The sequence below is a fragment of the Burkholderia sp. LK4 genome, from assembly GCF_001043615.1.
GTDB classification, from domain to species: domain Bacteria; phylum Pseudomonadota; class Gammaproteobacteria; order Burkholderiales; family Burkholderiaceae; genus Burkholderia; species Burkholderia cepacia.
The window spans coordinates 57,356-114,365 of sequence record NZ_LDUL01000036.1 but is presented as its reverse complement, the minus strand read 5'-3'; the positions used below and the strand labels follow the sequence as shown (position 1 = coordinate 114,365).

53 protein-coding genes and 3 pseudogenes (2 of these 56 cut by a window edge) are annotated in these 57,010 nt (G+C 64.8%); 31 read left to right on the top strand and 25 right to left on the bottom strand.

From position 1 onward, the window contains the following. From VK92_RS19370 to VK92_RS19355, 4 genes are all read left to right on the top strand, one after another. Nucleotides 1–1,104: the 3' portion of a M20 family metallopeptidase gene (locus VK92_RS19370; RefSeq protein ID WP_021163689.1), read on the top strand. Its footprint begins 351 nt before the window's first position; only the last 1,104 of its 1,455 coding nucleotides appear in the window; its start codon lies off the left edge, out of view; it ends in the stop codon at nt 1,102–1,104. A 40-nt stretch (nt 1,105–1,144) separates the two neighbouring features. Further along, on the top strand, nt 1,145–2,254 hold the full coding sequence (locus VK92_RS19365; protein ID WP_048023306.1) for a malate/lactate/ureidoglycolate dehydrogenase: 1,110 nt from the start codon (nt 1,145–1,147) through the stop codon (nt 2,252–2,254). Beyond that, nucleotides 2,251–2,850: a TfoX/Sxy family protein gene (locus tag VK92_RS19360; RefSeq protein WP_048023305.1), complete on the top strand. Its 600-nt coding sequence runs from the start codon at nt 2,251–2,253 to the stop codon at nt 2,848–2,850. Before VK92_RS19365 ends, VK92_RS19360 begins: the two co-directional genes overlap by 4 nt. A 318-nt stretch (nt 2,851–3,168) precedes the next feature. Further along, nucleotides 3,169–3,747 carry an NnrU family protein gene (locus VK92_RS19355; protein WP_021163685.1) on the top strand — a complete coding sequence of 193 codons (579 nt, stop codon included), beginning with the start codon at nt 3,169–3,171 and terminating at the stop codon, nt 3,745–3,747. A gap of 102 nt (nt 3,748–3,849) precedes the next feature. Here the strand turns inward: VK92_RS19355 and VK92_RS19350 are convergent, their stop codons facing one another. Continuing rightward, nucleotides 3,850–5,229 (bottom strand): amino acid permease, encoded by a 1,380-nt coding sequence (locus VK92_RS19350; RefSeq protein WP_048023304.1) that lies wholly within the window; start codon nt 5,227–5,229, stop codon nt 3,850–3,852. 285 nt (nt 5,230–5,514) lie between these two features. After that, nucleotides 5,515–6,252 carry a sulfite exporter TauE/SafE family protein gene (locus VK92_RS19345; protein WP_048023303.1) on the bottom strand — a complete coding sequence of 246 codons (738 nt, stop codon included), beginning with the start codon at nt 6,250–6,252 and terminating at the stop codon, nt 5,515–5,517. 333 nt (nt 6,253–6,585) lie between these two features. Here VK92_RS19345 and VK92_RS19340 point away from each other — a divergent pair, with 333 nt between their 5' ends. Continuing rightward, on the top strand, nt 6,586–7,023 hold the full coding sequence (locus VK92_RS19340) for a hypothetical protein (RefSeq protein ID WP_048023301.1): 438 nt from the start codon (nt 6,586–6,588) through the stop codon (nt 7,021–7,023). Between the two features lie 63 nt (nt 7,024–7,086). Here the strand turns inward: VK92_RS19340 and VK92_RS19335 are convergent, their stop codons facing one another. The 5 genes and pseudogenes from VK92_RS19335 to VK92_RS19320 form a co-directional block, all read right to left on the bottom strand. Then, on the bottom strand, nt 7,087–7,809 hold the full coding sequence (locus VK92_RS19335; RefSeq protein WP_231616466.1) for a TetR/AcrR family transcriptional regulator: 723 nt from the start codon (nt 7,807–7,809) through the stop codon (nt 7,087–7,089). Continuing rightward, complete coding sequence (gene codA / locus VK92_RS19330; protein ID WP_048023298.1) at nt 7,806–9,059, bottom strand: cytosine deaminase; 1,254 nt, start codon at nt 9,057–9,059, stop codon at nt 7,806–7,808. Before codA ends, VK92_RS19335 begins: the two co-directional genes overlap by 4 nt. Nucleotides 9,060–9,105: 46 nt before the next feature. Further along, entirely contained in the window at nt 9,106–10,401 is a 1,296-nt protein-coding gene (codB, locus tag VK92_RS19325; RefSeq protein ID WP_048023297.1) for a cytosine permease, read from the bottom strand. Nucleotides 10,402–10,884: 483 nt separating this feature from the next. Then, nucleotides 10,885–11,010, bottom strand: a pseudogene (locus VK92_RS43035) (IS30 family transposase); the annotation flags it as partial. A gap of 301 nt (nt 11,011–11,311) precedes the next feature. Then, nucleotides 11,312–12,721, bottom strand: a complete 1,410-nt coding sequence (locus VK92_RS19320) for a flavin monoamine oxidase family protein (RefSeq protein WP_331457517.1) — start codon at nt 12,719–12,721, stop codon at nt 11,312–11,314. A gap of 638 nt (nt 12,722–13,359) precedes the next feature. On the opposite strand from VK92_RS19320, the gene VK92_RS19315 reads away from it, so the two are divergent. From VK92_RS19315 to VK92_RS41915, 4 genes are all read left to right on the top strand, one after another. Beyond that, nucleotides 13,360–14,808, top strand: a complete 1,449-nt coding sequence (locus VK92_RS19315; protein ID WP_048023294.1) for an aldehyde dehydrogenase family protein — start codon at nt 13,360–13,362, stop codon at nt 14,806–14,808. Nucleotides 14,809–15,000: 192 nt separating this feature from the next. Then, complete coding sequence (locus VK92_RS41920; protein ID WP_131723262.1) at nt 15,001–15,501, top strand: hypothetical protein; 501 nt, start codon at nt 15,001–15,003, stop codon at nt 15,499–15,501. 318 nt (nt 15,502–15,819) lie between these two features. Beyond that, nucleotides 15,820–17,100, top strand: coding sequence for an NAD(P)/FAD-dependent oxidoreductase (locus VK92_RS19310; protein WP_226145451.1), 1,281 nt, complete (start codon nt 15,820–15,822; stop codon nt 17,098–17,100). A 38-nt stretch (nt 17,101–17,138) separates the two neighbouring features. After that, nucleotides 17,139–17,471 carry a hypothetical protein gene (locus tag VK92_RS41915; RefSeq protein WP_131723263.1) on the top strand — a complete coding sequence of 111 codons (333 nt, stop codon included), beginning with the start codon at nt 17,139–17,141 and terminating at the stop codon, nt 17,469–17,471. A 390-nt stretch (nt 17,472–17,861) separates the two neighbouring features. Here VK92_RS41915 and VK92_RS19305 read toward each other — a convergent pair whose 3' ends face one another. Next, the gene (locus VK92_RS19305; RefSeq protein ID WP_048023289.1) at nt 17,862–18,527 is read right to left on the bottom strand and encodes a TetR/AcrR family transcriptional regulator; all 666 of its coding nucleotides are present in this window, start codon (nt 18,525–18,527) and stop codon (nt 17,862–17,864) included. An 896-nt stretch (nt 18,528–19,423) separates the two neighbouring features. Here VK92_RS19305 and VK92_RS19300 point away from each other — a divergent pair. From VK92_RS19300 to VK92_RS19280, 5 genes are all read left to right on the top strand, one after another. Further along, nucleotides 19,424–20,788 (top strand): DUF1329 domain-containing protein, encoded by a 1,365-nt coding sequence (locus tag VK92_RS19300; RefSeq protein WP_048023288.1) that lies wholly within the window; start codon nt 19,424–19,426, stop codon nt 20,786–20,788. 82 nt (nt 20,789–20,870) lie between these two features. Then, on the top strand, nt 20,871–22,712 hold the full coding sequence (locus VK92_RS19295) for a DUF1302 domain-containing protein (RefSeq protein ID WP_048023287.1): 1,842 nt from the start codon (nt 20,871–20,873) through the stop codon (nt 22,710–22,712). Nucleotides 22,713–22,757: 45 nt separating this feature from the next. Beyond that, nucleotides 22,758–25,118, top strand: a complete 2,361-nt coding sequence (locus tag VK92_RS19290; protein WP_048023286.1) for an efflux RND transporter permease subunit — start codon at nt 22,758–22,760, stop codon at nt 25,116–25,118. Nucleotides 25,119–25,257: 139 nt separating this feature from the next. After that, nucleotides 25,258–25,434, top strand: coding sequence for a hypothetical protein (locus VK92_RS43030; RefSeq protein ID WP_231616465.1), 177 nt, complete (start codon nt 25,258–25,260; stop codon nt 25,432–25,434). A 25-nt stretch (nt 25,435–25,459) separates the two neighbouring features. Next, a complete protein-coding gene (locus VK92_RS19280) occupies nt 25,460–26,428 on the top strand; it encodes a WD40/YVTN/BNR-like repeat-containing protein (protein WP_048023283.1) in 969 nt (322 codons plus the stop codon). Between the two features lie 170 nt (nt 26,429–26,598). On the opposite strand, the pseudogene VK92_RS43025 reads toward VK92_RS19280, so the two are convergent. Continuing rightward, a pseudogene (locus VK92_RS43025) lies at nt 26,599–26,850 on the bottom strand (DNA cytosine methyltransferase); the annotation flags it as partial. A gap of 34 nt (nt 26,851–26,884) precedes the next feature. Here VK92_RS43025 and VK92_RS43020 point away from each other — a divergent pair. The 4 genes and pseudogenes from VK92_RS43020 to VK92_RS19265 all read left to right on the top strand — a co-directional run. Next, a pseudogene (locus VK92_RS43020) lies at nt 26,885–27,076 on the top strand (T6SS effector phospholipase Tle3 domain-containing protein); the annotation flags it as partial. Nucleotides 27,077–27,655: 579 nt separating this feature from the next. Beyond that, the gene (locus VK92_RS19275) at nt 27,656–28,945 is read left to right on the top strand and encodes an NAD(P)/FAD-dependent oxidoreductase (protein WP_048023338.1); all 1,290 of its coding nucleotides are present in this window, start codon (nt 27,656–27,658) and stop codon (nt 28,943–28,945) included. A gap of 17 nt (nt 28,946–28,962) precedes the next feature. After that, nucleotides 28,963–29,520: a helix-turn-helix domain-containing protein gene (locus VK92_RS19270; protein WP_021163465.1), complete on the top strand. Its 558-nt coding sequence runs from the start codon at nt 28,963–28,965 to the stop codon at nt 29,518–29,520. Nucleotides 29,521–29,671: 151 nt separating this feature from the next. Further along, a complete protein-coding gene (locus VK92_RS19265) occupies nt 29,672–31,018 on the top strand; it encodes a glutamine synthetase family protein (protein WP_021163466.1) in 1,347 nt (448 codons plus the stop codon). Between the two features lie 29 nt (nt 31,019–31,047). On the opposite strand, the gene VK92_RS19260 is transcribed toward VK92_RS19265, so the two are convergent. Continuing rightward, nucleotides 31,048–32,220 (bottom strand): FAD-dependent oxidoreductase, encoded by a 1,173-nt coding sequence (locus VK92_RS19260; RefSeq protein WP_048023281.1) that lies wholly within the window; start codon nt 32,218–32,220, stop codon nt 31,048–31,050. Between the two features lie 149 nt (nt 32,221–32,369). Between VK92_RS19260 and VK92_RS19255 the strand changes: the two genes are divergently transcribed. After that, entirely contained in the window at nt 32,370–33,305 is a 936-nt protein-coding gene (locus VK92_RS19255; protein WP_048023337.1) for a LysR family transcriptional regulator, read from the top strand. Here VK92_RS19255 and VK92_RS19250 read toward each other — a convergent pair. From VK92_RS19250 to VK92_RS19225, 6 genes are all read right to left on the bottom strand, one after another. Continuing rightward, the gene (locus tag VK92_RS19250) at nt 33,285–33,830 is read right to left on the bottom strand and encodes a GNAT family N-acetyltransferase (RefSeq protein WP_060070472.1); all 546 of its coding nucleotides are present in this window, start codon (nt 33,828–33,830) and stop codon (nt 33,285–33,287) included. The two genes, VK92_RS19255 and VK92_RS19250, sit on opposite strands and share 21 nt — an antisense overlap. A gap of 50 nt (nt 33,831–33,880) precedes the next feature. Beyond that, nucleotides 33,881–34,459: a hypothetical protein gene (locus VK92_RS19245; RefSeq protein ID WP_021163470.1), complete on the bottom strand. Its 579-nt coding sequence runs from the start codon at nt 34,457–34,459 to the stop codon at nt 33,881–33,883. Nucleotides 34,460–34,521: 62 nt separating this feature from the next. Continuing rightward, nucleotides 34,522–34,911, bottom strand: coding sequence for a lysozyme inhibitor LprI family protein (locus VK92_RS19240; RefSeq protein ID WP_021163471.1), 390 nt, complete (start codon nt 34,909–34,911; stop codon nt 34,522–34,524). Nucleotides 34,912–34,965: 54 nt separating this feature from the next. Then, entirely contained in the window at nt 34,966–35,730 is a 765-nt protein-coding gene (locus VK92_RS19235; protein WP_048023276.1) for an N-acetylmuramoyl-L-alanine amidase family protein, read from the bottom strand. 124 nt (nt 35,731–35,854) lie between these two features. Beyond that, a complete protein-coding gene (locus VK92_RS19230; protein ID WP_048023275.1) occupies nt 35,855–37,474 on the bottom strand; it encodes an NAD(P)-binding protein in 1,620 nt (539 codons plus the stop codon). Continuing rightward, nucleotides 37,474–38,988, bottom strand: coding sequence for a polyamine aminopropyltransferase (locus VK92_RS19225; protein ID WP_048023273.1), 1,515 nt, complete (start codon nt 38,986–38,988; stop codon nt 37,474–37,476). Before VK92_RS19225 ends, VK92_RS19230 begins: the two co-directional genes overlap by 1 nt. 121 nt (nt 38,989–39,109) lie before the next feature. Here VK92_RS19225 and VK92_RS19220 point away from each other — a divergent pair, with 121 nt between their 5' ends. From VK92_RS19220 to VK92_RS19200, 6 genes are read left to right on the top strand one after another with little or no spacing between them, the layout of a single operon-like run. Beyond that, a complete protein-coding gene (locus VK92_RS19220) occupies nt 39,110–39,496 on the top strand; it encodes a DUF350 domain-containing protein (protein ID WP_021163477.1) in 387 nt (128 codons plus the stop codon). Between the two features lie 27 nt (nt 39,497–39,523). Next, the gene (locus tag VK92_RS19215) at nt 39,524–40,564 is read left to right on the top strand and encodes an SPFH domain-containing protein (RefSeq protein WP_048023271.1); all 1,041 of its coding nucleotides are present in this window, start codon (nt 39,524–39,526) and stop codon (nt 40,562–40,564) included. A gap of 9 nt (nt 40,565–40,573) precedes the next feature. Then, a complete protein-coding gene (locus VK92_RS19210) occupies nt 40,574–42,091 on the top strand; it encodes a DUF4178 domain-containing protein (RefSeq protein WP_048023269.1) in 1,518 nt (505 codons plus the stop codon). Further along, the gene (locus VK92_RS41910; protein ID WP_153489189.1) at nt 42,088–42,237 is read left to right on the top strand and encodes a hypothetical protein; all 150 of its coding nucleotides are present in this window, start codon (nt 42,088–42,090) and stop codon (nt 42,235–42,237) included. The genes VK92_RS19210 and VK92_RS41910 overlap by 4 nt, the downstream gene beginning before the upstream one ends. Continuing rightward, nucleotides 42,234–42,617 carry an adenosylmethionine decarboxylase gene (gene speD, locus VK92_RS19205; RefSeq protein WP_048023267.1) on the top strand — a complete coding sequence of 128 codons (384 nt, stop codon included), beginning with the start codon at nt 42,234–42,236 and terminating at the stop codon, nt 42,615–42,617. Before VK92_RS41910 ends, speD begins: the two co-directional genes overlap by 4 nt. Before the next feature lie 53 nt (nt 42,618–42,670). Continuing rightward, nucleotides 42,671–43,030, top strand: a complete 360-nt coding sequence (locus VK92_RS19200) for a hypothetical protein (RefSeq protein ID WP_231616464.1) — start codon at nt 42,671–42,673, stop codon at nt 43,028–43,030. Here VK92_RS19200 and VK92_RS39050 read toward each other — a convergent pair. From VK92_RS39050 to VK92_RS19185, 3 genes are all read right to left on the bottom strand, one after another. Next, nucleotides 43,027–43,815, bottom strand: a complete 789-nt coding sequence (locus VK92_RS39050; protein ID WP_053076275.1) for a lysozyme inhibitor LprI family protein — start codon at nt 43,813–43,815, stop codon at nt 43,027–43,029. The genes VK92_RS19200 and VK92_RS39050 overlap by 4 nt on opposite strands. Nucleotides 43,816–43,934: 119 nt before the next feature. Next, a complete protein-coding gene (locus VK92_RS19190; RefSeq protein ID WP_048023262.1) occupies nt 43,935–44,822 on the bottom strand; it encodes a DUF4261 domain-containing protein in 888 nt (295 codons plus the stop codon). A 215-nt stretch (nt 44,823–45,037) separates the two neighbouring features. After that, a complete protein-coding gene (locus VK92_RS19185) occupies nt 45,038–45,490 on the bottom strand; it encodes a type II toxin-antitoxin system RatA family toxin (protein WP_021162997.1) in 453 nt (150 codons plus the stop codon). Nucleotides 45,491–45,671: 181 nt separating this feature from the next. Here VK92_RS19185 and VK92_RS19180 point away from each other — a divergent pair, with 181 nt between their 5' ends. Then, nucleotides 45,672–46,712 carry a bifunctional nicotinamide-nucleotide adenylyltransferase/Nudix hydroxylase gene (locus VK92_RS19180; protein WP_021162996.1) on the top strand — a complete coding sequence of 347 codons (1,041 nt, stop codon included), beginning with the start codon at nt 45,672–45,674 and terminating at the stop codon, nt 46,710–46,712. A 74-nt stretch (nt 46,713–46,786) separates the two neighbouring features. Beyond that, nucleotides 46,787–48,220, top strand: a complete 1,434-nt coding sequence (locus tag VK92_RS19175; protein WP_048023260.1) for a nicotinate phosphoribosyltransferase — start codon at nt 46,787–46,789, stop codon at nt 48,218–48,220. Nucleotides 48,221–48,305: 85 nt separating this feature from the next. Here VK92_RS19175 and VK92_RS19170 read toward each other — a convergent pair whose 3' ends face one another. The 3 genes from VK92_RS19170 to VK92_RS19160 all read right to left on the bottom strand — a co-directional run bounded on the left by VK92_RS19170 (nt 48,306) and on the right by VK92_RS19160 (nt 51,138). Beyond that, on the bottom strand, nt 48,306–48,785 hold the full coding sequence (locus VK92_RS19170) for a hypothetical protein (protein ID WP_053077874.1): 480 nt from the start codon (nt 48,783–48,785) through the stop codon (nt 48,306–48,308). Further along, on the bottom strand, nt 48,779–49,480 hold the full coding sequence (locus tag VK92_RS19165) for a M35 family metallo-endopeptidase (RefSeq protein WP_048023256.1): 702 nt from the start codon (nt 49,478–49,480) through the stop codon (nt 48,779–48,781). Before VK92_RS19165 ends, VK92_RS19170 begins: the two co-directional genes overlap by 7 nt. 179 nt (nt 49,481–49,659) lie before the next feature. Continuing rightward, a complete protein-coding gene (locus VK92_RS19160) occupies nt 49,660–51,138 on the bottom strand; it encodes an aminotransferase-like domain-containing protein (protein WP_048023254.1) in 1,479 nt (492 codons plus the stop codon). Between the two features lie 126 nt (nt 51,139–51,264). Between VK92_RS19160 and VK92_RS19155 the strand changes: the two genes are divergently transcribed. Then, nucleotides 51,265–52,152, top strand: a complete 888-nt coding sequence (locus tag VK92_RS19155) for a DMT family transporter (protein ID WP_021162993.1) — start codon at nt 51,265–51,267, stop codon at nt 52,150–52,152. Between the two features lie 58 nt (nt 52,153–52,210). On the opposite strand, the gene VK92_RS19150 is transcribed toward VK92_RS19155, so the two are convergent. Next, nucleotides 52,211–52,579, bottom strand: a complete 369-nt coding sequence (locus VK92_RS19150) for a VOC family protein (protein WP_021162992.1) — start codon at nt 52,577–52,579, stop codon at nt 52,211–52,213. A 77-nt stretch (nt 52,580–52,656) separates the two neighbouring features. Here VK92_RS19150 and VK92_RS19145 point away from each other — a divergent pair, with 77 nt between their 5' ends. Then, complete coding sequence (locus VK92_RS19145) at nt 52,657–53,358, top strand: helix-turn-helix transcriptional regulator (protein ID WP_048023252.1); 702 nt, start codon at nt 52,657–52,659, stop codon at nt 53,356–53,358. 46 nt (nt 53,359–53,404) lie between these two features. Here the strand turns inward: VK92_RS19145 and lysA are convergent, their stop codons facing one another. Continuing rightward, nucleotides 53,405–54,643 carry a diaminopimelate decarboxylase gene (lysA, locus tag VK92_RS19140; protein ID WP_048023251.1) on the bottom strand — a complete coding sequence of 413 codons (1,239 nt, stop codon included), beginning with the start codon at nt 54,641–54,643 and terminating at the stop codon, nt 53,405–53,407. Nucleotides 54,644–54,752: 109 nt separating this feature from the next. Between lysA and VK92_RS19135 the strand changes: the two genes are divergently transcribed. Together VK92_RS19135 and VK92_RS19130 are read left to right on the top strand one after the other, a co-directional pair. Then, complete coding sequence (locus VK92_RS19135; protein WP_021162990.1) at nt 54,753–55,667, top strand: LysR family transcriptional regulator; 915 nt, start codon at nt 54,753–54,755, stop codon at nt 55,665–55,667. A 62-nt stretch (nt 55,668–55,729) separates the two neighbouring features. Beyond that, a complete protein-coding gene (locus tag VK92_RS19130; protein ID WP_048023249.1) occupies nt 55,730–56,329 on the top strand; it encodes a GNAT family N-acetyltransferase in 600 nt (199 codons plus the stop codon). Between the two features lie 109 nt (nt 56,330–56,438). Here the strand turns inward: VK92_RS19130 and VK92_RS19125 are convergent, their stop codons facing one another. Further along, a protein-coding gene (locus tag VK92_RS19125) for a DUF4142 domain-containing protein (protein WP_048023247.1) crosses the window boundary here: on the bottom strand, nt 56,439–57,010 show its 3' portion. 1 nt of this gene lie beyond the right edge of the window; the window shows 572 of its 573 coding nt (coding positions 2–573); its start codon straddles the right edge of the window (only 2 of its three bases are visible, at nt 57,009–57,010); its stop codon occupies nt 56,439–56,441.

Genomic DNA, 57,010 nt, shown 5'->3' with positions numbered 1-57,010 from the left:
CGCGCGGACCTCGGCCCGTGGACGCCGAAGTACGAGAACGGCAAGCTGTACGGCCGCGGCGGCGCGGACGACGGTTATGCGATCTACGCGAGCCTCGCCGCGCTCGGCGCGCTCGACGAGCAGGGCATCGAGCGGCCGCGTTGCGTCGGCCTGATCGAGACCTGCGAGGAGTCGGGCAGCTACGACCTGCTGCCGTACGTCGACGCGCTGCGCGACCGGCTCGGCCAGGTGTCGCTCGTCGTGTGCCTCGATTCGGGCGCCGGCAACTATGACCAGATGTGGCTCACCACGTCGCTGCGCGGGCTGGTGTCCGGCGACCTGCAGGTCGAGGTACTCGAGGAAGGCGTGCATTCGGGCGTGTTCGGCGGCATCGCGCCGTCGAGTTTCCGCGTGATGCGCCAGCTGTTCGAGCGCCTCGAAGATGCGAAGAACGGCAACCTGCTGCCGGGCGTGTTCCATTGCGAGATTCCCGACAGCCGCGTGCGCGAAGCCGACGCAGCCGCCGCGATCCTCGGCGACGCCGTGTGGAAGGGGCTGCCGTGGGCCTGCGGCGCGGACGGCAAGCCGGTGCTGCCGACCACGACCGATCCGCGCGAGGCGCTGCTGAATTCGACGTGGCGCCCGTCGCTGTCGGTGACCGGCGCGGCCGGCATGCCGGCGCTCGCGGATGCGGGCAACGTGCTGCGTCCGCGCACCGCGTTCAAGCTGTCGCTGCGCCTGCCGCCGCTCGTCGACGCCGCGCAGGCCGTGCAGCAACTGAAAGAACTGCTCGAACTCGACCCGCCGTATAACGCGAAGGTCACGTTCAAGCCGGACGCGGGTGCCGCGACGGGCTGGAGCGCTCCGGATCTCGCGCCGTGGCTCGCGTCGTCGCTCGACGCCGCGTCGCGCCGCCACTTCGGCGCCGATTGCGCGTACATGGGCCTCGGCGGCACGATCCCGCTGATGAACGTGCTGCAGGAAGGTTTCCCGTCCGCCCAGTTCATGGTGTGCGGCGTGCTCGGGCCGAAGTCGAACGCACACGGCCCGAACGAGTTCCTGCACGTGCCGTATGCGAAGAAGCTGACGGCGGCGGTCGCGGACGTGATCGCGACCGCGCGCTGAGCGCCACGACTGCCCAACCCGACCTGACGGAACCTTGCCGATGACCGTGTTGCCGACGCCCGATACCGAACCGCTGCGCATGTGCGCCGAACCGCTGCATGCATTCGTCGCGGCACTCTGGGAACGGGCCGGCAGCAACGAGCGGGAGGCACGGCTCGTCGCCGATCACCTGGTCGGCGCGAATCTCGCGGGCCACGATTCGCACGGGATCGGGATGATCCCGAACTACGTCGCGTCGTGGCGGGAAGGGCAGTTGCAGCTGAACGCGCATGCGTCGATCGTCCGCGACGGCGGTGCGGTGCTGACGATCGACGGCGGGCGCGGCTTCGGCCAGGTGATCGCGTTCGAGGCAATGGTCGAAGGGATCGAGCGTGCGCGACGCATGGGCATCTGCGCGATCGGGCTGCGCGACGTGCATCATCTCGGCCGCATCGGGCACTGGGCCGAGCAGTGCGCGCGCTCGGGGCTCGTGTCGTTCCATTTCGTCAACGTGCCGGGCGACCTGCTGGTCGCGCCGTTGCACGGCACCGATCCGCGCTTCGGCACGAACCCGTTCTGCGCCGCGTATCCGCGTGCGGGCAGGCCGCCGCTGCTGCTCGATTTCGCGACGAGTGCGATCGCGTACGGCAAGACGCGCGTCGCGTACAACCAGGACAAGCGCGTGCCGGCCGGGTCGCTGATCGATCATCGCGGCCAGCCGACCGACGATCCGGCCGTGATGCACGAGCAGCCGTTCGGCGCGCTGCTGCCGTTCGGGCTGCACAAGGGGTACGCGCTGGCGGCGATGTGCGAGATTTTCGGCGGTGCGCTCGTCGGCGGGCATACGACCTACGGCGACACGCTGCAGAAGACGAGCGCGATCGTCAACGGGATGCTGTCGGTGCTGATCGACCCGAAGGCATTCGATGCGGCCGACGCGGAGCGTGAAGCCGATGCGTTCGTCGCATGGGCCAAGGCGTCGCCGCAGGCCGGTGACGCACCGGTACAGGTGCCGGGCGAGCCGGAAGAAGCGAGCCGCGCGGCGCGCGGGGCCGGCGGCATTCCGGTCGACCGCGCGACGTGGCGGCAGATTCGCGAAAGCGCGGCGGCGGTCGGCTTCGACGACGCGGCGCTCGACGCGTGGACGCAGCGTTGCACGGAGCGTGCATGAGCTGGCAGTCGGAGAAGGCACACGGCGAGGAGATCGCGTACCAGCTCGCGCCGCTCGGCAAGGTCGAGGTCGCGCGGTTCTTCAGCGGGGCGGCGATGCGGCTCGATGGCGTGATGTTCGGCTTCATGTCGCGCGGGTCGCTGTTCCTGCGTGTCGACGACGTGAACCGTCCGGCGTTCGTCGCGGCGGGGATGGGGCCGTTCTCGTATGCGAGGCCGACGCGTACCGTCTCGCTCGAGGGCTACTACGAAACACCGGCCGACGTGCTCGAGGATGCGGGTGCGCTGTTCGACTGGTGCCGCAGCGCATATCGCGCGGCGCTGCTGGCGGGGCCGCCGAAGCGGAAGACGAGGGCGGCGGCGAAGCCGGTGCCGGAGGCGGAACCGGTGGTGAAGCGGGTGGCGAAAGCGACGGCGAAGCCGAAGCCGGCGGAGAAGTCTGCGGCAAAGCCGGCAGTGAAGCGGGCAACGAAACCGGCGGCCAAGCCAGCGGCAAAGGCGGCAGCGAAACCGACAGCGAAACCGGCAGCAAAACCAGCAGCAAAACCAGCAGCGAAACCAGCAACTAAACCACCGGCAAAGCGCAAGCAAACCTGATGCCGGTCGAGCGAAGCGACACTTTCGCGAATTTTCGTTTTCCTTTCTTTCGATCTCGAACGTGTCGGGTCGATTCGCGCGACGCGCGGCGCATCACAGGTGCCAGGCAATGCGCCCACGCAGGTGCGTAAAGTCATGCGGCTTGCCGCACCGCACATCCCCCGTGCTTCACAACGGCGGCCCCGGCGTTTATGATCGGCGCGGGTTGCACCCGTGACTGGCGCGACCCGCGCCGGCCTCGCCGCCGGCTCCAACGAACGGCGCATCGTATGCCGCGCGGGACGCTTCCCCACCCATCATTCCAGACGGAGACAACCGATGCTCGTCCTGATTCTCGGTTTAGCGATCTTCCTCGGTGTGCACTCGATCCGGATCGTCGCGGACGGCTGGCGATCGGCGACGATCGAGCGAATCGGCGAGAAAGGCTGGAAGGGCCCCTATGCGATCGCATCGATCATCGGCTTCGTGCTGATCGTCTGGGGTTACGGCATCGCGCGTCAGGGCGCGACGCTGCTGTGGGTGTCGCCGGTCGGTGTGCGCCACCTCACCGGCATGCTGACCGCGATCGCATTCGTGCTCATCGCCGCCTCCTACGTGCCCGGCAACCGTATCAAGACGCTCGTCGGCCATCCGATGGTGGCCGGCGTGGCGGTCTGGGCGATCGCGCACCTGCTCGCGAACGGCACGCTGCACGCCGTCGTGCTGTTCGGCGCCTTCTTCGTCTGGTCGCTTGTCGATTTCGTCGTGTGGCGCGCGCGCGATCGCCGCGAAGGCGTTCGTTATCCGGCGGGCAGGCTGTCGGGCGACGTCGTGGCGATCGTGGCCGGGCTCGTCGTCTGGGCCGTCTTCGTGCTGTTCCTGCACGGCTGGCTGATCGGCGTGCGGCCGTTCGGCTAAGCCGCCAGGCACTTGATCGGCCGAGCGGCCGAGAAGCCAGGCGGTTGAGCAATTGACTGGCCGAGCGGCGCCGGCCAGCGCGCCGCCCGCCGAGGGCAACGGTCAGCGCAGTTTCGCGCCGGCCGTTTCGCCGAGTTGGGCCGGCTTGCGGCGCAGGAAATACGCCGCGACGATCGCGAGCGCCGTCGATACCGTGAACCAGAACTGGAAGCGCGAATCCGGGTTGAATGCCTGCGAGCCGAGCACGGCGACGAGCGCCAGCAGCGCGACCCAGTTCGATACCGGATAGAACCACGCGCGGAACGCCGTCGGGTCGCGTCGCTCGTGCTTCGTCTGCCGGCGCATCGCGAAGTGCGCGACGATGATGAAGATCCACACGATCATCACGAACGCGCCGCTGCTTTTCGCGAGCATCAGGAACAGGTCGCCGCCGCTCACGAAGTGAACGCCGAGGATCGACACGCAGATCGCGAGGCACAGCACGAGCGCGTTCATCGGCACGCCTTTCGCGTTGGTACGGCCGAACATCGCGGGCGCGTGACCGCGCTGGCTGAGCGAGAACAGCATGCGCGAGTTCGAGAACAGGAACGAGTTCATCACCGACATGAACGACACGAACAGCACGATCTTCATCGCGACGGCCGCGCCCGTGAACCCCGCCATGCCGAACAGCGACACGTACGGCGACTTCAGGTTGGCCTTGTCCGTCCACGGCATGCACAGGATCAGGATCGACACCGAGCCCACGTAGAACACCATCACGCGCACGATCACGCTCTTGATCGCGCGGATCACGTTCTTGCCCGGGTTCTCCGATTCGCCCGCGGCCACGGCCGCGATTTCGCTGCCGCCGAGCGAGAAGATCACGACCATCACGCCGGCGAGCACGGGCGAAATGCCGTTCGGCATGAAGCCGCCGTGATCCGTGAGGTTCACGAGCCCGGGCGCCGGAATGCGCGGCTGGAAGCCGAGCAGGATCGATGCGCCGAGCGCCATGAACACGATGATCGTCGCGACCTTCGCGAACGACAGCCAGTATTCCGCTTCGCCGAACGAGCGCACCGAGTACGCGTTGCTCGCGATCAGCGTCACGAGCATGAACAGCGCGCCGGCCCACACGGGCAGCCACGGCAGGAAATCGTTGAGGATCGCGCCGAGCAGGATCGCCTCGACGGTGATCGTCATCATCGACTTGAACCAGTACAGCCAGCCGACCGCGAAGCCGGCCCATTCGCCGAGATAGCTGCTCGCGTAGGTGGAGAACGAGCCGCTGTCGGGATTGCGGGACGCCATTTCGCCGAGCATGAACATGACGAGCGTGACGATCACGCCGCCGATCAGGTACGACAGGATCGCCGCGGGGCCGGCGGTCGCGATGATCGCGCCGGAGCCGACGAACAGGCCTGCGCCGATCACGCCGCCAAGCGCGATCATCGTGATGTGCCGTTGCTTGAGGCTTTGCCTCAAAGAATTGTCCTGCATCTCCTACCTCTAGTTATTGTTGGCCGGGAACGCATCGGGCAGCGGCGGCAACATTCTGCCGCCGGGGGTGCCGATGTCGGGGGAGCGTGTGTGACGCGATGTGCCGGGCCGCCGGCGGTGAGTCGGAATGGCGGCCGCGAAATGCCGGTCGGTGCCCGCGAGAGGGCGATGACGACGGCAACCCGGATTGTGGGCGGACACCGCCGTCACCGCAAACGAGATATGAGAAGGACGTCTTGCGGTTTGCTCATCAATTGCCGTGGCGGCGACAAGCGTGTGCGTGTGTCAGATCGGCTTGACGAACAGCCCGATCGTCAGCAATGCGCCGATGCAGACGATCCCGATCCGCAGCACGCGTTCGTTCACGCGATGCAGCGCCCACGTGCCGAGCAGCCCGCCGACGATCGCGCCGCCGCCGAGCGCGAGCGCCTTGCCCCAGTGCAGGTGCGGCGACGTCAGGAACAGCACGACGGCCGATGCGTTCATCACGCCCGCGAGCGCGTTCTTCGTCGACATCGCGTGACGCGGCGACAGGCCGGCCATCGTCAGCACGGCCATCATCAGGAAGCCGAGCCCGCCGCCGAAGTAGCCGCCGTAGATCGCGATCATGAATTGCGAGAACGCGGCGGGGACGGTGCCGAGGTGGGCCGTGCCTTCGCCCGGCTTGCGGAAGAAGCTGCCCCACGCGAATACGATCGTCGCGAACAGCACGAGCCACGGCACGAGGCGCGAGAAGATCGACGAAGGCGTCTTCAGCAACAGCAGCCCGCCGAGCGCGCCGCCGACCACGCTGATCGCGAACATCGCCCGAAACGACAGCTTGCCGATGCCGCGCACCATGTTGCGGCTCGCCCAGCCGGTCGTGACCTGAGCGGGAAACAGCGCGACCGTCGACGTGATGTTCGCCGAGAGCGGCGACATGCCCGACACGATCAGCGCGGGCAGTGTGACGAACGCGCCGCCGCCGGCGAGAGTGTTCTGCAGGCCGGCCCACAGGCCGGCGAGGATGACGAGAGCGAGCATGAGTGCGGGAACGGGGAGGTGGCTGGAGGCCCGCTTGCTGGAAGCGGGCAGGCGCGGCGGACGCTCGATGGTAATGCAGGATCGCGGACGCAGGAAGGCAGTCGGGGCGTGCTGCGCGATGCGGTGCGGGTCGTGGTGTGTCGGCGCGATGTTGCGCGGCTCGTCGATGGCGGCCGCGCCGATTGCAATCCCGGCGGCGACACCCGGGCGACGCGTGTCCGCTCACATGGAGATCGCCGTGGAAAGCCGGATTTAACGCTTCATTACGATAGGTTTACCGGAAAGGTGCTAAATTCGCGCATCGATATCTCGAAAAGTGGCGAGGGCAGACAGATGCTGAAGAAATGGGCCGGAATGGCAGCGATGGTCGGCGCGATGGTGGCGGTCTCGGCGCCTGCCGTGGCAGGTGACACGAACAACGCACTGGGCGGCGCGCTCGGCGGTGTCGCGGGCGCGGCGGTCGGCAACGCGGTCGGCGGGAGCACGGGCGCGATCATCGGCGGGGCCGTGGGCGGCGGCGCAGGCGGCGCGGTGACGTCGAACAAGCGCGAACGCACGGGCGCCATCGTCGGCGGCGCACTGGGCGGCGGCGCGGGCACTGCGGCGGGCCACGCGATGGGCGGCACGACCGGCGGGCTCGTCGGCGCGGCCGTCGGCGGTGGCGCGGGGGCGGCGCTGGGCGGCCACGTGTCGCGCAACAACTCGCGCTCCGACGATTACTACCGCGGCAACAAGCACAAGAAAAAGAAGCACCACAAGCACGACGACTGACCGGCGCTTTCCGGCGGCCTTCGATGGCGCCGGGTTAGCGTGCGCGAACGGCAACGGCGGCGCTCAGGCCGCCGTTCCGTTTTCGGTGATCAGCGCCCTGAGCACCAGATCCGAGATCGTGCGATAGGCCGCGTCGAAATCGTCGCTCCCCAGCGCGCGCTTGCCGAGCACCAGCAGCATCTGCGACGCGAAATCCGCATACGACTGCGTCGCTGCCCAGATCAGGAAGAACAGGTGCTCGGCGTCGACCTGCCGGACCTTGCCTTCGTCGATCCAGCGTTCGAGCACCCGGATGTCGTCCCGCAGCACCGGGATCAGTTGCTTGCGGATCTCCTTTCCGTAGGTCTTCGCGCCGCCGATGATCTCCAGTGCGAACACCCGCGATCCATGCGGGCGGTTCCGAGAAAATTCGAGCTTGGCGCGGATATAGGCCGACATCGCTTCCGCCGGCTCGCGCTCGGGCGCCGCGAACTCCCGCATCCTGCCGAGCCAGTCCCGCAGGACGTCGTCCAGCACGCGTCTGTAGAGCGCCAGCTTCGTCGGGAAGTAGTACATCAGGTTCTGCTTCGACAGGCCGGCCGCCGCCGCGATTGTCGCAACGGAACTCCCTTCGAATCCATACGTGGAAAACGATTCCTCGGCGGCGGCGAGAATGGCCGCCTCGAGGGTATCGCGCAGCGCTTCCCGCCGGCCGGGTGGCCGGGCGGGCGGCTCCGCGGTCGGCGCGGACGGGTTCATCGCTCGATCCTCCACCGGCATGTCGGGCCGCAGCCGCCGCGCGCTCAACGTGCGTTCGCTTCGGGATAGGTGATGTGTTCCGGCGCGCGCTGCATGATGACCTTCCCGCCGCGCAGCGACGTACGCACCCTGGCCTGCTTGCGAATCACCTCGTAGTCGCTATCGGCGTCGAGGATCAGCAGATTGGCCGGCCGCCCGACGGCGATGCCGTACCGGTCGCCGAGGGACATCGCGTTCGCGCTGTGCTCGGTGACGAAATCGAGGCACCGCTGCAGGTCTTCGTATCCGAGCATGTGGCACACGTGCAGGCCCACATCGAGAATGCGCAGGATGTTGCCGTTGCCGACGGGGTACCACGGGTCCTTGATCGAATCCTGTCCGAAGCACACGTTGATGCCGGCGCGATCGAGCTCCGCCACACGCGTGATGCCGCGCCGCTTCGGGTAGGTGTCGAACCGCCCCTGCAGGTGGATGCTTTCGGTCGGACACGAAATGAAATGAATCTCCGAGCGCTTCAGCAGCCGGAACAGCTTCGAGCAATAAGCGTTGTCGTAGGAGCCCATCGCGGTCGTGTGGCTCGCGGTGACGCGCTTGCCCATCCCGCGTACCCGCGCTTCCTCGGCGAGCACTTCCAGGAAGCGTGATTGCGGATCGTCGGTTTCGTCGCAATGGACGTCGACGAGGCAGCCCTTGCGCTCCGCGAGATCCATCAGGAACTTGATGGAGCTCACGCCCTGGTCGCGCGTGTTCTCGAAATGCGGAATGCCGCCGACGACGTCGGCGCCCATGTCGATCGCGCGCTCCATCAACGCGCGGCCGTTGTCGAACGACTCGATGCCTTCCTGCGGAAACGCGACGATCTGCAGGTCGATGAGATCGCGCGCCTCTTCCCTGACTTCGACCATCGCCTTCAACGCGGCGAGCGTGGGATCGGTGACGTCCACATGCGTGCGCACGTGCTGGATGCCGTTGTCGCGCAGCATCCCGATCGTCGTGTGCGCGCGGGCTTTCGTATCGTCGTGCGTGATCGTGGCCTTGCGCTGGCCCCATCGCTCGATGCCTTCGAACAGCGTGCCGCTCATGTTCCATTCGGGTTCGCCGGCGGTCAGCGTCGCATCGAGATGGATATGCGGCTCGACCAGCGGCGGGATGACGAGATTGCTGCCGGCATCGATGACGTCGTTCCCTTGCGGCGTCAGCGGCGACGGCTGGAGGTCGATCGCACGGATCGTGTCCGCATCGAGGTCGATCGTGAAGAGGCCGCTACGGCCGCGCAATCTGGCGTTGATGATCTTCATGTGGGTTCCTGTCGTTCGAGTGGGGCCGGAAGGGCGCGCAGCGGCATCATTCGCCCTGGACGGACGGCTCGCGCGAGAACGCGCGGGCAACCTGCAGCAGCACGATATACGCGGCGGCGGACGCCGCGATGCCGACGATCGGCGCGATCCACGGCGAGGTGTAGGCGAGTATCGCACCGATCGCATAGGCGGCCAGGCCGACCAGGTTGAAGCGCGGCAGGCGGGCGGTCGCAAGCGACGGGTAGGTGCCGCGATGGCGGTACCAGTAGTCCGCCATGATCACGCCGCCGACGGGCGGAATGATCGAGCCGAGCAGCACGAGGAACGGAATCAGCAGCTCGTACATCCCGCCGACCGCGAGCACGATGCCGATCGCCGCGCCCACGAGGACGAGCGTGCGGCGCCGTTCGGTGCGCAGCAGGTGGCAGCCGGCGGCGGCCACGTTGTACATCGTCGGCCCCTGGATGGTCCAGAGATTCAGGCACAGCATCACGACCGCCGCGATCGACAGGCCCTGCAGCATCATCACCTCGACGATGTCGGCCTGCTGATAGACGATCGCGCAGTACGCGCCCGCGACGATCATCAGGCCGTTGCCGGCGAAGAACCCGATCATGCTGGCCGACACGGCGCTGCGCGCGCTGCGGGCGAGGCGCGTCCAGTTGGTCGCCTGCGTGGCGCCGCTCGCGAAGGTGCCGATGACCATCGTCACCGCGGCCGAGAACTGCATCGGATGCGTCGGCATAACGTGCTTGAGGCCGGCCCACCCGCCGATATCGCGGGTGGCGATCCACATCGACGTCATCAGCAGCACGAACATCAACGGCACGGACACGCGCGACAGCACGTCCATGCCGCGATAGCCGATGATGGCCGTGATCGAGAAGCCGAAGCCGAACAGGATCATCAACGGCGTGGTCACCGACGCGGGCCAGCCGAGCAGCTTGACCAGCACGATGGCGACCGTCGCGGTGCCCCACGCGTACCAGCCGAGTTCCGCGAAGCCGAGCAGGAAATCGGACAGCTTGCTGCCGACTTCGCCGAAGCAGAAGCGCCCCATCAGCACCGCGTTCAGGCCGCTGCGCGCGGCGATCAGCGCAAGCGACGCCGCATAGGCGGCGAGCAGCAGGTTACCGATCACGGCGATCTGGATCATGCTGACGACATCGAAGGCGACGCCGATCTTGCCGCCGGCGAACATCGTCCCGGTGAAGAACGTGAAGCTCAGCAGCACCATCGTGATGGACAGGAAGCCGGTGCGTTTCTCGAGCGGGACTTCGCTCAGCGCGAATTCCCCGTGGTTCGACCCGGCAGTCGGGCGTGCATCCTGGTTCGTGGGCATCTCTTCTTCCGTGAGCGATCGGGTTGTGGGCCGAAGGAGGTTGCGGAAGCCCGTGCACGGGCAGCGGACGGGCTGTTGCTGTTTCTATTTCTGTTTCAGTGCGTCATTCTCTCTGGCCAAAATTTTTACAAGCGTAAAAATTTGACGTGTGCGCGGCGGTCGGGAAAGCGCGCTGCGGTTGATCGCCCGGGCGCGCTGGGGGAGTTGTGACTGCGGGAACCGGCTTATCCGGGATTGACGTGACCCGCGTATCGATCGGGGCGAGGCCCCGATCCCGACGAATCGCTGGATTCAACCACGAAAGAACGTGGCCTCGATTCGTCAGGCCGTTCCCGAGGCCGTTCTCCAAGATTGAAATGGCCCGAAGCAATCAGGCAGGTCAGTCACGGTTTTCTTGAGGGCATTGGCCATCGTGACAGCCCCATAGCCGGCCAGCGCGGGGCCATTCTTCGTCCTGGGAACCAGCCCGTAGCCTTCCTCGCGAGGCTGGTGGATGAGCATGGTCAATCGGCTTGATCGCTCGACCAGCGTTCCGATCGCAGACCGGTTCAAGCCGATGATCAGTTTGTTTTCCCAATGTCCGGGTACAGCACGATCTTGAGCTTCCGCCGCAGCCTCGGGACGGGGAAGTCCCTTTCATTCGGATAGGTCCGACTCAGTCTCGATGACCCATCGATACAACCATTGACGCTGCACAACCAGCCCCCGCTCGGCCCCTTCGTCAAATTCCCGCCGACCTCCGGTCGGCGGTCAATTACCAGCCTGCTTCGTAGGTTCTGTTTCTCTGCCATCACGGCCTGACTGCAAATGTCCACAGGGACACTTAGCATCTGACTTTCTACCTGCCATTGGTAGGCCGTCGTTGATTGACGGTTTACGGTCGGTCGGCAACGGGCAAGTACAAAGCCATCTAGCGCAACAAATCCATTACCTCATTGGCCGCCCGGATCCCGGACTCTAATGCTCCTTCGAAATAGCCAATACATTCCGTCGCTGTTTCAGTGCCTGCCCAATGAATGCGTCCGAACGGCTCGCGAATGCTGCTCCCGTATGAGGTTAGCACGCCGGGCGGCATGTGGGATGCGTATCCGCCGAGCGCCCATTCATCCGTCGTCCAGTCATAGTCTGCATAGTCGAGTGGCGCCGCCGCTTCGTCACCAAAATAATGCACCAGATCGGCGACGATATGCTCGCGGCGCGCTTCCTGGCTCAGTCCGCTCAGTTCAAGTGCGTGATTTCCTTCGATTAGACCGACCAGCACGCCGATGCTTTCGTCTTCCGGCGACTGATCGAATACAAAGCCAAGATGATGGCCGACGCTGGCAACCGAGCCATTAAGCCCGTGACGGCGCCAGAAGGGGGTGGGATAGGCTACGTGCATCTTAATGACGGCTCCCATCTGCATTCTTTGCAAAAGTCCCGCGCGCTTAACGGGCAGCGGCGGTACGAAACGAATGCGGGATGCAAGCGGGGGAGGGGCAGTGACGATCGCGTACGAGGCTTCGAAAGCGCCTTGTGCACATGTTACGCGCACGCCGTTGGCATTTTGCTCGATAGCGCTCACGGCCGCATTCAGCACGATGCACCCGTCCAGACGCTCTGCCATCCTTTTCGGGATCTGCCAGGCGCCGCCAAGGAACTTGTCCTGCTGAGCGCCGCCTTCGACCGCCATCATCGCTTCCAGGCCACCGCCCTGTCGCAGGCATTCCAAGAAGAACAGATAAGAGACGTGAAGGGACTCCGTGCAAGTGATCGCGCTTGTGACAAGGCGTGCAAAGTCACGAGCAGCGGTAGTATCAACATGCTTGTCGAGCCACACCTCGATAGACATCGAATCCCATTCGAGCGCGTTCTCTGCCAACCACGGCGCGCCGACGGGAAGAGTCTGCATGTCGCGCTTCCAGCGGTGCAAGGTGAGACCAAGTTCCAAGGTGGATAAAAAAGGAAGCTTCGGCGTGCTCGAGTAGGCATGAACCTTGCCGTCAATATTTACAAGGCTGTTACCGCTCGTATATTGACGGTACATTGGTACGTCAAGTTCGATTGCCTGCTGACGCAGCAGGTTTTGTGACGCGCCGACCCATTGCCCACCGAAGTCGACCGTTTGCCCCCCAACCTCTCCCGGCATTGACCGCCCTCCGATTCTGTCGCGCGCCTCGAGAATCAGAACCCGCTTCCCGGCATTCTTCAGCTCGAGCGCGGCTTTCATTCCTGAGAGGCCCGCCCCAATAATGAGCACATCTGATTTTTGGTTTGCCACATCATCGATCGTTGTCATAGTACGCCCCTCTTGGTCACATTTTTTGCTGCGCTCGATCACGACATGCCCTTCGTCCAGCGCAGCCTACTTCAAGAAAACTCTCATCCCGCTGTCGATCCGCCCGTGACGCCGATGGTGCTCATGGCGTTTCGTGGGCTGGCGACCGAGCACGAGTTGCCACGTGGCGCCTAGGGCGATTGCTACCCAAGATGCCGGAACGTATTGTTATAGGTCATAAGACCAATTTTCGCAAGTTATCTGACGATATCTGACGATATGTCGCAGGGGCGTCAACCAAACAGTATGCGCTCGTCCTCTGCCTTCGAAACCGGTGTTCGACCGGTGTGGTGATGCATTACATCAGGCATGCAAAATATCAGACAATTTGCCTGGAAACCCGTTTTTCCCCGCTAGATCAACCAAATTTCGGCTACGTCGATCAACTGACGATACCCCATCCGACCTTGAGGTTGGATGGCGTTTTGCGCACCGCAGCAGCATTGTGCGTTGCACGTCCTCAAGTTTTGTTGTATAACGCGTTTTAGGTCGGATGACATATTTGTGTGTCCGGAACACGATGAATGCCGGTCCGCATGGGCACGGCGCGTGTCATTTACCGAGTTGTCGCAGAGTCGCGGCCCGAGTGACGGCGGATGATCATGGGCGCATCCGGCATCTCATTTTGAAAGGAAACTACCATGGCGTACGAAAAGGCCGAGTTGGAACACATTCTCAACGTTCAGCGTGCGGCATTCCTTGCCGAGGGGGAGGCTTCCGCAGCGGTACGAAGGTCGCGCGTAGCGCGGCTCGCGATCGCAATTCTTTCCAACTTCGATGCGATTGCGCAGGCTCTCAGTACAGACTACGGCAACCGTCCGCCCGAACTGACCAAGGCGCTCGAAGCGTTGCCGTGGTCCGAAGACATTCTCCATACGCTCGACAACCTCGAGAAGTGGATGGAGCCCGAGGAAATTCCGGGGGGATTCATTCAGCAAAAGCCCAAGGGCGTCGTCGGCGTCATGGGGGCATGGAATTTCCCGCTGACGCTAACATTCGAGCCGGCGCTGAGCGCGCTCGCCGCCGGCAATCGCGTCATGATGAATTTTCCGGAGTATCAGGTTCATACCGGACGCCTGCTGGCAGATATTGTCTCGAGCACGTTCGATGAGGCTGAGGTAGCCTTCATTCACGGAGACCTGTCGACGTCACAGTCCTTCTCAGGGTTGCGATTCGATCACCTGTTTTTCACCGGCTCCCCCAAGATCGGATCAATCGTCGCCCAGGAGGCCGCAAAGAACCTCGTTCCTGTTACAACGGAACTTGGCGGAAAGAATCCGGTTGTCGTGGCGCCTGATGCCGACCTGGAATTGGCCGTCAGCCGAATTGCTGCCACGCGTGTCGTGAACGGTGGGCAGGTTTGCCTTTGCCCGGACTATGTTTGGGTACCCAAAGGCATCGTGACGGAGTTCGTTTCCAAGCTTATCGCCGAATACAACTATATATTTCCCACCTATCTGGAGAATCCCGCGGTTGTTTCCGTTGTGAACGAGCGAAATTTCGATCGTATCGTTGGCCTCGTGGATGATGCGGTCGCGAAGGGCGCAAAAAAGTATATTGCGGCGCCTGAAAGTGAAGCCGAGCGGTTGCCTAATCGTACGGCGCGAAGAATTCCGCCGACTATCTTGGTCGATGTGCCTGAGTCGGCAGAGATTTCCGATGAGGAAGTATTCGGCCCCGTGCTTGTCGTATACGGTTACGACGACACGCAGGAGGCTATCGATTACATCACGGCACGTCCCGCGCCACTTGCCGCTTACTGGTACGGCGAGGATGGTGAAGACTTCCGGCGTTTCCTGGAAAGCACGACGAGTGGCGGGGTCACGCGGAATGATGGATTGCTGCATGCACTGCTGCCGGGGGCGCCGTTCGGTGGAATCGGCAACTCTGGCTCCGGCGCCTATCACGGCAAGGCCGGATTCGATACGTTCACGCACCGTCGCTCAGTGGCCGCGGTCACTCGTCCTGACGGAGTCGCAAATCCGCTGGTTGGCGGATCGCTAGTTTCGGAGCAAATGCGAGGTTATCTCGACGGGGCGATTGCGTCCGCCATCGAAGCGTTCGAGGCCAGGCTGCCCGATACGAAATAAATCAGGTGTGTCGCGATGTCGGATCGCGACACACGTATATTTTGCTTCGATTTTACTCTTCACATCCTGAAAAATGGTGAATGTTTATTCGTGAGCGCCGTGCAAATCTTTTAAAATAGAAATCCGGTATTTCGAGGGCGCTCACGACGAAACTGTTTCCTCGCCAGGCATAAATCGCATGAGGTAATTGTAATGTGGCCTTCCAGTGAGTTTTTAGATGGATTTGATGGCGAAATCCAAAATAGGGCGTTTGCACTTCGCGCTATTGGGCGTCTTTCAAATCGTCTTGACGGCGATCCGCGCCAGCCACTCTGGGCAGCCTATCTGAAGTTGGAGGAGTTCAATGAGCCAATCTATCATGAAGCAGCAGCCCGATGGGCGATGGATGTGACTCCGAGAACCGGGACATTGATTAAGGCATGGATACTCGGCTCTGTTCCGAAATTTCTTTTAAGACCATTCTTGAAAATCGTCTATTCAAAAACGGTAAAATATTGCGATGAACTTCGCAAGATAAGAAGTATCGGGCCATTAAGCGCCAAAGAATTCCTTGATTACATGGTTGATCAGGAGGATTTCCAGATCGAAATGATGCGGCTCTCACTCGATGGCAAAGATGTTGTTCTGGCCCGGAAAATTGATTCGTTCATCGCAACGTACGATCAGAAATTCAAAGTCAGCCAACATGGCTAAAAGTCGACACATTTGACGCACCAGGGCTGCGACAGAGGTTCTGAGTTGTTGCTGCGATGACAAAGCGATCACTCCGACATCTGGGGCATACATCTCGCAATATACTCGCTCGCCGCTCGATGGCGCCTGAGCTCGACCATGCGCCGCATACGTTATCGGGCAACCATTTCGCTCCAACACCTGAGCAGAAGAAACTGGTTGATCCGGAATCCGATCCCGTCACGCGAAAACTCCGCTATGTCACCTGATCAAGAATCACTTCTTCAAAACCGGTCTTTTTGGCAGTATGCCTATGGAGCGTATTCGCCCAATCCCCCCTTGACGGAAGATCTCAAGGTTGACGTCGCGATCGTCGGAGGCGGCTTCACGGGGTTGAACACGGCATGGCAGTTCAAGAAAGACAACCCCAATACACGCGTAGTCGTGCTTGAAGCCGCGATTGTCGGCTTCGGCTCCAGCGGTCGCAACGCAGGCTTCAGTACCAAAATGTTCGGCCTTGAGCCCGAAATGGTCTTGCTGCGCTGGGGTAAGCAGAAGATGGTTGACGCCCATCGCTATTTGCAGCTCGCGGTCGAGCACACCAGATGCCTGATCGCGGAGCACAATCTTCAGTCGGACTACTGTCACGCTGGGCTGGTTCGTGCCACGTATACGAAGCAGCAGCTGGGCAGAATGCAAAAGACCTTTGAGCTATTCCAGCAGTTGGGCATCGACGACGACATGGTGTGGCGGAGCGCAGAGCAATTTCAGCAGGACTTCCACTCCGAGCGCTTTGCCGGCGGCATTTACGAATCGGGAACCGGATACCTCAATCCGTGCAAGCAGGTCCGATCCCTCAAGAGCCTGGCGGAATCAGTCGGTATATCTGTTTACGAAACGACCCAGGTCACAAATATCGAAAGGATGCCATCTGCAATAGTTGTCAGCACACCGAATGGAAAGATCACGGCGGACAAGCTGGTCATTGCGACAAACGCATACACCCGAGATATCCCCGGCCCGAAAAGGGTCCGCTCACGCCAGTATCCACTCTGGACCTATCAGGTCGTCACTGAACCTTTGAGCGAAGCCCAATGGAACAGCATCGGCTGGACCGAACGGCAATCCTTTGGCGATAACCGACAGATGCTGCACTACTTCAGACCGACGGCGGACGGTCGGATCATAATGGGCGGTGGCGATGCGATCACGTACAGGACAGGGGCATTGAAAGAGGTTTCCGCGCCAGCGGCGTGGCAGCATTGCGAAGACCATCTCAAATGGATCTACCCTCAGCTCAAGAACACGCGCATCGACTATCGTTGGGGCGGCCCTGTCTCGGTAACCGCAGACATGGCCCCCGAAATCAGCTTCATCGAAGACGAGCGCATCATCTACTCGGGCGGATGTTTTGGTCACGGTGTTGCGCTGACGCATCTCAATGGCCGAACCATCGCCGACCTGCTTGCCGGGACGCAATCGGAACTGACGGATTTCTGGATCGTGAACCGAAAGTCGTTGTCGATGACGAGCGACACACTCTCTTATCTCGGGGGCAGGGTGGCTCGCCAGGCACTAAAGTCTTGGGATTGGTGGGAGGAGAAAGGTCTTAAAAGGTGACGTCGGAGGGTGGTGGTCTCTTGGGCGGTGCATGAGCATTGACGACCAATACGGCTGATCGTAAAGCGCTATACCTAACATGGCAGCGGCAGCTATTATTGATTGGTTTAACTGGTGGCGAATTGTCTTTATCGCTGCCACTATTGCCGCTCAAGCTAATCTCGATCGAAGGATGTTATGTCGAGAGTTTGAACGAACTTCGCGAACTTGTAGAATTGGCTCGCCGTAGCAATCTTCCACCATTGCCGACATATTGCCGATCACTTCATGAGGCGGAGGCCTCGCTAGCGGATCACGAAGCTGGTCGAGTGATTGGTCGGGTCATTCTCGTTCCAGAAGTGGATGAGCCGAAGTGGGCTTTCCGGGTCTGAATTCGACTTGGCGATATTAATCGAATGGCGATAGTTAATTTTCCGAAATTTTATTGGAATAAGTGCTGGGAAATCGATTATAAATCGCCACAAAAAGATCTCGTGACGCTATTGAGTTTGAAGCATCGTACTTACAGTCTCGGTGTGCTGCCCAACTTCGTTGCCACCTGAAAAACTGGACGCCTTTTTGGCAAATCGTTCGACCTTTGAGGAGTCGCATTAAATGCATCGATCGGGCCGGCATTGCTGGTGCGGCACAGTCTATTGAGTGGTTGCGCGATCCTGAGCCTCGCTTCAACCTACCCGCCGGGGCACCCAAGCGGGTGTGTGAAAAATTTCCATACTCTACCCCTTTGAGATTTGGCCGTATGTGTAGTGCTTTGAGCCCCCTCATGGCATGGAAGCGACTGTGATAATCGCTTTCACGGCCTCATCCTCGATACCTTTTATATCCGACGGGAAGCGATTGCGCTGAGGGATCAATACCAATAACCCTTCGATTTGCCCCGCAATAAGCGCAGCACGGCGCGCAAGCACATTTGGCGATAACTGCGGATTGACGGCCGCTACGAATCCACTAATCATACGGCGCTGGAACAGATACGCGTCTTCCATGCTCTTTCGCGCAAATTCCTGCATTTGCGCGAGCGCCCAGAAATTGACAAAGAGGCTTTGGGTTCGGGGCTGTTTGCCGTCTTCGATGAGCAAGCGGACAAGCTTCTCCAATCGTTGCTCGGGGCTGAGCGAAGCATCAATGCGAATGCTTTCATAGTTTCCCGAGTATTCTGCGATGGTCTCGGTAATGATCGCCGCAAAAAGATCTTCACGCGTCGGGAAGTAGTGCTGCAAATTCGATAGCGCCAAGCCCGCGCTGGTCGCCACCTTTCGCATGCTAAGCCCACCGTAACCCTCGGCCGCGAAAATCTCGATGGCACTCGCAAGGATGCGAGCAACCGTGTTCCGGCCGCGGCCCGTCAACACACGTTTCGTGCCGGCGGCTTGTGGCTCAATGGACACATCCTGGTTGCGATTTTTTTGGGCACTTTCGTCTTTCATCGGTCTCACGGCTATTGGGTTAGCTTCCTGGTTTGAACGGCAAGCGTATTCTTCGGGTCGAAACAGTCAAATACAGGTCGCGTGACCTCATTCGTGCAGCGGTGGCTTGGCAAACTTTCGTTGTCTAACGCCGGGTAGAGGCGACGTGAGCCAGGGGCCACAACTTGCGCCGGAACGAAGGCATGCAGCAAGACCACATTGTAGGCTTGGCGTTCACGTTTCGCGTGCAAAAAGCAATTGTGGATCATTGTGCCGCGGTCGGGCGTGTGCCACCGAGGCCGTGTCGATAGGCTCTTGTCCTTCCTGATGGCGCATCACAGATCTGTGTTCCGTGCGCCCATCTTTCCCTTAAAAGCTCATTTTTAGGTCTTAACGACTAAATTCAGCGCGCACGACCATATCGTCGAATCGTCGCGGGAGCTGGGCGCGTGCTCGCAGGAATGAAGTTTGAGGGGGCACTTGCAGTCAAATTTTAGTCAATGAAATCAATGGCTAACTCTACCTCTCGCTCCCCGTTCGCTGTACTTCCACAACGGGCAAGGGTTTAGCCTTAGTTGCGACCAAAAAATCCGCTGTGTATAACGTCGAATAGGTCATGCGACCCATTTTCGATCGAGCGACGAGCAATCAGCCGGGTAAGAGCGGCATACCTTCATGCGGAGCCCAGAACCCCCAGTGGCATCGCCTGGTGTCTTCCGGAAGCCCCGCCCAAAGCGGGCCTGCGCCGATCGCGGTGTCGCGGTCCGTCCATGGATTTCATGGGAACCTGAAATGAAGTGGATTGCGTATCGACTATTCGCTATCTGAAGCAATAGCGTTCCTTATCGAGGTCCTGCATGGCTCACGGCGAATCGCCGTGTTCTGTGCGCGAGAAAGAAGGCAAAAGGAGAGTGGCAATGAACAAGCGGAAATTTTCAGTTGCGTCGTGTTTGACCGCCTCGCTGTTGTTGGCCAGCGTGGCAGCCGTCGCAGAAGGCGACCTGACGCCCGCAGGCGCGGAAAGTGCGGCAAGCAAGGACGGTCTCGTGCCGTCGTTCGCTGGGCGGCAAGCTCCTGCATCCGGTTGGGAGTGGGGCAAGTTTCGTGGTGGTTTCTGGAAACATCGTGCAGAGAAGCCGCTTTATTCGATCGATGCCTCGAACGTCGACAAGTACGCAGACAAGCTCTCTCCCGGTGAGATTCAGTTGGTCAAGCAACTGAAGGGCTATCGTATGGACGTGTATCCGTCACACCGCGAATGCCAATTGCCCGATTTCGCTGAACAAAACTCGAAAGCGAATCTAACGGCAGCGAAGCTCGATGCGTCCGGCGAAATGATCCAGACCGCCGCGTTTCCCGGTGTCGCGTTTCCCCAGCCGAAGACTGGGGCCGAAGCGATCCTCAACTACGAAACCCGGTATCGAGGCGTAGGAGTCGAATGGACACCGATCATCACTGCGATTTCCCCGCGTGCGGGCAGTAGCGATTGGATCGATGCAATCGGCCCGCAGGTCTTTTACTTCCCCTACGGGAAGAGCGGCAAGACGGCACCGCAGGATGTAGATCAGCTCAGCCTGGCCGCTTACTTTTCGGCAACTTCCCCAGCCGCATTGGCCGGGCAAGCGTTTGTTCAGCGTCAGTATTTCAACCGGGATTCAGAAACGTACTACTACTTTCCGGGTCAGCGCCGCGTGAGACGCATGCCGGCCTATACGCACGACGCACCGCTGATCGGCTTCGAGAACCAGTACTTGATCGACGAAGCCAACATGTTCAACGGCTCGATCGACCGCTTCAACTGGAAACTCGTGGGCAAGAAGGAAATGATCGTTCCGTACAACGCATTCGGCATGTACGCGTTCAAGGACAAACTGCATGACGTGGCGGCACCTGGCGGAATCTCGCCGGACCACCGTCGTTACGAGGTGCATCGCGTATGGGTCGTCGAGGCGACGGTCAAGCCCACCGCACGCCATGCTGCGTCCAAGAAAGTGTTCTACCTCGACGAGGACAGCTGGCTCGCGCTCGTCGGCGAAGACTATGACGCGCAAGGCAAGTTGTGGAAGGTGCGCGAGAGCTACCCGATTCCGGTGTGGGAACTGGGCGGTGCCTGCGACAACGAACCGTTCGTCCAGTACGACTTGATCAACGGACGATACGTATTCGACGGATCGTCAGTCGGTCAGGGTAAGGACCTTCGCTGGTACGAGCGCGCCGACGATTCGCGCCTCAAGTCCGACTTCTTTACGGCGGAATCGCTGAGATCGGCCAGCGAACGCTGATTGCCGTAGTCAAAAAAAGAAAACAGGCCCGACGTGCGCACTCGCGCGTCGGCATCCGGTCTGGAGATGGGTGGGTGGTGCGATGAAAGCAAGCAATATCGTTAAGAGTACTACGGTGTCGATTGCCATGCTGGGTGCGGCAACGTCGACCGCGTACGGGTACGAGTTCACGCTCGGGGACGGCGCTGTTCAGGGGTCGTGGGTGACCAATCTCACGGCGGGTGGCGGGATCCGGACCAGGAGTCCGAGCTGCTCGCTGACCGGCGATCCGAACGCATACGGCTGCGGTGCGGCTGCCAACACGGATCAGTGGGGTTACGGCGACAACGGCGACCTGAACTACCGCAAGGGGCAGCCGTTCAGCACCTACGTGAGCGCGACCAGCGAACTGCTGCTGAAGATGCCGGGCGAAGGGCTCAAGTTCATGGTGCGCGGCACGGGCATGTACGACTTCCTCGCCGGGAGAACGGCTAGAACGCCGCTGTCGAGCACGGCGGCCGCGCAGGTGGTGTACAACGCGCAGCTGCTCGATCTGTGGGCGCAGAAGGATTTCACGATCGGCGGTCGCAACGCGCACGTGCGGCTCGGTAACCAGGTGATCAACTGGGGCGAGAGCATCTACGCGCAGAGTGGCATCAACGCGACCAACTCGATCGACGTCCAGAAGCTGCTGATCCCGGGTTCGCAGCTCAAGCAGGCGCTGCTGCCGGCGCCGATGCTGAGCCTCGCCGCCGATCTTTCCCACGGCTTCAGCACCGAAGCGTATTACCAGTTCCAGTGGAACGGCAACCGCCTTCCGCCGGTGGGTTCGTACTGGTCGCTGGCGAACGTCATCGGCCGCGGCGCCGAACCGTTCACGATCAACGCGAACAACCCCAACGTCGCAGGCCCGGGCGTCGGCACGATCGCCAATGCGATCGGCGGCGGGGCCGCGGCGGGCAACCAGGATACGCTGAACGCGATCAAGAACGGGCTCGTCAACGGCGCTTTCGCCGGGCCGCCGTTCAACGACCTCGGCATTCCGGTGTCGACGCAGCTGCCCGCGAAATACCGGCCGCAGTTCGGCGTGAAGTTCAATTACTCGCCGCGCTCGTTCGATGCGAACTTCGCGTTCTACTACCTGAACTACACGGACAAGTCGCCGGTGCTGTCGACGCTGTCGAACGGCACCGCGCAATGGTCGTATCTCCAGAACCGGCAACTGTTCGGCGCGAGCGCGAACTTCGGGGTCGGCCCGTGGGCCATCGGTACCGAGCTGTCGTATCGGCCGCGCGATGCGGTCGCGTTGTCGAGCTGCTACGGCGCGGGCGGCCCGACCGACCTCATCACGAACGGCGTGCAAGGCGTCAACTGCCAGCAATGGGCCGACAAGAAGAAGTTCCAGCTGGATGTCAACGGGCTGCTCGCGCTGACGCGCAGCGAGTACCCGTTCCTGAAGCTGATCGCCGCGGATTCCGCCGCGTTGACCTGGGAACTCACGTGGATCTACTACCCGGGCCTCGGTTCGGACGTGACGCGCACGGTGGACGGGCAGCCGGTCACGCAGGTGCCGGCCGCCGGTTACTTCCCCTGGCTGAACAACAACTCGGGGCTCGGCTATCCGATCACGCAAGGGCAGGGCACGTCGAGTTCGGTGGGCGCGACGGTCGACTTCAACTGGACGTATGACGGCTCGCTGATCCCCGGCTGGCAGGTGACGCCGGGCGTGACGTTCAGCACCGGCCTCTACGGGTACACGCCGACCTTCACCGCAAACTACATGCAGGGTGCGAAGTCGGTGAACGTCTACGTGCTGTTCAACCAGAATCCGCCGAAGTGGCAGGCAGGCATCAATTTCGCGGCGTTCTTCGGCGGTCACCAGTCGGTGGGCAATCCGTATGCGGACCGCAATTTCGTCGGTGTGTTTGCTACCCGGAACTTCTGACGCGCGCGCGTCGGGCATCGCCGGAATACATGAAGGGGTAATGCAGTGCTCAATCGTCTGGTCAGCCGCCTTGAAAGGCTATTCTTCGGTCATCGCGCGATCGTGCTCGCGGCGATCGGCCTGTTCACCGTCGTGATGGCCGTGTTCGCGATGCAGCTGCGCATGGATGCCGGCTTCGAAAAGCAGATGCCGATCGGCCACGAGTACATCCGCACGTTCCAGCAGTACCGGAACGACCTGCTAGGCGCGAACCGGATCACCGTCGTCGTGCGCGCGAAGCACGGCTCGATCTGGACGCCGGACGGCCTGACACGGCTGTACAAGGTCACGCAGGCGGTGACCTACCTGCCGAATGTCGACCGGATCGGCGTGCGCTCGCTGTGGACGTCGAATGCGTTCGTCAATGAAATCACCGACGAAGGCTTTCGCGCGGAGCCGATCATTTCCGGCACGATCACGCCGGACCAGCTGACGCCGGAGATCGTCGGGAAGATCCGTCGCGCGACGACGCTGGGCGGCTATGTCGGCACGCTCGTGTCGCACGGCGAGGACAGCGCGATGATCACGGCCGAGCTGAACGAGCGCGACAGTGCGGGCAAGGTGCTCGATTACGTCGCGTTCAATCACTTGCTCGAACAGAAGATCCGCCAGCCGTTCGAGGATGCCGGCTATGAGGTGCAGATCATCGGCTTCGCGAAGCAGATCGGCGACATCGCCGACGGCGCGAAGGCCGTGCTCGGCTTCTGCGCGATCGCGCTGTTGCTGACCGCGCTCGCGGTGTACTGGTATTGCCATTCGCTGCGCTTCACGGTGCTGCTGATCGCGTGCTCGCTGACGTCGCTGGTCTGGCAGTTCGGCACGCTGAAGCTGCTGGGTTTCGGCCTCGACCCGCTCGCGGTGCTGGTGCCGTTCCTGGTGTTCGCGATTGGCGTGTCGCACGGGGTGCAGCAGGTGAACTTCATCGTGCGCGAGATTTCGCACGGGCACAGTTCATACGAGGCGGCGCGCCGCAGCTTCAGCGGGCTGCTGATTCCGGGCGTGCTGGCGCTGATCACCGCATTCGTGTCGTTCATCACGCTGCTGCTGATCCCGATCCCGATGGTGCGTGAGCTGGCAATCACCGCGTCGCTCGGTGTCGCGTACAAGATCGTGACGAACCTGATCCTGCTGCCGGTGGCCGCGTCCTGCTTCAACTTCACGAAGCGCTACGCGGACAGCGCGCTCAAGCGCGGCGAACGGCGCTCGGCATGGCTGCGGCCGCTTGCGCGTGTCGCGCAGCCGAAGTATGCGGGGGCGACGGTCGCATTGACGCTGGTCGTGTTCGCGCTGGCCGCGTGGCAAAGCCGCGATCGCGTGATCGGCACGCTGCAGCCGGGTGCGCCGGAACTGCGCGCGGATGCACGCTTCAATCGCGACGCGACGTCCATCGCCGGCAACTACGACATGGGCCTCGACTGGCTGACGGTTGCGATCGAGTCGGCCGGCAAGAGCTGCAACAACCCGGCGGTCGGACTGTACGAGGACGATTTCGCGGCGGCCATGCGCACCGAGCCGGGCGTGGTGTCCGTGCAGTCGTACTCGGGCATGCTGCGCGGCTACAACCAGGGCTACAACGAAGACTATCCGAAGATGAGCGTGGTGCCGATCGACCCGGAGAACTACGGGGCGGTATCGGTCGACGTCGGGCGCGTGAAGGGCTTCATGAAGGCCGACTGCACGATGTCGGCCGTGCACCTGTTCCTGACGGACCACAAGGCGACGACGATCAACCGCATCCTCGACGACGTGAAGCAGTATCGGGCGTCGCATCCGTTCCCGGGTATCGCCGTGCGGCTCGCGGCCGGCAACTCGGGCGTGCTGGCGGCGACCAACGAGGAAGTCGCGGGCAGTGAGCTGCCGATGATGCTGTACGTGTACGGCGCGATCCTGATCCTCGTGTTCCTAGCGTACCGCGACTGGCGCGCGATGGTCGCGTGCTGCGCGCCGCTGTCGGTTGCGACCTTCATCGGCTACTGGTTCATGAAGGAGCTGCAGATCGGGCTGACGGTGGCGACGCTGCCTGTGATGGTGCTCGCGGTGGGGATCGGCGTCGACTACGCGTTCTATATCTACAACCGGCTGCAGGTGCATCTCGCCGGCGGCCAGCACATCGTGAAGGCCGTGCAGCACGCGATGCTCGAGGTGGGCGTCGCGACGATCTTCACGGCGATCACGCTCGCGATCGGCGTGGCGACGTGGAGCTTCTCCGCGCTGAAGTTCCAGGCGGACATGGGCAAGCTGCTCGCGTTCATGTTCATCGTGAACCTGGTGATGGCGATGACCGCGTTGCCCGCGCTCGCGTCGCTGCTCGAACGCTGGTTCCCGCGCCGCAAGCCGGCCCGCGCGCCGGGTTTGTTCAGTCACTGAAGCTCGTGAACCTGCCGATGGAGATTCGTTCATGGTCAAGACGCTAACTGTTTGCGCCGTACTTTGCATCGCGGCGGGTGCCTTCCCGCGATTTCATGAAACGGGCGCCGGTCGGAGTACGCCGGCTCGTGCGTTCGCGATGGACGCGACACGCACCGGTGTGCGCCACGCCGCAACCGGCGAAACCGGTGTCGCCGCGTCGTCGAACGACGGCGGAGCCGAGCGGCGGACAGCGGCCGCGCTGGGCAACGGCAGGCCGCCGGCCGTGATGCTCGGCGAAGCGAACGCCGGCTGGTCGGCGCTTTTCAACCACTGATGCCCGCACACTACCGGGATTCACCATGATCAAGACGCTCATTTCCTGTATCGCGCTCTGCACGGCCGCGACGGCCTTCGCGCAACCGCAGGACGGAACGGTCGCGGCCTGGGCCGCGAAACCCGCGCACACGTGGGCCGCGCCGACGCACATGATGCTGATGGACGCGACGCGCGCCGGATCGCGGATCGTCGCCGTCGGCGAGCACGGCATCGTGCTGCTGTCCGACGACGACGGCAAGACCTGGCGTCAGGCGCGACGCGTGCCGGTGTCGGCGACGCTGTCGGCCGTGTCGTTCGCGGATGCGAAGCACGGCTGGGCCGTCGGCCAGTGGGGCGCGATTCTCGCGACCGACGACGGCGGCGATACGTGGGTCACGCAGCGGCTCGATACGTCGGTCGACCAGCCGCTGTTCTCGGTGCTGTTCACGAATGCACAGGACGGCATTGCCGTCGGCCTGTGGTCGCTGATGCTGCAGACCCACGACGGCGGCAAGACGTGGACTCGTACGACCCTGCCGAAGCCGCCCGGTGGTGGCAAGGCTGACCGAAATCTCTATCACGTGTTTGCCGACCCTTCTCATGCGCTCTACGCCGTGTCGGAGCAAGGGATGGTGCTCAAGTCGGCCGACGGCGGCGCGAACTGGAATTACCTGCCGACCGGCGGCAAGGGCACGTTGTGGTCGGGTGTCGCGATGCCCGATGGCCGGATCGTGGTCGGCGGCTTGCTCGGCAGCCTGTACCAGAGCAGCGACGGTGGCGCGAACTGGACGGCCGTCGACAGCCGCACCCGAAGTTCGATCACCGGTCTGATCGATGCGGGCGACGGCCTGGTCGGCGTCGGGCTCGACGGCCTGGTATTGAAGCAGCGGGCCGCGTCCGCGACGGTCGAGGTCGCGCAGCGCCCGGACCGTGCGACGCTGACCGCCGCGCTGCCCGGCAAGGGCGGCGCGCCGATTCTTTTCTCCCAAGACGGCGTGCTGGTCGGGCCATAGGCGGACGTTTTTGCATCCGTCTCGTCAAAGACAGGATCCGCCAACACAACTCGAACACAGACACACGCGGCATCTCTCGGACTGTCACGGTCACCGGCGCCAACCGGCAAGATTCGATGGTTCTCGCGCGCACGCTCAATGCCATTCTGGCGACACCGGGACTGAGCGGTAAGCCGATCCCACGTTTTCCACTGCAGGGACGGGGTACGGTGCATCGGACCGCCGGCGCCGGTATCGCCGGGCAGCGGCATGCGACCGAGCAGCGTGCCGACGCCCTGCAGTCGCTTGATGGGCGGCTCGTACAGGAAGGGCGGCACCTTCTCGGTATGCCGCGCGATGAGCAAGAAGCGTTTCCGGCTCTGCGCGAGACCGCCGACATCGCCACAGTCGTGCGTCGTCTCGTTCACGGCATAGCCGTAGTGACTCTCGGTATCAACGCGACACGCGGTTGGCCAGGGGAAATCCGGCCGTTGTGTCGCCGACGCCTATGTATTGGCAAACGCGCCGTACAGCTTGGTTGCGAGCAACGGGCCGGATTCCCGGACTCAACGCGGCGCAAAGGACTCAGAGGGTCGACGCGGCCGCGAGACATGGGAAGCGCGGGTCCGCCCGCTGTCAAACTTCTTCGATATCATCCGCGCTAACGCTCGATAGGTCTCACCTAGGCGTTCGATCGAATACCGACGCAGCCCTCCGTACTTCGGCCTTGGACTATCGCGCCGCGCGGTAGCGTACCGGCGCAATGCCGAGGCATATCACGGCGAGTCACGTGAAATAAACTTCAATAGAATTAATCAGGAATCCAATTCATATAACAGACATTGGCGCCGAAAAGTCTGTGGTAGCCATAGGGAATTCCAGGTTCTGTACGCGTGCACTTCTGGTCACGTGTGTACCGCTGAATTGCGAGAGCGGGCGCTGGAGCAAGGAGATGCCGGCTTGATGCAGTCAACAGTCGCCCACACGCGACTTCAGCGCGCAGCAGCCGGTGCATCGGTCGGTGGTTGATCGCGTTGTAGCGCTGAGGGCGTGTGGCGACCTCTTCAAGCTATTGTTTCATTGAGGAATATTCGCAGGCGTTCGCGGCCGGCGTGGGCCCTTGCAAGTTCCGATTTGAACGAAAAAATTCCAAGTTGGACGCATCTGACATCCCGCCCGCTTGCTCCCGTGAAATTGTCATGCTAGTTTTTCATGAAATTTCTCGGCAAGAATTTCACGGGAGTCCGCATGTTCGTGCAGTCCGACCGTCACGTCGCAAGCTACTACGCCGGTACGTATCCGGAGCCGATCCCGCATCGTCCGGAACTGGATGAGCGCATCGACGCCGACGTGCTCGTCGTCGGCGCGGGGTTCAGCGGGCTGCATACGGCGCTGCGCCTTGCGCTCGCCGGCAAGCGGGTCGTCATGCTCGAAGCGAGCCGCGTCGCGTGGGCCGCGTCGGGCCGCAACGGCGGGCAGGCGCTGCTCGGCTGGTCGTGCGACATGCAGCCGCTCGAGGATTCGCTCGGCCGCGACGGCGCGCGCCTGCTGTGGGACAGCATGCGCTGGGCCGCGACCGAGGTGCGGGAACTGCCCGGGCGGCATGGTTTCGACATCGACTATCGGCCCGGCAGCCTGTGGGCGGCGGTGCGGCCGCGCCGCGTCGTGATGCTCGCGCAGGCCCGCGACGAAGCGGCCGAGCGCTGGGGCTACGACCGGCTGCGCGTGATCGAGCGGGCCGACCTGCCCGAATGGATCGGCGGCACGCGCTATCTCGCGGCGCTCTACGATCCCGAGGCCGGCCACCTGAACCCGCTGAAGCTTGCGCTCGGCCTCGCCCGGACGATCGAGCGCGCGGGCGGCCGCATCTTCGAGCAGAGCCGCGTGCTCGACTGCCGCGAAACGGCCGGGGGCCACGTCGCCCGCACGGCGCGCGGCGAAGTGCGCGCGGACGTCCTCGTGCTGGCCTGCAACGCGTATGTCGACCGGCTCGATCGCGACCTCGCGCGCCGGCTGCTGCCGGTCGGCACGTACCAGGTCGCGACCGCGCCGCTCGCGCCCGACGTCGCGCGTTCGCTGCTGCCGCGGAACAGCTGCGTGATCGACAACCAGTTCGTGCCCGACTATTTCCGGCTGAGCCCCGACAACCGGCTGCTGTTCGGCGGCGGCTGCACGTATCTCGGCGGCATCCCGGCCGATATCGCGGCGGCCACGCGCCCGCACCTCGAACGCGTGTTCCCGCAGCTGGCCGGCGTGCCGCTCGATTACGCGTGGGGCGGCCATATCGACATCAGCATGCGCCGCACGCCGGACATCGGCCGCCTCGGGCAGCGTTTCTGGCTGCAGGGTTTCTCGGGGCACGGCGTGCTGCCGACGCTCGCGGGCGCGCGCGCGGTGGCCGACGCCGTGCTCGGCGACGAACGCCTGCTTGCGCAGTACCAGCGCATCCGCAACCCGCGCTTCCCCGGCGGCGACCGGCTCGCCGCGCCGCTGGAAGCGGTCGGCAAGGCCTGGTACCGTCTGCGCGATACCGTTTGACTGCACCGGAACCCACCATGAACGAACAGGAAGAGATAGAAAGCCTGGCGATCCTGATCCGCGACCTGCGCAAGCATCGCAAGGTCACGCTCAACGATCTCGCGGAACGGATCGGCCGCTCGGTCGGCTTTCTGTCGCAGGTCGAGCGCGGGCTGTCGCGCCCGACGGTCGCGGATCTCACCGCGATCGGCGAGGCGCTCGGCGTGCCGACCACCTATTTCTACAGCCTGAGCAAGCCGCGCAGCGTGCCGTGGGTCACGCGGCCCGACGAGCGGCGCACCGTGTATTACGCGGCCGGCATTACCGACATCCTCGTGTCGCCGAACATGCGCTCGCGCTTCTCGATCCTCGAAAGCCATCTCGCGCCGGGCGCGAGCAGCGGCGAGCGGCCCGTCGACGACAGCGACGAGCAGGGCGGTTTCGTGCTCGAAGGAGAACTGACGATCTGGATCGACGGCGACGACACACCGGTCACGCTCGGCCCGAACGACGCATTCCAGCTTCCCGCGCACAAGCGTTTCCGTTATGCCAACCTGACCGACGCGCCGACGCGCGTGATCTGGGTATTCACCTGAGTGGTCGGCGGGGCGGGCGGCATGACGGGCCGCCCCGCCACGCAGCCTGTTTGCAGTACTGATCGACATGATGCATGCGACGTGATGCATGCGCGTGAATCCGGTTCGCCGCGCTGCGGCACCGCCATACAAGACATGGAAAGGATGAGACATGGCTGACGTCGTTCCCGCGCTGGTCGGTGAAGTCCGCGCATTCCGGCAGGCGCACCCCGAGATCCGTTATGTCGACCTGATCTGCCTCGACCTGCCCGGGCATTTCTACGGCAAGCGCTACCCGATCGACGCGCTCGAAAAGGTCGCGTCGGGCTCGTTGCTGAAGCTGCCGCAGAATTGCGTGCTGCTCGGCACACAGGGCGGCCTCTACAAGATCGGCGACTACTGCTTCAACGACGGCGACCCGGATGCGCCGCGCCGGCTGATTCCCGGCACGTTGAAGCCCGTGCGCTGGGAGCGGCAGCCGCTCGCGCAGATGCTGATCAGCTCCGACGGCACCGATTCGCCGATCGAGTTCGAGCCGCGCGAGGTGCTCGCGCGCGTGCTGCGGCGTTTCGCGGCGCGCGGCATCCGGCCGGTCGTCGCGTTCGAGCTCGAGTTCTACCTGTTCGCCGCGCAGCTTGCGGAAGGGATGCCGCAGTATCCGCGCGACCGCCTGAGCGACGATCGCGACGATCAGCCGAACATGCATATCGAGCGCCTGTCGCGCTTCTCCGACGTGCTGCACGAGATGGTCGAGGCTGCGCGCGAGCAGGGCGTCGACGCGACGGTGATCACGGCCGAGCTCGGTCCCGGCCAGTTCGAGATCAATTTCGGCCACACCGACGATGCGTTGCGCGCGGCCGACTGGTCGGCGCTGTTCTGCCGCAGCACGCGCGGCGTCGCGTTGCAGCACGGCTATCGTGCGAGCTTCATGGGCAAGCCATACCTGCATGCGCCCGGCAGCGGGATGCACGTGCACGTGAGCCTCTACGACGATGCGGGGCGCAACCTGCTCGCGGCGGACGGGCAGCAGCCGCTGCGGCACGCGGTGGCCGGATGCCTCGCGGTGCTGCCGCACTGCATGCCCGTGTTCGCGCCGAATCACAACGCGTTCCGGCGCTACGGATCGATGGTGAATGCGGCGAGCCGCGCAAGCTGGGGCTTCGAGGATCGCGATGCGTGCATCCGGATTCCCGAGTCGGATGCACGCAACCTGCGGATCGAGCACCGGCTCGCGAGCGCGGACGCGAACCCGTATCTGGTGCTCGCCGCGATTCTCACGGGGATGGAGCATGGGCTCGATGCACGGATCGAGCCGATCGCGCCGCTCAACGAGGATCGCGGCAGCGGGATCGATTTCCCGAAGGAGATGCTGTCGGCCGTCGCGGCAATGCAGGATCATCCGGCCGTGCGCGAAGGGCTCGGCAGCGAGTTCGTGATGGTGTATTGCGAGAACAAGCGGCAGGAGGAGCTGGATTTTCGCAATGAAATCGGCGCGCGGGAGTATCGGTGGTTTCTGTAAGCGGATGCCGACACTCGTGCGTCTTGTCGTCAGCGCGCCTGCGCCATCGGCAGGTGCGCGCCCCACGCGTTTGTCAGGGCCTCGATTTCCGCGACCGGGTCGATCTGTTGTCGCGCGCTATCGTTCACGTTCTCGCCGAACAGCAGGTGTGCAAAATCACGCGCACGCTCGGTGATTGCCGTGGTTTTCGAGCGGCGCCGCAGCGTGAAGGAGGCGAGCGAGGCATCGAGGTTGCTGTCGTTGCGTGCCGCGTGCTCGTCGAGGCAACGGGCAAGATGCCACGCGTCCTCGAGCGCCTGGCAAGCGCCTTGTCCGGAGGTCGGTAGCGGGGCGTGCGCGGCATCGCCGATCAGCAGCACGTTGTCGCGGTGCCACACGTCGACCGGATCGAGATCGTGCACGTGGATCTTCGTGATCGTGTCCGACGGTGTCGCACGTATCACGTCCGCGACCGGGGCCGGCCACGCAGCGAAGCGCCGTTCCAGCATCGTCGCAGGATCGCTTTCAGTCACCTCGCCCGGGCCGGTTTCGGGCCATGCCGCCGCCCAGTACATCCGATGCCGGTCGATTGAGACGATGCCGAAGCGCTCGCGCACACCCCAGTAGTCGAATACCGACACCTCGTCGACCAGCGGCACATCACTTTGCGCAATACCGATCCAGTTGACGAATCCCTGGTAGACGGGCGTGTTGTGACCGACCACGTAGTGTCGCGCGACGGAGTTCATGCGGCCGTCGGCGCCGATCACGAGATCGGGGGCGATCGTCGTTCCGTTGTCAAAGTGAACGATGGCGCGGCCGTCCGTTCCGGTTTCGATGGCCGTCGCCCCGTGGCCGAAGCGGACGTCGATGCCGCGCGCGGCGACGTGCCGTGCCAGTACGGCCTGCAGGTCGCGCCGCAGGATCGAATACGTCGGGAAACCCATGCGGCGGTCGAGTGCGCGGATATCGGTAGCCTTGAGCGCGGTGCCGTGCCGGTCGATGCGTCGCATCGCGTGCAGGTGACCGCCAACCTCGACGATGTCCGGCAGCAGGCCGAGTTGCTCGAGCACGAAGCCGGCATTCGGCCACAGCACGACGCCCGCGCCCATCGTCGATTCCGATGGCCGGCGTTCGTACAACCGGATCCGGTGGCCGCGTTCGGCGAGTGCGAGTGCGGTGCTCATGCCGGCAATGCCGGCGCCCAGAATGGCGATTTCCATCGTGCTCCTTCCTTGTGTCGTTCGCGTGCTCGCCGGGTCGCGGGTTCGCGCGTCGGCGTCGCATTGACGGGATGAGCATCGTAAATTATGGTCTCGCGCGGGATAAGCCGTGAAAATCGGCACGCTTTGATACCTGAAATGGGCTAATGATGCGGAGCAAGCTGGATCTGAACGCGGTGCGTGTGTTCGTGGCGGTCGTCGACGAAGGCAGCTTCGCCGGCGCCGCGCGCGTGCTCGAGATGCCGGCTTCCAACGTGAGCCGTCACGTGGCGCAACTGGAGTCGAGGCTCGGTGTGCGTCTGCTCGAGCGCAGTACGCGGCACTTGCGCATGACCGAGGCCGGGCGTTTGCTGCACGAGCGCGCGCGACCGATGCTCGATGCGCTGATGCAGGCCGAATCCGAACTGACGTCGCAGCAGACGGAACTGCGCGGCGTGCTGAAGCTCTGCGTGCCCGGCGAAATCGGGCCGCGCATGCTCGGGCCGATCGTCGCGGAATTCGCGAGCCGTCACCCGCGCGTCGAAATCGACTGCGATACGAGCCTCGTCGGCGTGTCGACGCTGCGCGACGATATCGACCTGTCGATCATCGTCAATCGCGGGAAGCTGGACGACAGCGCATTCGTCGTCAGGCCGCTCGTGAGTTTGCCGAGCATCGTCGTGGCCGCGCCGTCGCTCGTCGCGCGAGTTGGCTTGCCGACCCGGACGGAACAGCTCACGCAACTGCCGTGCATCACGACGTTGAGCACGCTGAAAGGGCAGCCGTGGCAATTTGCCGACGGTGAAGGGCGGATTCACAAGATTCCGGTGGCGAGCCGGTATCGCGTCAATAGCGGCGAGATGGCTGGGCTGGCTGCGGTGAACGGGATCGGCTTCGCGATTCTCGTCGAGCGCGCGTGCGCGGTCGAACTGGCCGAGGGGCGGCTGGTGCGCGTGCCGCTGGAGATGGCGCCGGCGCCGCTGGAGCTGCTTGCCGCTTATGCGAGCCGGAATTCGGTCAACGCGAAGATTCGCGAGTTGCTGCGGATGATGCAGGCGCGGCTGGCGGTGGAGGCGGCGAAACCGTCAACGCGATCGCTTCGGTAACGCGCGCCAATAGCGCACCTCTTCGATAGGAGTCCCGTCGATCTCGAACGTCTTGATGTCGTCTTCGGCGACGAAGCCTTCGCGTTCGTAGAACGCCCTGGCCCGATGGTTCTTGAGCAGAACCCACAGCGACACCCACGCATGGCCCAAGTCGTGCAACGACCGGCATGCATGGTCGACCAGCGCCGCGCCGATCCCCCGGCCGCAATACGACGGGTGCAGATAGATCGCTTCGATTTCTCCCCACGCACGATCCTTGTCGGTGTCGCGTGTCGGACCGTAGGCGATCCAGCCTGCCGGCGTGTTGTCCGCGACCGAGACCGCGAGTGCGACGTGCGGCCGCCCGGCGTCGAACGCACCGCGCCACGAGGCCGTGCGCTTGTCGACCGACAGGCCGGCGAGGAACGCCGCCGGCATGATGTCCGTGTAGGTCGCCTGCCACGATGCGACGTGGATGTCGGCGATGGCCGGCGCGTCGGCGGAGGTGGCCGTGCGGATGTCGATCGCCATCGTGTTCGGTGTCACGCGTGCCTCGTCAGATCGTGTGCCGTTTGCCGCGTTGCCGCGCGCGGGATTCATTCCGCCGGATCCAGGCTGCCGTCGATCGCGAAACGGTAGCCGAGGTCCACTTGCGACGCGTCGCCCGGCGTATCGGTCCGCTTCAGCACGAACTCGAACGCGGGCTCGAACCAGCCGTTGCGCGGCACTTCGCCACCGAGGACTTCGACGTCGTACCAGCCGTTGTCGAGGTCGATCACGGGCCGGCCCGGTTCGCGATAACGCGCAAGCAGTGCGTTCACCGATTCGTCGTTGAAGCGTTCGAGAATGCGCCACGTGTAAAGCATCACCGAACGGTGTTCGACGCGCAGCACGTATCCGCCGCGCCGATGCTGCAGGCGGCTTCCGGCCTTCAGCAGTTCGGGCGTGCCGTCGTCCAGCGTGAAGATGACCGTATACGGATGATTCTCGATACCGGCCAGCGGAATGACGACGCCTTCGAGCACGGCGTTGTCGCCGCTGTCGCCGGTCGTGAACGCGGACGCGACATTGTCCGGCAGCCGATGTGTTTCCTTGTAGCGCTTCAGCAGCAGAAGATCGCCGACGAGGAAACAGTCGATCAGGTCGTTGAGGACTTCGGAGAATTCATGCCGCATCGTCGTGTCTTTCGAAGGCGGCGTGCCGCGACCTGCACGGCGGCACACCGCGTCCGGCGAGCTTACTCGCCGAGCCTGGACGTCACGCAACCCGTGCTCGAGCACTCGCGCTCACGCTCGCGCAGGAACGACAGCCGCGACTGAGTCATGTCGTTCGCGCACTGGATGTCCACGAGGTAGCTGTTGTTGCGCGTTTCGCTGCACTGCGCATCGCGTTGCTTCAGCCACGCGAGCTGGCCGGCCTTCAGCGCGGCCTGCTGGTCGCCGCTCAGTTGCTTGCGCAGGCGGCCGTATTCGTCGTTCAGATCGCGATCGGACTGAGAGAACTGCGTGCTGGTGCAGTACACCTGGTCGAACGCGCTGCGCGGCTTCCCGCAGCCGGCCGCGTGCGCGGCGAACGGAACGGCAAGCGCGAGCAGTGCGCAGGATGCGAGCAGATTCTTCTTTTTCATGGTGATGCTCCTGACTGGGTGAAAACCGTTGGGCCCGATGGGCGATTGCATCGTTTATTGCGGCGCGGTGCAAGCGTCGATCCCGCCCGCGATCGCGGCGGACAGCTTCTGGATCGTCTCGCGACGCGCAAGCCGTGCTTCCTCGTCCGGGTTGACGATCACGCCGGCCTCGACGAGCACCGCCGGAATCGGCGCGGTGCGCAGCACGACGAGATCGTCGAAGCGGTGAATGCCGAGTGCCGGGTCGATCAGCGGGCGGTTCTCGCCGCGGATCGGCTGCGCGTGATACAGCGACGGCCGTTCGCCGGCCGCGACCAGCCGCCCGGCGATCGCCTTCGCGCAACGCAGGCTTTCCGCATAGTGCGGATTGCGTTCCGACACGAACACCGAGAAGCCGCGGAATTCGCGCTGCCGGCCGGCGTCGATGAACTGCTGCTGCATCGAGTCGTGATGGATCGACACGAACAGGTTTGCGTCGGGCGCCTGGGTCGAGCGCTGGTCGAGCGAGATCTCGCGGCCGTCGGCCGACGTGCGCAGCACGCGGTCGCCATGCGCGGCGAGTTTGTCGGCGACCGCCGCGGACAGATCGAGGTTGTACAGGTATTCGACGCGGCCGCTCGCGCCGGTGGAGCCCGGGTGAGCGGGCGTATGGCCGGTGTCGACGACGATGTAGCGCCCGGAGGCGGGTGCGGTGCCGGCGGTGGCCGCGGTGTCGGCCGCATGCAGCGCCGGCGGCACGCCGAGCAGCGCAGTGCAGGCGAGCACGCGCGCGGCGGCGCGCACGAACGGGCGAAGGCGTCGGATGGTTCGGTTCGTCATTGTTGTTGTCGAGGAGGGCATACGGCGCGTCGGACGGCGCGGCACCGTCGGCCTGCTCAATGCAGTCGGAATGTCGCGCGATTATAGCGGCTGGCGGCGGCGCCGCAATGACGGATGACGGCGGTCAGGCCAGCACGCGCCGGGCGGCCAGCATGCCCCAGTACGACGCTTCCTCGAACAGCGACAGCCCCGACAGGTCCGCATGCGCGAACACGACGGGGCCGTCGGCCTCGCGCAGCGCGAGCAGCCCCGGCCGGCTCAGGAAGCCGACGTCGGGTGTCGCCATTGCATGGCCGCGCACGGTGATCTCGAGCGCCGTCGCGTGCTTCCAGAGTTCGCGTCCGTAGACGGCCTGCAGGTCGATCGCCGCCTGTTCGCGCAACGCATCGGGCCTGGCCTGGGCGAGCCAGCGGCGCGTGTCGTCCGGCGTTTGCGTACTCAACGCCTGATAGGCGGAGAACACCGAACGCGTCGGCGGCGACATCCGGATCAGCTGGTGCGTCGACACGACATAACCGAGCGCCGCGCCGTCGTACACGACGTTGTCCCACGCGAGCGGCACGCCCGCTTCCTCGGCCGGCATGCCGTCGAGCAGGAAGTTGGACACGAGCCACGGCGCGCGCGGCGGCAGGTCGCGCGCGGGGTCGAAGCCGTATGCGCCGAGCTGCGGAAACACGCGCGCCGCGACGAACAGCTGCATCGCGCTCACGACGCGCCGCGCCTTCAGCATGAACGTCGACGGCGCACCGTCGTTGCCGACGCGCGCGCACAGCACGTCGACGCCGCCCGCGCGTTCGGTCGCGCGCACCGCGAAGCCGTCGCGCGACCACGCGCCGGAGCCGGTGCGCGCGGTGATCGAATCGCTCAGCTTCGTCACCATCGTGTGCAGCCCGTCGGGCCAGGTCAGCACCGCGCCGTCGCTCGCATCGCCCGCGTGCCCGCCGCGCGACGAGAAGTAGTGCAGGCCGGCCCACGCGGACACGCGCTCGTACCCGGCGCCATAGTCGTCGCGGCAGCAGTAGTTCAGGTACCAGTGCAATGCCTTCGCGGTGTAGCCCTCGTCGAGCAGCCACTGGCGGAACGAGCGCCGGTCCAGCGCGCGCCAGCGCGGGTCGCGCGACGATTCGGCAATCGGGATGCAGAACACCTTGCGGCCATCGGCGCCGCGCGCGGTGCGCAGCCCGTCGGTGTAGGCAAAGAACTTCGCCTGTTGCGCGAGTTCGTCTGCGCCGAGGCCGGCGGTCGGCACGATGCCGTCCTGCCACTGGCCGGCGATGAAGAGCCGTTCGTCGGGCGCATGCACGAGCGCGCGTTCGTCGTACACGGGGCGTGCGGAGAACGGCGCGGATTCGATCACGCCGAGATCGGCGAGCATGTCGCGCAGGTGCGCGGATTCGAGCGACGGCAGCGGCAGGTAGTGCGCGCCCTTTGGATAACCGAGATCGCCGAAGCGGCCGCCGGCGGCATTGCCGCCGAATTCGGGGCCCGCGAGCACCGTGAAGCGCGTGTGCCCTGCGCGCGCAAGCTGCCATGCGCACGACAGCCCGGCGGCACCCGCGCCGAGGATCGCGACGTCGGTTTCGATCGTGCCGGAAGGCGGCGGCAGCGTCGCATGATCGCGCAGCGCATGGCCTTCGCGCATGCCGGGGTAGCCGACCTGCGGCGTCGTCTCGATCCAGCCGGTGCGCCCGCAGGCGGCGAGCGATGCGGCGGCCGACGCGACGAGGAACGTGCGGCGGTCCATCAGCGCAGCACGTGCTTCCAGTCGTCGTCGAAGCGGCGCACGAGCGGCTGGTCGTTGAGTTCGTTCGGCGACATCGGCAGCGCCGGCATGTCGGCCGGGAAGTGGAACATCTCGGCGGCCGTCTGCGCGTCGAGCCAGCGGGTGGGCACCGAGTAGTGCGTCGGGACCGTGAAATCGCGGCGCTTGCCGGCGATCACGAAGCCCCAGTCGCCGAACGACGGCACGTAGCAGTGGTACGGCCACGTGTTGAGCCCCGCTTCGTGCAGCGTCGCGATGATGGTCCAGTACGCGTGCGGCGCGAAATACGGCGACGTCGACTGGATCACCGCATAGCCGTTCTCCGACAGGTGGCGCGCGAGCAGCCGGAACACGGGCACCGAATACAGCCGGCCGAGCCCGAAGTTGGTCGGGTCGGGGAAGTCGACCACGATTGCGTCGTACACGTCGGCGTTCGATTCGAGCCAGCGTATCGCGTCGTCGTTGATCACGTGCACGCGCGGGTCCTTCAGCGAGCCCTGGTTCAGCTTGACGAGCGGGGCGGACGTCGAGAATAGCTTCGTCATCGCGGGGTCGAGATCGACGAGCGTGATCTGTTCGAGGTTGCGGTGCTTCAGCAGTTCACGCACCGCGAGCCCGTCGCCGCCGCCGAGCACGAGCACGCGCTTCGCCCACGGCAGTGCGTCGATCGTCGGGTGGATCAGCGCTTCGTGATAACGATGCTCGTCGCGCGACGAGAACTGCAGGTTGCCGTTCAGGTACAGCCGCATGTCGTCGTGCCACTGGGTGAGCACGATGCGCTGGTACGGTGTCGTTTCCGAATAGATCGTCTCGTCGCCGTACACGCCGTGTTCGGCCCAGTGCGTGATGCGGTCCGACAGCACGAAGCCGGCGACGAGCAGCCCGATCACGAGCGACGCGCGCATCAGCTTGCCGCGCACGTTGCGGATCTCGTCGCGGAACAGGTGCGTCGTCCACAGCGCGACGAAGGCGTTCAGGAGCCCGAACAGGAAGCTGGTGCGCAGCAGGCCGAGGCGCGGCGCGAGCACGAGCGGGAAGATCAGCGACACGGCGAGCGAGCCGAGATAGTCGAACGTCAGCACTTCGCTGACGGTATGGCGGAATGCCTGGCGACGCTGCTGGAACGCGCGCATCACGAGCGGGATCTCCATCCCGATCAGCAGGCCGAGCGCGAGCACCAGTGCGTAAAGCGCCGCGCGGAACGGCGCGGCGAGCCAGGCGAATACCGCGAACAGCAGCGCGGCCGACACGCCGCCGAGCAGGCCGACCAGCAGCTCGATATCGACGAAGCGGTCGAGCACGTCGTCGTCCTCGACGAACTTCGCGAGCCAGGAGCCGATCCCCATCGCGAACAGGTAGCTGCCGATCACCGACGAGAACTGCAGGATCGAATCGCCGAGCAGGTAGCTCGACAGGGCGCTGCTGATCAGTTCGTAGCCGAGCCCGCACGACGCGAGCACGAGAATCGACAGGACGAGCGCACGCTTATGCAGCATGGCGCATCCGTTGTGCAGTGTTCGGCAATGTGGATATACTGGCGCGGAATTTTGTCCGCCGGCCCTGCGGGGGCCGGCCGGCGACGGGGCGGCGAACCGAGCACAAAATCCGAGGGAAAGAATGAATAGTGCCTATCTCTATGCGGTTCATTTACTGTCGGCGTTCGTGCTGCTTCTTGTGTTCGCGGCAGTGTACCTGAAGGTCACCCCGTTCGACGAACTGGCGCTGATCCGCGACGGCAACGCGGCCGCGACGCTGTCGTTCGGCGGTGCGCTGATCGGCTTCTGCCTGACGCTCGCGTCCAGCATCGCGCACAATTCCACACTCGGCGAAGTCGTGATCTGGGCCGTCGGCGCGATGGTCGTGCAACTGATCACCTATGCGGCGCTGACGCGCCTGATGCCCGGCATGAATCATGCGATCGAGGATCGCAACGTCGCAATGGGCGGCCTGATGGGCACCGCGTCGCTCGTCGTCGGCATCATCAATGCCGCCTGCCTGACCTGACGCGCCACGCGTTTCGAGGAGATCGACATGAGTCTGGGATCGTTTATCCGCAAGCAGTTCATCGACGTCCTGCAATGGACGGAAGACACCGACGGCGTGCTGGCCTGGCGCTATCCGATGGAAGACCAGGAAATCCAGTACGGCGGCAAGCTGACCGTGCGCGAAACGCAGGTCGCGATCTTCGTCAACGAAGGCAAGGTGGCCGACGTGTTCCAGCCGGGGCTGTACACGCTGGAAACGAATACGCTGCCGGTGCTCACGTACCTGAAGAACTGGGACAAACTCTTTCAGTCGCCTTTCAAGTCGGACGTCTATTTCTTCAGCACGCGGCTGCAGCTCGGCCGCCGCTGGGGTACCGCGCAGCCGGTGACGATCCGCGACCGCGAATTCGGTTTCGTGCAGGTGCGCGCGTTCGGCATCTACTCGTACCGGATCGTCGACGCGGCCGCGTTCTATCGCGAGGTCAGCGGCACGCGCGCGCAGTACACGGTCGACGAGGTCGAACAGCAACTGCGCAACCTCGTCGTGACCGCGATGAGCACGACGTTCGGCTCGGCCGACGTGCCGTTCGTCGACATGGCCGCGAACCAGTCGCTGTTGTCGCAGCGTGTCGCCGACGCGCTGGCGCCTGTATTCACGCGCTACGGCCTCGCGCTCGACGCGTTCGCGGTCGAGAGCGTGTCGTTGCCGGCCGAGTTGCAGAAGGCGCTCGACCTGCGGATCGGCGCGGGGATGGCCGGCGATCTCGCACGCGCCACGCAATACCAGACCGCGCAGGCGATTCCGCTCGCCGCGCAGAACCCGGGCGGCATCGCGGGCGTCGGCGCGGGGCTCGCCGCGGGCGCGGCGATCGGTCAGGCGATGGCCGGCCAGATCGCGGGCGCCGCGCAACCGGCGCCGGCCGCGCCGCCCGCGCCCGCTGCAGCGCCGGTGGCGGCCGCGCCGGCGGAAGGCACCGACTACGTGCAGCGGCTCGAACAGCTGAAGACGCTGTTCGACAAGGGCCTCGTGACCGAAGACGAATATTCGCGCGCGAAGGCCGAGATCCTCGCGAAGCTCACCCGGTAAGCGTCGCGCATGTTCAGTACCTCGTGCCCCCAGTGCGGCGCGCCGGTCGAGTTTCGCTCGGCGGCGGCGGTGATGGCCGTCTGCGCGTTCTGCCGCAGCACGCTGCTCAAGCGCGGGACCGACGTCGAGCGGATCGGCGAACTGGCCACGGTGCTCGACGATGCGTCGCCGATCCAGATCGGCACGGCCGGGCGCTACGGCAAGCGCACGTTCACGGTGCTCGGGCGCATCCAGATGACCTACGACGCCGGCGTGTGGAGCGAGTGGTATGTCGTGTTCGACGACGGCACGTTCGGCTGGCTGTCGGATGCGTCGGGCCAGTATGCGGTGACGGTGCGCGAGCCCGACGATGCGTCCGGCGGCGCGTGGCCCGCGTTCGGCACACTGGAGCCGGGCATGCGGATCGACCACGGCGGCCGCGTGTTCCTCGTGTCCGACGTGCGCACCGCGCGCTGCACGGGCGGCGACGGCGAGCTGCCGTTCCGCGTCGATGCCGGCTGGGAGGCGCGCGTCGTCGACCTGCGGACCGGCAACGCATTCGCGACGTACGACTATTCCGACGCCGATTCGAACGGCGGGAGTCCGGCCGTCTATACGGGCGAAGCGCTGGAGTTCGATGCGCTCGCGTTCACCGGGCTGCGCGATACCGACAACGATACGCGCGAGAAGCGCGGTGCGGAGATGGTGCCGTTCGCGTGCCCGAGCTGCGGCGCGCCGCTGTCGTATGCGCCGAGCGTGGCCGACTACGTGGTGTGCGGCAGTTGCCATGCGGGCGTGCAGTGCACGGCCGAGCAGCAGACCGTGTTCGCGGCACAGCGCAAGCTCGACGCGGTGAAGGGGGCGCTGGAACTCGGCGCGATCGGCACGTTCGACGGCGTGAAGTACACGGTGATCGGGATGATGCGCTGCCGCGTGCCGGGCGACGAAGAGACGTGGGACGAATACCTGCTGCTGAACCCGAAGCGCGGTTTCCTGTGGCTCGTGCAGAGCGAAGGGCGCTGGGAGCGTGTGCAGGTGCTCGACCAGTGGCCGACGATCGGCAGCGAGTCCGACGTGACCGACGGCGGCAAGACCTACCGCCTGCGCGAGGAATACGACTCCGAGGTCGTCTACGTGGTCGGCGCGTTCAACTGGCGCGTGCAGGTCGGCGATCGCACGTCGATCATCGACTATGGCTGGCAGAAGGACAAGCTGACGCGCGAGCGCAGCGACGCGGAGATCGTCTGGTCGCGCGCGCGGCCGCTGTCGGGCAGCACGCTCGCCGAACGCTTCGGCACGCCGGCGCTCGCGACGGCCGCGGCTGCCGCGACAACGGGTGCCGCCGCGTCGACCGGCCTGTTCGGCCGGAAAGGCCCGCACAGTTTCGCGCCGCTGCCGCTCGTGTTCAGCGCGCTGCTCGTGATCCTGAACATGGGCGCGCTGTTCTCGTTCAGCGGCCGCTCCGTTTACGTGCTGGTCGGCTTGCTGGTGCTGTGGCTGCCTGAATGGCTGTGGAAGAGTTTTGCGTCGGACGGGGGCAACGCGTGATCCGGTACATCCTCTACGGTGTCTACGGCCTGATCGTCGTCACGCTGTTCAGCTGCGCGTCGATCGGCGGCAGCGGTTCGGGCGGCGGGGGCTGGGGCAGTTCGTCGGCCCGCAGCGGCTACTCGTCGTACGGGTCGCACAAATGACCGCGCGCGACGGGATCGCGCCGCCGCGCGCGACGTTCGGCTCGCACGTGCTGGCCGACCTGGCCGGCATCGACGCGGCGTTGCTGCGCGATGCCGCACGGCTCGAGACGCTGCTCACCGAAGCGGCGCGGCAGGCGGGCGCGCGCGTGATCGGCGCGCATTTCCATCATTTCGGCGGCGAGCACGGCGTGACGGGTGTCGTGCTGCTCGCCGAATCGCACATCACGATCCATACGTGGCCCGAGCATCGCTTCGCGGCCGTCGACGCGTTCATGTGCGGCGCGGCGCGCGCGGCCGAGGCGGTCGATGCGATTGCCGCTGCGCTCGGTACGCAGGCGCAAGTCCGGCAGCAGGTTGCGCGCGGCGGTGCGCCGACGTGAGCGGGCGATTCACTTCCTTTATCGATATGTGTAACAGAATCCGATTTGCTGCGTTGCTCGGCTGGGCGCTGCTTGCCGCCAACGCGGCCGCTGATGTGTCGCCGAAGCCGCCCGGGCCGGTCGTGATGATGCACTTCGATTACTACGAGAAGGACAAGGCACGCCTTCACGCGCTGGAGCAACGGCTGGATCGCGCGGTGAAGCAGGCAGGCGCCGGCGAGCTGGGCGAGACGGAATTGCATCGCGACGGCAACGACGGTTACCTGTACTTCTATGGTGCGAGCGCCGACCGCCTGTACGCGATCGCGCGCCCGATCCTTCAATCGTCAGGATGGCTGACCGGTACGGAGGTCACGTTGCGCCGCGATGCGGGGGCGGAAACGTTCCCGTTGCGCGGGGGCGGCGCACGTTAGCGGTCGAACCGGAACGTCGACACGCTGTGCAACGTCGCGTCGTCGGTGCCGACGATACCCTGCGTATTCGCGACGGCCGCGCGCTTGCCGTTGCTCAGCACGGCCCAGTAGCATTCGCCGCCGGCCGCGTGGAAACCGGTTTCCGGATCGCTGATGCCGCACGTGATCGTCGCGCGCATGCCGCGCCAGCCGGCGCCGGAGAAGCGTTCGACCTCTTGCGGCGTGCCGCGACCGTACGTCGACATCCATTTGCCGTCGTCCTGCCGCTCGAATCCGGCTTTCTTTTCCGCAACGGGTTCGAGCGCGCCATCGACGATCTCGAACGCGATGAAATAGCTACTGTTCGTCATGTTGCGGCCGACGACCGCGACGCAGCGCTCGCCGCCGATTTCAGGGCACGGCTTCTTGATCTGGCGGTTCCCGAGGTACTCGAACGAGATGCCCAGCGCCGGATCGCGATAGGTTTTCCAGCCCGCATGCTTCACCTGCTTCAGCGCTGCCTGACGGTCGCGGTAAGCGGTGGCGATGCAGGCTGCATCGGCGCACGCATCGCGTTGAGCGAGCCATGCGCGTTGCGATCGGACGACGGCCTGCTGGTCGGCCGCCATATCGAGTGCGCCGTAGTAGGCGCTTGCCAATGCGCTGTCGGCCGATACGAGTGCCTTGTCGCTGCAGATCAGGCGCTCGGTGCGCGTCTTCGCGCGCGAGCAGTCGATGCTGTCGGCGTGCGCCGACAACGAGAGGCCGATGGCGGCCAGCGTGAGACTCAGGCGAAAACCGAACACGGGGAACTCCTCATCGGGTTCGAGCGGCGGCTTTCATGCCGCCGTCATGTGACGCAGCGGCGCACGTGGTTCACGAACTTCCGAGCCCGTGCGCCGTGCAAAGACGCGGCGAGGTGGAATCAGCGATTGATCTGATCCGCCGAGATCAGCTCGGCCACCAGCACCTGCGCGGGGCCTTGCAGGTAATACTCGTGCTCGAGCGGTTCACGCAGCTTCATGAACGTTTCCGCGCCGATCTGCATCGTTTCGCCCGCATGCATGCGCGCGCCGCTTTCCAGCAGGTAGTGCATCACGTTGTTGAAGATGCCCGAATAGCGTTCGCCTTCGTGATGGCCTTCCGCGAGCGCGGCGAAATCGGGCAGGCCGAACACGTCGGCGCCATAGGTGCGCATCCACACGCCGTCGACACCTTCGACTTCGTATTTCACGAAGCCGCAGAAGAACAGGTTCAACGGGATGTCCCGCAGCACTTCGAGGCTTTCCTCGCCGAGTTCCTTCGCATTGAAGACGCCGGCCGGCAGCGACGTATGCGCGTGCTCGTTCAGCACCGCGAGGCCGTTCTGTTCGGCCAGCGCGCCGGCGACGGCCGCCAGCGCGACGTACTGGTCGAGCGGATTCGCTTCGTGCCCGGCGTAGTAGAGGATCACGTGGCTGCGGCTCGCACGCACCTGCTGCTTCAGGTCCTGCCCGTAGTGGGCCGGTGCGACACAGGCTTCCAGTGCCTCGGACGGATAGGGCGCGTCGAAGCCGACGAGCCGGACGACGTGGTTGCCCCAGCCGGCGAGCCCGAATACCTGCTCGAGCGTCGGCTCGGTTTCGACCCGCGCCTGCTTCATGCTCGGGTGGTACGCACGCAGCGCGGCCGTCAGCGCTGCGATATCGACCTGCAGCGGGCCGTCGAAGACGACCGTCACGCTCAGCGGGTTCTCGACGTCGGGCGCCGCGACCAGCGCGACCGGGTTTTCAGGTTCTTCCTTGCGGCCAAAGAATCGGGATATCAGGCTCATTGGAGTAGGTTCGTGTCGAAGCCGTTGCAGTGAGAGGTGCCCCGTTCTCTCGGTCGGGGCGCGCCGTCGGGGTGACGGCCGCCCGTAGTTTCCCCGGGTTCGGCGAATCTGGCAAATGCGCGGCGCATGCCGGGACGGCGCGGCGATCGCGCGTTCGGACGTATTCGGGGGGAGGCGGCGCAGACACGCCGGGCCGTGCGGCCCGCGCTCGCCGGTCAGTGCGGCAGCGCTTCCGCTTCGGCCCAGCGCTTGAACGAGTCGAGACGCCGGCGCGTCTGCACCAGATAGAACGCGCCGATCAGCGGTTCGAGCAGCCAGCGCAGCCAGGCCGGCTGGGCGCGGAAGTGGTACGTGAATTTCACCTCGGTTGTGCCGGGTGTGCGCTCGGTGAAGTTCCAGCTGCCGCTGAAGCGTTCGAGCACTTTCGGGCCGTCGACCATTTCGACGGCCGCGACCTGCGGCGGCCGGTACGAGATGTAGCGCGACACCATCGTCGCGCCCGACTGACTGCGGCAGAACGCGTCGACGCCAACGTCGGCCGTCGTGCCGTCGAGCAGATAGGCATCGGTGAGGAAGCTGTCCCACACGAGCCGCCGCGCGTAATCCTGCGACCACGTGAAGAGGCGCCTGCGATCGACGCCGACGGTCCGGCTGACTGAGATCCTCATGATGGCGGGTGCAATGGCGCGGATTGGGATGGAATCGAGTGTAACCCGCCGATTCGGAGCATTTCTTCATACTTCGTCAAGTCGAGCAAGGGCTCGATTGACGACCTCCGGGATTTCCCCTACGATTCACACCAACCCTTCGGGAAAGACCCGAAGCGTTTCAATCTCTTGAGGGAGCCTCATGAGTACGCAACAGAACCGGCGCTTCGACGCGCTCGTTTTCATTGGTCGTTTCCAGCCTCCGCATCGTGGTCACCTGAACGTGCTGAAGTCGGCACTGAGCCGGGCCGAGCGCGTGTGCGTGCTGATCGGGTCGACCGACAAGCCCCGCACCATCAAGGATCCATTCTCGTTCGACGAGCGCCGCCAGATGCTGGCTTCGCTGCTCGACGCGTCCGAGCGCGACCGCGTGACGATCGCGCCGTTGCAGGATTCGACCTACAACGACGGCGACTGGGTGCGCTGGGTGCAGGACGCCGTCGCGTCCGCGCTCGGCGACGTCGCGCAGCGCAAGGTCGGGCTGATCGGCCACGAGAAGGACGCCACGTCGTATTACCTGCGGATGTTCCCGCAATGGGAACTCGTCGACGTCGACGCGACGGAAGACATTTCCGCCACCGAGATCCGCGACCAGTATTTCGCCGAACGCCCCAACAGCTTCGTGCAATGGGCCGTGCCGGAACCCGTGTTCGGCTGGCTCGAGCGTTTCCGCACGCAGCCGGAATTCGCGCAACTGAAGTCGGAAGCCGAATTCATCGCCGCGTATCGCAAGGCGTGGGCGGCCGCCCCGTATCCGGTCACGTTCGTGACGGTCGACGCGGTGGTCGTGCACTCGGGCCATATCCTGCTGGTGCGCCGCCGCAGCGAACCGGGCCGCGGCCTGTGGGCGCTGCCGGGCGGGTTCGTGAACCAGGACGAGCGGCTCGACGCGGCCTGCATCCGCGAGCTGCGCGAGGAGACCGGCCTGAAGCTGCCGGAGCCCGTGCTGCGCGGCTCGATCAAGGATCGCCAGGTGTTCGATCACCCTACGCGCTCGTTGCGCGGCCGCACGATCACGCACGCGTGCCTGTTCAATTTCCCGACCGGCGAACTGCCGCGCGTGAAGGGCAGCGACGACGCCGACAAGGCGCGCTGGGTGCCGCTGAACGAATTCGCGCAGATGCGCAACGTGATGTTCGAGGATCACTTCGACATCGCGTATCACTTCCTGGGGAAGCTTTGATCCGCTGATTCCCCGCATTCCGGTCCGCCGCGACAGACGCGGCGGCACTTCAACGGCCTAGAGGAGCTCTAGCCATGCAAAACGTTCCCGGCGGCTTTGCCGCGGTTCTCGCCAATCCGATCCTCAACACGGATTCGTACAAGGCTTCCCACTTCCTGCAATATCCGCCCGACGCGCAGGCGATGTTCTCGTACGTCGAATCGCGTGGCGGCCGTTACGACCGCACGGTGTTCTTCGGACTGCAGATGTTGCTGAAGGAATATCTGTGCAAGCCGATCACGCACGCGATGATCGACGAAGCGTGCGATTTCTTCACGGTGCACGGCGAGCCGTTCAACGAAGCCGGCTGGCGTCATATCGTCGAACGCTACGACGGTTATCTGCCGGTGAAGATCCGTGCGGTGCCGGAGGGTTCGGTCGTGCCGGTGCACAACGTGCTGATGACGGTCGAATGCGACGACCCGCAGGTGTTCTGGCTCGCGTCGTATCTCGAGACGATGCTGCTGCGGGTCTGGTATCCGGTGACGGTCGCGACGCGCAGCTGGCACCTGCGGCAGACGATCCGCCGCTTCCTCGAAAAGACCGACGACGATCTCGCGCAACTGCCGTTCAAGCTGCACGACTTCGGCGCGCGCGGCGTGTCGAGCGCGGAGTCGGCCGCGATCGGCGGCGCCGCGCACCTCGTGAACTTCATGGGCTCGGACACGGTGCTCGGCGTGCTGGCCGCGAACCGCTTCTATCGCGAGCCGATGGCCGCGTACTCGGTGCCGGCGGCGGAGCACAGCACGATCACGTCGTGGGGGCGCGAAGGCGAGGCCGACGCGTACCGGAACATGATTGCGCGCTTCGGCTTGCCCGGCGCGATCGTGTCGGTCGTGTCGGACTCCTACGATCTGTTCGCCGCACTCGACCTGTGGGGCGGCGAGCTTCGGCAGGCCGTGCTCGAGTCGGGCGCGACGCTGGTCGTGCGTCCCGATTCGGGCGACCCCGTGAAGATCGTGCTGCAGACCGTGCGTGCGCTGGACGCGTCGTTCGGCTCGACCGTGAACGGCAAGGGGCGGCGCGTGCTGAACCGCGTGCGCGTGATCCAGGGCGATGGTGTCGACGAGCTGTCGATCGAAGCGATCCTTTCCGCGCTCGACGAAGCGGGTTACGCGGCCGGCAATGTGGTGTTCGGCATGGGTGGCGCGCTGCTGCAGCAGGTGAACCGCGATACGCAGCGCTTCGCGATGAAGTGCTCGGCGATCCGGCGCGGCGGCGAGTGGCACGACGTTCGCAAGGATCCGGTCACCGATCAGGGCAAGCGCTCGAAGAAAGGGCGGCTCACGCTGCTGCGCAATGTTCGAACCGGCGAGTATCGGACGACGACGCTGCCGGTTGCGTGGGACGACCGGATGCTGGAAGGCGAGTGGGAAGAAGCGCTCGAGACGATGTTCGATACGGGGCGCCTGCTCGTCGATACGTCGTTTGCCGAGGTGCGGGCGAGGGCGCACGCAGGGGAGGTGTGAGGTAGGCGGAGGAGTGACGCGCGGCGTTCGCGTCACCCCGCCACCTGCGATGTTCGATGGCGGCTTCGTCGAAAGAAGATCGTTATCAACGAATGGCTCTGGATGTCGGCGTGATGCGAGGATCGTCGCAAAGATGCCGGCATCCGTCCGTGCACAGCGGAACCAGGGTCAGTCCGATCTGAAGATAACCCTCGTAGCCGGCGCTGTCTTTCGGATACGGTTTCGAGATCATGTGCGTGTCTGTCCAGATGTTCTCGTCCTTGACGCCGAGCTGGACGAGGTATTCCCTCAGATTGGCCGCTCGACGCAGCGCAAGCACTTGTGGGTCCTTTTCACCGATATACGCGCCGGCAGAGATGATGCCGCGAATGTCCGCATCAGGCCACTGACGGGCACGGATAACCATGTCCGCTATCTTGACTCGATCCTCATTCGGAATGGCGGAAGAGTTGAGCGCGACACTGTCCAGCATGTCTTCGGAAACGGTACATGCCGCGAGCGGCGGCGAAAACGCCAGGCATAACCCGAGCGCGATGCTCGTCAGATGCGCGGGAGACCTCACCACAAGACCCTGTCGTCAAAGAACGAAATATAGCAAGCGAGGCTGTCGGCGTTATTGATTGCCAGATCCCGATGATCCCGCGCCCAGTATTTCAGGCCGGTCCCGAATCCGTAGATTTCGTCATTCGAGTCGAAGGTATCGACGTAGTGCGTGCACTCGTGAATCAAGACCTTCAACTTGCAATTGGAAGAGAGTCGAGCGTCGGGAAGCGTGCAGAAGTGCGGATAGATTGCGATGATTCGCTTGTCTGAATCGGGTTTGCATACGGCGGCATCGGTGATTCCGTTGTCGGGAAACACGGTACACGTGATGTTTCGCTGTTTCTGCTCGTCCCAGCGGATGACATTTTCCGGTTTCAATTCCTGCATGACGCGCAGAAGCTTCGGCAACCCGATCCGTAGGTGATGTCGAATTTCCTCATCGGATCGCCCGAACCAGGTATGGACGCGTTCCTGTTCTCTTTGCTCCCAATGTGCAACACCGTGAATCCGATCCTGAATCAACGAAATCGCCGCGTCACGCAACCGCACGATCAGTTTCCGGAATGCCTTGTTCGGCATGTTCTCGCAGATCGGTGTCGGGTCAAGGTCGACGACATGAACGGATCCTGGCGTCGTGTTCGTGTAGGCGGTTCCAACGAAAACCCATTCGTCGTCTTCGTTTTCGTCGGCATCGTGTGAATTCAGAATCCCGTTCATTGGCTCGATAGATCCCGGTAAAAAAAGTTGGAAAACTATCGGTTGTCGGGGGCGCGCTCGTCTATGGGATGAGTACGATTTTGCGACTCATCTACCGCGAGCGCGAACGATGACGCTGCAAGTGAAGGAAAACGCTGATGCCGGAACCATTCGATTACCGCTTGCGCTTCCGCCCGTTCTCACGGCTCGCCGGTCAGCACGCGCCCGTCCGCATCGTCCCGCGCACCCGTGTGCTCCGCCGCCCGCACCGCCTCCATCGCCCGCGCCAGCGCATCGAACACCGCCGGCCCCTTGCAGCGCGACACGTTGAAGCGCATGAACGAGGTCGCGCCGTGCGACGCGCTGAACACGTTGCCCGGCGCGAGCACCACATCGTGATCGAGCGCATGGCGTGCGACACGCGCGGCGTCGAGCCCGTCGGGCAACTCCGCCCACACGAACAGGCCGCCGCGCGGCTCCGTCCAGATCCCGAGGCCCGCGCGTGCGAGACGCCGGATCGTCTCGCCCATTGCATCCGCGAGACGTGCGCGCAGGCTGTCGAGATGGCGCCGGTACGTACCGTCGACGAGCAGCCGGTGCACGACGTTCGCGCCGATCTGCGCATGGCCGAACGACGTCGCGAGCTTCAGGTCGACGAGCGCCTCGATCCATTCCGGGCGCGCGGCGACGTAGCCGCAGCGGACCGCGGCCGACAGCGTCTTCGAGAAGCTGCCGATCGACACGACGCGCGACAGCCCGTCGAAGGCCGCGAGGCGTGGCGCGGGCGTGCTCTCGAAATCCGCGAAGATGTCGTCCTCGACGATCAGCAGGCCGTGCTCGGCCGCGAGCGTCAGCAGGCGGTGTGCGACGGGCGGCGCGAGCGTCGCGCCGGTCGGGTTGTGCAGCGCCGCGTTGGTGATGTACAGGCGCGGCCGGTGCTCGGCCAGCACCTGCTCGAAGCGCGCGAGATCGGGGCCGTTCGGCGTGTACGGGACGCTGACGATCCGCGCGCGATGCGCGCGCAGCAGCGCCTGGAAGTTGAAGTAGCACGGATCGTCGAGCACGACCGTGTCGCCCGGCTCCAGCAGCAGGCGGCACACGAGGTCGAGCGCATGCGTGCCGCCGTCGGTCAGCATGATCTGCGCGGGTTCCGCGTGGACGCCGTGCTGCGCGAGCCGCCAGGCGAGCTGCTGGCGCAGCGCGGGCAGGCCGAGCGGCGTCGCGTAATCGGTCAGCGCGTCGGATTCGTCGCGCGACACGGCGCGCAGCGCGCGGCGCAGGCTCTCGTCCGGCAGCCACGACGGCGGCAGCCATCCGCAGCCGGGCTTCACGGTCGTCGGCGCGGCCTCGAGCGACTGGCGCGACAGCCACAGCGGATCGAGCTCGCGATCGAGACGCGGGCCGAGATCGGCGAGCGCGAGCGGCGGCGCGTGCCCCGACACGTAGAAGCCCGAGCCGCGCCGCGCGACGAGCACGCCTTCGCTCGCGAGCCGCTCGTATGCATCGACGACGGTCGATTTCGACACGCCCAGCCCGTCGGCCATCATCCGGATCGACGGGACGCGCGCACCGGGCATCAGCGCGCGGCTCGCGATCCGCGCGCGCAAGGTGTCCATCACGGTTTCCACGCGCGTGCGCGACGGTGCGGGCGGAACGGAAAGCGGCGCGGAATGGCTCATGGCGAAGAATGAACTGTACGGACGGTTGTCCAGTACAGTTTGTCGGAATTGTATTGGGCTGTAGCTTACGCGCTTTTCACGGGCGGCGGATCATCGGTGATCCACTTTCCCCGTTCAGGATTTCCCGTGCAAAAGACGACCGACGGATGGCTCAGCGGCCTGCTGGGCGTGATCATCTTCAGCGGCTCGCTGCCCGCGACGCGTATCGCGGTGCAGGGGCTCGACCCGCTGTTCCTCACGTTCGCGCGCGCGACGATCGCCGGCGCGCTCGGCCTGCTGCTGCTCGTCGTGCTGAAGCAGCGGCGGCCGACCCGCGCCGAGGCCGTGTCGCTGGCCATCGTCGCGCTCGGGGTCGTCGTCGGTTTTCCGTTGCTGACGGCGCTCGCGCTGAAACATGTGACGTCCGCGCACGCGATCGTGTTCGTCGGGCTGCTGCCGCTCGCGACCGCGCTGTTCGGCGTGTGGCGCGGCGGCGAGCGGCCGCGGCTGCCGTTTTGGATCTTCTCGATCGTCGGCAGCGGTGCGGTGGCTGCGTTTGCGTTGCGCAACGGCGGCCAGGCGTCGGTGATCGGCGATGCGCTGATGCTGGCCGCGATCGTCGCATGCGGGCTGGGCTACGCGGAAGGCGCGCGCCTGTCGCGTCAGCTCGGCGGGTGGCAGGTGATCTCGTGGGCGCTCGTGCTGTCGCTGCCGTTGATGTTGCCGCTCACGTGGCTCACCTCGCCCGCGTCGTTCGACGGCGTCGATGCCGCCGCACTGTGGGGGCTCGCGTACGTGTCGTTGTTCAGCATGCTGATCGGCTTCGTGTTCTGGTATCGCGGGCTCGCGCTCGGCGGGATCGCGAGCGTCGGCCAGTTGCAGCTGCTGCAGCCGTTCTTCGGCCTGCTGCTGGCGGCCGGGCTGCTGCACGAGACGGTTCCGCCGTCGATGGTCGTCGTGACGGTCGTCGTGGTCGGCTGCGTGGCGGGCGCGAAATACTTCTCGAAAGTGGCACCCGTGCAGCGCGCGGGCTGACGCGCGCGCCTGGTAGAGGGAGCGGGCGCGACCCGCCGCGGGTCGCGCCCGTTCGCGCTCAATCGTCCGGGGTACACACGCGCAAGCGGTGGCCGTCCGGGTCGAGCGCGACGAACGTCAGGCCGAACACGGCCGTCATCGGCGCCTGCTCGAACGTCACGCCGAGCGCTTTCCACGCTTCGTACAGGCGCCGCACCTCGTGGTCGTCGTCGACCATGAATGCCAGCTCCGAGCGGTGGCCGGCGCCGCCCGACACGAAATCGCGCGCGCGGGTCGACCACAGGCCCAGGTGCAACCCGTTGTCGAACGTGAATGCCGCATAGGTGGGAAACGCGGCGACGGGCGGGCGCCCGAACAGGCGCGCGTAGAACTGCGCGCTGCGCGTCGGGTCGTCGACATACAGGAGAACGAGATTCGGAGAGGTCATGCGGGGCCGTCCCGGGATCGATTAAGATGCGTCCCATTCTATGAACGGATGCTGTCAGAAAATGGCAGCATGGAACGATGACGCGTGCCGAACGATTGCTCGCGCTGCTGCAGGTGCTGCGGCGCCACCGCCGCCCGGTGAGCGGCCGCGTGCTGGCCGGGGAACTCGGCGTCAGCCTCCGTACGGTCTATCGCGATATCGCGTCGCTGCAGGCGCAGGGCGCGGACATCGACGGTGAGCCCGGTGTCGGTTATGTGCTGCGTGCCGGGTTCATGCTGCCGCCGCTGATGTTCTCGCAAACGGAGCTGGAAGCGCTGATGCTCGGTTTTCGCTGGGTCGGGAAGTTCGCGGATGCGCAGCTCACGACGGCTGCGTCCGATGCGCTCGCGAAGATCTCTGCGGTGTTGCCCGCCGAGCTGCGCCGCGAGATGGAATGCACGACGCTGCTCGTCGGCCCGCGCACGATCGTCGATCGGGAAACCGTCGACATGGGTGTCGTGCGCATGGCGATCCGTACCGAAAGCAAGGTCAGGATCCGCTACGCGGACGAGGGCCGGAAAACGGGCGGCGAACGGGTCGTGTGGCCATTCGCGCTCGGCTATTTCAATGACGTGCGCATCCTGGCGGCGTGGTGCGAAGGCCGGAACGATTTCCGGCATTTCCGGACGGATCGCATCGTCGCGCTCGAACGGCTGGACGTGCGCTATCCGCGGCGGCGCGCGGCGTTGCTGAAGGCGTGGCGTGCGGCGGGCGCCGACGTGCGCGTGACGGTGAGGTGAGGGGGCGAGGTGCGCAGGCCGCGCACCCCGTTCCGTCGTGCCGGCCTTACTCGAACGTTTCGAGCGCGAGCAATTCGTCGATCGTCTGCCGGCGGCGGATCAGCCGCGGCGTGCCGCGATCGACGAGCACTTCCGGCGCGAGCGGCCGGCTGTTGTAGTTCGAGGACATCGACGCGCCATACGCGCCCGCGTCGTGCAGGAACAGCAGGTCGCCGATCTGCGGCTGCGGCAGCTTGCGGTGCGTGACCACGCCGCCCGCGTCCTGCGTGAACACGTCGCCCGATTCGCACAGCGGCCCCGCGATCGCGAGCTCGACCAGCGGCCGTCCGGCCGGCAGCGCGCCATCGTGCGCGTGCACCGACACCGCGTGGTAGCTGCCGTACATCGACGGGCGCATCAGGTCGTTGAAGCCCGCATCGATCAGCACGAAATCGTGCTTCGGCCGGCGGTTGACGGCCTGCACTTCGGTGACGAGCGTGCCGGCTTCGGCGACGAGGAAGCGGCCCGGTTCGATCTCGATGCGCACCGGGTGGCCGAGATGCCGTTCGATCCGCTTGCGCGCGGCGTCCCACTGGCTGAAGTAGTGACCGACGTCGACGCGCGGCTCGCCGTCGCGATACGGGATCGACAGGCCGCCGCCGGCCGAGATCGCGTCGATGTCATGGCCGAGCGACGTGACGAGGTCGACCATCGCATCGCATACCTGCGACAGGTGGCCGTAGTCGACGCCCGACCCGATATGCATGTGGATGCCGACCAGCTTCAGCCCGTACTGGCGCACGATCTCGATCGCGCGCGGCACGTCGTCGATCCAGATGCCGTGCTTGCTCTGCGGGCCGCCGGTGTTGGTCTTGTTGCTGTGGCCGTGGCCGAAACCGGGGTTGACGCGCAGCCACACGCGGTGGCCGGGCGCGTGCTTGCCGATGCGCGCGAGCATGTCGAGCGAACCGGCGTTCACGGTCACGCCGTGCTTCAGCACCGCCGCGAGCGTCGGGCGGTCGATCAGGTCGGCCGTGAACACGACGCCTTCCGGCTCGCCGGCCGGGCTGAACCCGGCCGCGAGGCTGCGCTCGATCTCGCCGAGCGACACGGCATCGACGCACGCGCCTTCCTCGCGCATCAGCTTCAGGATATGGACGTTCGAGTTGGCCTTCTGCGCATAACGGATCACGTCGAACTGACGCAGTTGGGCGATGCGGTCGCGGATGACGTCGGCGTCGTACACCCACAGCGGGGTGCCGTATTGCTGCGCGAGCGTCGCGAGCTGGCGGGAATCGAGGGACATGGCGGATGAATCGGGTCGAATGAACGGATGACGTGAATGATGCGCCTGTTTATCTATGCAGTAAAATGCCTATTTATCGAAATTCGATTCACATTTGATATAGACGATCATGCTCACGCACCGCCATATCGAGGTCTTTCGCGCGCTGATGGTCACCGGCAGCACGACGCGGGCGGCCGAGATGCTCTATACGTCGCAACCGACGATCAGCCGCGAGCTCGCGCGCATGGAGCAGGTCGTCGGCTTCGCGCTGTTCGAGCGCGCGCACGGCCGGTTGCGGCCGACGATGGCCGCACTGACGCTGTTCGACGACGTGCGGCTCGCGTATGTGGGGCTTGAACGCGTCGCGGCCACGGCCGCGCGCCTGCGCGAGTTTCGTGACGGTCAACTGTCGGTGATCGCGCTGCCGGCGTTCTCGCACGCGATCCTCCCCGGCGCGGCGCGCCGGTTTCGCGACGCCCATGCGGGCGTCAGCCTGTCGGTCGAAACGCAGGAATCGCCGATGCTCGAAGAGTGGCTCACCGCGCAGCGCTACGACCTCGGGCTGACCGAGCACGACGTCGCGCCGGCCGGCACCGTGCTCACGCCGTTGCTCGAAGTCGACGAAGTATGCGTGCTGCCCGACGGCCATCCGCTGCTCGCGCAGGATGCGATCGATCTGCCGGATCTCGCCGATCGTCCATTCGTGAGCCTGTCGCTGAACGATCCGTACCGCATCCTGATCGACGAGGCGTTTGCGCAGCTCGGCGTGGCGCCACGCTCGGTCGTCGACACGCCGTCGGCCGTGTCGGTGTGCGCGTTCGTGCGGCAGGGGCTCGGCGTCGCGATCGTCAATCCGTTGACCGCGCTCGATTTCGTCGGGCGCGACCTGCACGTGCGGCCGCTCACCCGGTCGTTTCCGTACCGCGTCAGCGTGATCGTGCCCGAGCACCGGCCGAAAAGCCTGCTCGTCGATGCGTTCACCGATGCGCTGCGCGGCGAGGCGAAGGCGATCCGCCGCCGGCTGGCCGCGATCCTCGGCTGACGCGGCCGTATGATGGGCGTTTCGCCGCCGTCGCCGTTTTTTCGTCTTTTCCGGAACCGCTCATGACCGATGCTTCCGCTTCCGTCGAACAACCGATTCTCACCGGCGAACGCGTCGAACTGCGGCCGCTCGAACGATCCGACCGGCAGGCGCTGCTGGACGCTGCCGCGGACGGCCGGTTGTGGAACCTGAAGGTCACGGTCGTGCCGGGCCCGGACACGATCGACGCGTATATCGACACGGCATTGCAGGGGCGTTCGGCCGCCACCGTGATGCCGTTCACGATCGTCGATCGCGCGTCGGGCCGCGCGATCGGCAGCACGCGTTTCTGGAAGATCGATCGCAAGAACCGCAAGCTCGAGATCGGCCATACGTGGTTGAGCGAATCGGCGCAGCGCACGCGTGCGAACACCGAAGCGAAATGGCTGTTGCTGGGTTATGCGTTCGACGTGCTGCAATGCGTGCGCGTGCAGTTCACGACCGACGAGCTGAACGAGAAATCGCGCGCGGCGATCCTGCGGCTCGGTGCGAAGCAGGAAGGCATCGTGCGGCACGAACGGATCATGCCGGATGGCCGCAAGCGCAATTCGGTGCGCTTCAGCATCATCGACGACGAATGGCCGGAGGTGAGGGCGCGGTTGATGGCGAAGCTTGCGACGTAACGTGTCGCGTATGACGCACGGCGTGCGTCGCGTCGCCTGAGGGGGGGCGGCGACGCGACGGCAGGGGAAGAAGCCGTGCGCCGCGCACGATGCGCGGCGCGGCGGCGCGTTACTGCGCCGATGCGAGGTGGTGGCGCTCCGCGAGCTTCTGTGCGTCGGCGTAATGCTTCTGCAGGATCGGCAGCGACTGGCGTGCGACTTCCTTCAGCTTCGTGTCGCGGCCCGATGCGATTTCGGCCTGGAAGGCCGAGATGGCCTTCTGCTGGCCGGCGAGCGCGACCTGCTCGATGTACGCCTTGTCGAACTCGGCGCCGCGCAGGGTCTTGATGCTGTTCAGCACGGCCGTGTCGGGGTCGTTGGCGGGCACGTCGACGCCGCGCGGGCTGGCTGCGCGCATCGCCTGGATGATCTTTTCATCGTCGGCCGACACGCGTTGCGCGAACGCCTTGACCTGGCTGTCCGACGTGCGCGAATCGGCGATGCGCGCCGCGTCGTGCTGCGTCGACACCGTTTTCGTGCCGTCCGTGATGAATGCCTGGTCGGCTTCGTGGATGCGCGTCGCGGTGGCGGCGGCCGGCGCGGCCGGTGCCGGTTGTGCGGTTTGCGCGGTCGCCGTCACGGCGACGAGAAGCAGGCCAGCGGCAGACAAGGCAAGGCGCGAGACGTGGGGAAAGCGGTTCA

Bases quoted from the DNA above. Each gene is read 5' to 3' on its own strand.
- VK92_RS19365 (WP_048023306.1), top strand. From the start codon at position 1,145: ATGACCGTGTTGCCGACGCCCGATACCGAACCGCTGCGCATGTGCGCC.
- VK92_RS19360 (WP_048023305.1), top strand. From the start codon at position 2,251: ATGAGCTGGCAGTCGGAGAAGGCACACGGCGAGGAGATCGCGTACCAG.
- VK92_RS19355 (WP_021163685.1), top strand. From the start codon at position 3,169: ATGCTCGTCCTGATTCTCGGTTTAGCGATCTTCCTCGGTGTGCACTCG.
- VK92_RS19350 (WP_048023304.1), bottom strand. From the start codon at position 5,229: ATGCAGGACAATTCTTTGAGGCAAAGCCTCAAGCAACGGCACATCACG.
- VK92_RS19345 (WP_048023303.1), bottom strand. From the start codon at position 6,252: ATGCTCGCTCTCGTCATCCTCGCCGGCCTGTGGGCCGGCCTGCAGAAC.
- VK92_RS19340 (WP_048023301.1), top strand. From the start codon at position 6,586: ATGCTGAAGAAATGGGCCGGAATGGCAGCGATGGTCGGCGCGATGGTG.
- codA (WP_048023298.1), bottom strand. From the start codon at position 9,059: ATGAAGATCATCAACGCCAGATTGCGCGGCCGTAGCGGCCTCTTCACG.
- codB (WP_048023297.1), bottom strand. From the start codon at position 10,401: ATGCCCACGAACCAGGATGCACGCCCGACTGCCGGGTCGAACCACGGG.
- VK92_RS19315 (WP_048023294.1), top strand. From the start codon at position 13,360: ATGGCGTACGAAAAGGCCGAGTTGGAACACATTCTCAACGTTCAGCGT.
- VK92_RS41920 (WP_131723262.1), top strand. From the start codon at position 15,001: ATGTGGCCTTCCAGTGAGTTTTTAGATGGATTTGATGGCGAAATCCAA.
- VK92_RS19305 (WP_048023289.1), bottom strand. From the start codon at position 18,527: ATGAAAGACGAAAGTGCCCAAAAAAATCGCAACCAGGATGTGTCCATT.
- VK92_RS19300 (WP_048023288.1), top strand. From the start codon at position 19,424: ATGAACAAGCGGAAATTTTCAGTTGCGTCGTGTTTGACCGCCTCGCTG.
- VK92_RS19295 (WP_048023287.1), top strand. From the start codon at position 20,871: ATGAAAGCAAGCAATATCGTTAAGAGTACTACGGTGTCGATTGCCATG.
- VK92_RS43030 (WP_231616465.1), top strand. From the start codon at position 25,258: ATGGACGCGACACGCACCGGTGTGCGCCACGCCGCAACCGGCGAAACC.
- VK92_RS19280 (WP_048023283.1), top strand. From the start codon at position 25,460: ATGATCAAGACGCTCATTTCCTGTATCGCGCTCTGCACGGCCGCGACG.
- VK92_RS19275 (WP_048023338.1), top strand. From the start codon at position 27,656: ATGTTCGTGCAGTCCGACCGTCACGTCGCAAGCTACTACGCCGGTACG.
- VK92_RS19270 (WP_021163465.1), top strand. From the start codon at position 28,963: ATGAACGAACAGGAAGAGATAGAAAGCCTGGCGATCCTGATCCGCGAC.
- VK92_RS19265 (WP_021163466.1), top strand. From the start codon at position 29,672: ATGGCTGACGTCGTTCCCGCGCTGGTCGGTGAAGTCCGCGCATTCCGG.
- VK92_RS19260 (WP_048023281.1), bottom strand. From the start codon at position 32,220: ATGGAAATCGCCATTCTGGGCGCCGGCATTGCCGGCATGAGCACCGCA.
- VK92_RS19255 (WP_048023337.1), top strand. From the start codon at position 32,370: ATGCGGAGCAAGCTGGATCTGAACGCGGTGCGTGTGTTCGTGGCGGTC.
- VK92_RS19245 (WP_021163470.1), bottom strand. From the start codon at position 34,459: ATGCGGCATGAATTCTCCGAAGTCCTCAACGACCTGATCGACTGTTTC.
- VK92_RS19240 (WP_021163471.1), bottom strand. From the start codon at position 34,911: ATGAAAAAGAAGAATCTGCTCGCATCCTGCGCACTGCTCGCGCTTGCC.
- VK92_RS19235 (WP_048023276.1), bottom strand. From the start codon at position 35,730: ATGACGAACCGAACCATCCGACGCCTTCGCCCGTTCGTGCGCGCCGCC.
- VK92_RS19230 (WP_048023275.1), bottom strand. From the start codon at position 37,474: ATGGACCGCCGCACGTTCCTCGTCGCGTCGGCCGCCGCATCGCTCGCC.
- VK92_RS19225 (WP_048023273.1), bottom strand. From the start codon at position 38,988: ATGCTGCATAAGCGTGCGCTCGTCCTGTCGATTCTCGTGCTCGCGTCG.
- VK92_RS19220 (WP_021163477.1), top strand. From the start codon at position 39,110: ATGAATAGTGCCTATCTCTATGCGGTTCATTTACTGTCGGCGTTCGTG.
- VK92_RS19215 (WP_048023271.1), top strand. From the start codon at position 39,524: ATGAGTCTGGGATCGTTTATCCGCAAGCAGTTCATCGACGTCCTGCAA.
- VK92_RS19210 (WP_048023269.1), top strand. From the start codon at position 40,574: ATGTTCAGTACCTCGTGCCCCCAGTGCGGCGCGCCGGTCGAGTTTCGC.
- speD (WP_048023267.1), top strand. From the start codon at position 42,234: ATGACCGCGCGCGACGGGATCGCGCCGCCGCGCGCGACGTTCGGCTCG.
- VK92_RS19190 (WP_048023262.1), bottom strand. From the start codon at position 44,822: ATGAGCCTGATATCCCGATTCTTTGGCCGCAAGGAAGAACCTGAAAAC.
- VK92_RS19185 (WP_021162997.1), bottom strand. From the start codon at position 45,490: ATGAGGATCTCAGTCAGCCGGACCGTCGGCGTCGATCGCAGGCGCCTC.
- VK92_RS19180 (WP_021162996.1), top strand. From the start codon at position 45,672: ATGAGTACGCAACAGAACCGGCGCTTCGACGCGCTCGTTTTCATTGGT.
- VK92_RS19175 (WP_048023260.1), top strand. From the start codon at position 46,787: ATGCAAAACGTTCCCGGCGGCTTTGCCGCGGTTCTCGCCAATCCGATC.
- VK92_RS19165 (WP_048023256.1), bottom strand. From the start codon at position 49,480: ATGAACGGGATTCTGAATTCACACGATGCCGACGAAAACGAAGACGAC.
- VK92_RS19160 (WP_048023254.1), bottom strand. From the start codon at position 51,138: ATGAGCCATTCCGCGCCGCTTTCCGTTCCGCCCGCACCGTCGCGCACG.
- VK92_RS19150 (WP_021162992.1), bottom strand. From the start codon at position 52,579: ATGACCTCTCCGAATCTCGTTCTCCTGTATGTCGACGACCCGACGCGC.
- VK92_RS19145 (WP_048023252.1), top strand. From the start codon at position 52,657: ATGACGCGTGCCGAACGATTGCTCGCGCTGCTGCAGGTGCTGCGGCGC.
- lysA (WP_048023251.1), bottom strand. From the start codon at position 54,643: ATGTCCCTCGATTCCCGCCAGCTCGCGACGCTCGCGCAGCAATACGGC.
- VK92_RS19135 (WP_021162990.1), top strand. From the start codon at position 54,753: ATGCTCACGCACCGCCATATCGAGGTCTTTCGCGCGCTGATGGTCACC.
- VK92_RS19130 (WP_048023249.1), top strand. From the start codon at position 55,730: ATGACCGATGCTTCCGCTTCCGTCGAACAACCGATTCTCACCGGCGAA.